General features: G+C 70.9%; 50 protein-coding genes (1 of these 50 cut by a window edge). 36 read left to right on the top strand and 14 right to left on the bottom strand.

Features of this window, described 5'->3' with window-relative positions:
- The first annotated feature begins 114 nt into the window (after positions 1-114).
- The 15 genes from ACZ4IF_RS26750 (at position 115) to ACZ4IF_RS26680 (ending at position 21523) form a co-directional block, all read left to right on the top strand.
- Positions 115-2958: a PAS domain S-box protein gene (locus ACZ4IF_RS26750; protein WP_467567133.1), complete on the top strand. Its 2844-nt coding sequence runs from the start codon at positions 115-117 to the stop codon at positions 2956-2958.
- A 499-nt stretch (positions 2959-3457) separates the two neighbouring features.
- Positions 3458-4129 (top strand): response regulator transcription factor, encoded by a 672-nt coding sequence (locus ACZ4IF_RS26745; protein ID WP_359500557.1) that lies wholly within the window; start codon positions 3458-3460, stop codon positions 4127-4129.
- A 148-nt stretch (positions 4130-4277) separates the two neighbouring features.
- A complete protein-coding gene (gene uvrC, locus ACZ4IF_RS26740; protein WP_359500559.1) occupies positions 4278-6323 on the top strand; it encodes an excinuclease ABC subunit UvrC in 2046 nt (681 codons plus the stop codon).
- The gene (gene rapZ, locus ACZ4IF_RS26735; protein WP_467567129.1) at positions 6320-7393 is read left to right on the top strand and encodes an RNase adapter RapZ; all 1074 of its coding nucleotides are present in this window, start codon (positions 6320-6322) and stop codon (positions 7391-7393) included. Before uvrC ends, rapZ begins: the two co-directional genes overlap by 4 nt.
- Positions 7390-8460: a gluconeogenesis factor YvcK family protein gene (locus ACZ4IF_RS26730; RefSeq protein ID WP_359500563.1), complete on the top strand. Its 1071-nt coding sequence runs from the start codon at positions 7390-7392 to the stop codon at positions 8458-8460. Before rapZ ends, ACZ4IF_RS26730 begins: the two co-directional genes overlap by 4 nt.
- Positions 8451-9440 (top strand): DNA-binding protein WhiA, encoded by a 990-nt coding sequence (gene whiA, locus ACZ4IF_RS26725; protein WP_010987695.1) that lies wholly within the window; start codon positions 8451-8453, stop codon positions 9438-9440. The genes ACZ4IF_RS26730 and whiA overlap by 10 nt, the downstream gene beginning before the upstream one ends.
- Before the next feature lie 190 nt (positions 9441-9630).
- A complete protein-coding gene (locus tag ACZ4IF_RS26720; RefSeq protein ID WP_467567125.1) occupies positions 9631-12588 on the top strand; it encodes a M14 family metallopeptidase in 2958 nt (985 codons plus the stop codon).
- Between the two features lie 190 nt (positions 12589-12778).
- Positions 12779-13789 carry a type I glyceraldehyde-3-phosphate dehydrogenase gene (gene gap / locus ACZ4IF_RS26715; protein ID WP_028805952.1) on the top strand — a complete coding sequence of 337 codons (1011 nt, stop codon included), beginning with the start codon at positions 12779-12781 and terminating at the stop codon, positions 13787-13789.
- A 122-nt stretch (positions 13790-13911) separates the two neighbouring features.
- On the top strand, positions 13912-15123 hold the full coding sequence (locus tag ACZ4IF_RS26710; RefSeq protein ID WP_467567121.1) for a phosphoglycerate kinase: 1212 nt from the start codon (positions 13912-13914) through the stop codon (positions 15121-15123).
- A gap of 6 nt (positions 15124-15129) precedes the next feature.
- The gene (tpiA, locus tag ACZ4IF_RS26705) at positions 15130-15906 is read left to right on the top strand and encodes a triose-phosphate isomerase (protein WP_467567118.1); all 777 of its coding nucleotides are present in this window, start codon (positions 15130-15132) and stop codon (positions 15904-15906) included.
- Between the two features lie 143 nt (positions 15907-16049).
- Positions 16050-16280 carry a preprotein translocase subunit SecG gene (gene secG / locus ACZ4IF_RS26700; protein ID WP_218835031.1) on the top strand — a complete coding sequence of 77 codons (231 nt, stop codon included), beginning with the start codon at positions 16050-16052 and terminating at the stop codon, positions 16278-16280.
- A 236-nt stretch (positions 16281-16516) separates the two neighbouring features.
- Positions 16517-16852, top strand: a complete 336-nt coding sequence (locus tag ACZ4IF_RS26695) for an RNA polymerase-binding protein RbpA (RefSeq protein WP_003976875.1) — start codon at positions 16517-16519, stop codon at positions 16850-16852.
- A 618-nt stretch (positions 16853-17470) separates the two neighbouring features.
- Positions 17471-18739, top strand: coding sequence for an MFS transporter (locus ACZ4IF_RS26690; RefSeq protein WP_467567115.1), 1269 nt, complete (start codon positions 17471-17473; stop codon positions 18737-18739).
- A 72-nt stretch (positions 18740-18811) separates the two neighbouring features.
- Positions 18812-20464 (top strand): glucose-6-phosphate isomerase, encoded by a 1653-nt coding sequence (gene pgi / locus ACZ4IF_RS26685; protein WP_467567113.1) that lies wholly within the window; start codon positions 18812-18814, stop codon positions 20462-20464.
- 96 nt (positions 20465-20560) lie between these two features.
- Positions 20561-21523: a hypothetical protein gene (locus ACZ4IF_RS26680; RefSeq protein WP_467567110.1), complete on the top strand. Its 963-nt coding sequence runs from the start codon at positions 20561-20563 to the stop codon at positions 21521-21523.
- A 6-nt stretch (positions 21524-21529) separates the two neighbouring features.
- Here ACZ4IF_RS26680 and ACZ4IF_RS26675 read toward each other — a convergent pair whose 3' ends face one another.
- Genes ACZ4IF_RS26675 through ACZ4IF_RS26665 form a run of 3 tightly spaced genes read right to left on the bottom strand, consistent with a single transcriptional unit; the run spans position 21530 to position 25110 of the window.
- Positions 21530-23815 carry an ABC transporter permease gene (locus tag ACZ4IF_RS26675; RefSeq protein ID WP_467567107.1) on the bottom strand — a complete coding sequence of 762 codons (2286 nt, stop codon included), beginning with the start codon at positions 23813-23815 and terminating at the stop codon, positions 21530-21532.
- Between the two features lie 6 nt (positions 23816-23821).
- Positions 23822-24607 carry an ABC transporter ATP-binding protein gene (locus tag ACZ4IF_RS26670; protein WP_467567104.1) on the bottom strand — a complete coding sequence of 262 codons (786 nt, stop codon included), beginning with the start codon at positions 24605-24607 and terminating at the stop codon, positions 23822-23824.
- On the bottom strand, positions 24604-25110 hold the full coding sequence (locus ACZ4IF_RS26665; RefSeq protein ID WP_028803429.1) for a PadR family transcriptional regulator: 507 nt from the start codon (positions 25108-25110) through the stop codon (positions 24604-24606). The genes ACZ4IF_RS26670 and ACZ4IF_RS26665 overlap by 4 nt, the downstream gene beginning before the upstream one ends.
- A 124-nt stretch (positions 25111-25234) precedes the next feature.
- Here ACZ4IF_RS26665 and ACZ4IF_RS26660 point away from each other — a divergent pair, with 124 nt between their 5' ends.
- From ACZ4IF_RS26660 to ACZ4IF_RS26640, 5 genes are all read left to right on the top strand, one after another.
- Positions 25235-26506, top strand: coding sequence for an ABC transporter substrate-binding protein (locus tag ACZ4IF_RS26660; protein ID WP_467567100.1), 1272 nt, complete (start codon positions 25235-25237; stop codon positions 26504-26506).
- Positions 26507-26636: 130 nt separating this feature from the next.
- A complete protein-coding gene (locus tag ACZ4IF_RS26655; protein ID WP_467567097.1) occupies positions 26637-28310 on the top strand; it encodes a glycoside hydrolase family 13 protein in 1674 nt (557 codons plus the stop codon).
- A gap of 55 nt (positions 28311-28365) precedes the next feature.
- Positions 28366-29688, top strand: coding sequence for an ABC transporter substrate-binding protein (locus ACZ4IF_RS26650; RefSeq protein WP_467567094.1), 1323 nt, complete (start codon positions 28366-28368; stop codon positions 29686-29688).
- A gap of 5 nt (positions 29689-29693) precedes the next feature.
- The gene (locus ACZ4IF_RS26645) at positions 29694-31052 is read left to right on the top strand and encodes an ABC transporter permease subunit (RefSeq protein ID WP_467567091.1); all 1359 of its coding nucleotides are present in this window, start codon (positions 29694-29696) and stop codon (positions 31050-31052) included.
- The gene (locus tag ACZ4IF_RS26640) at positions 31049-31888 is read left to right on the top strand and encodes a carbohydrate ABC transporter permease (protein ID WP_095933532.1); all 840 of its coding nucleotides are present in this window, start codon (positions 31049-31051) and stop codon (positions 31886-31888) included. Before ACZ4IF_RS26645 ends, ACZ4IF_RS26640 begins: the two co-directional genes overlap by 4 nt.
- Before the next feature lie 63 nt (positions 31889-31951).
- Here ACZ4IF_RS26640 and pgl read toward each other — a convergent pair whose 3' ends face one another.
- From pgl to tkt, 5 genes are read right to left on the bottom strand one after another with little or no spacing between them, the layout of a single operon-like run.
- A complete protein-coding gene (gene pgl / locus ACZ4IF_RS26635; protein WP_467567087.1) occupies positions 31952-32734 on the bottom strand; it encodes a 6-phosphogluconolactonase in 783 nt (260 codons plus the stop codon).
- Positions 32731-33804 carry a glucose-6-phosphate dehydrogenase assembly protein OpcA gene (gene opcA, locus ACZ4IF_RS26630; RefSeq protein WP_467567084.1) on the bottom strand — a complete coding sequence of 358 codons (1074 nt, stop codon included), beginning with the start codon at positions 33802-33804 and terminating at the stop codon, positions 32731-32733. Before opcA ends, pgl begins: the two co-directional genes overlap by 4 nt.
- Entirely contained in the window at positions 33801-35327 is a 1527-nt protein-coding gene (gene zwf, locus ACZ4IF_RS26625; RefSeq protein ID WP_359499550.1) for a glucose-6-phosphate dehydrogenase, read from the bottom strand. Before zwf ends, opcA begins: the two co-directional genes overlap by 4 nt.
- Position 35328: 1 nt before the next feature.
- Positions 35329-36447, bottom strand: a complete 1119-nt coding sequence (gene tal, locus ACZ4IF_RS26620) for a transaldolase (protein WP_345653068.1) — start codon at positions 36445-36447, stop codon at positions 35329-35331.
- A gap of 34 nt (positions 36448-36481) precedes the next feature.
- Positions 36482-38569, bottom strand: a complete 2088-nt coding sequence (tkt, locus tag ACZ4IF_RS26615) for a transketolase (protein ID WP_467567081.1) — start codon at positions 38567-38569, stop codon at positions 36482-36484.
- 355 nt (positions 38570-38924) lie between these two features.
- On the opposite strand from tkt, the gene ACZ4IF_RS26610 reads away from it, so the two are divergent.
- The 4 genes from ACZ4IF_RS26610 (at position 38925) to ACZ4IF_RS26595 (ending at position 42383) form a co-directional block, all read left to right on the top strand.
- Positions 38925-39911 carry a heme o synthase gene (locus tag ACZ4IF_RS26610; protein WP_467567280.1) on the top strand — a complete coding sequence of 329 codons (987 nt, stop codon included), beginning with the start codon at positions 38925-38927 and terminating at the stop codon, positions 39909-39911.
- Positions 39912-40006: 95 nt separating this feature from the next.
- The gene (locus tag ACZ4IF_RS26605; protein WP_359499513.1) at positions 40007-40363 is read left to right on the top strand and encodes a hypothetical protein; all 357 of its coding nucleotides are present in this window, start codon (positions 40007-40009) and stop codon (positions 40361-40363) included.
- A 99-nt stretch (positions 40364-40462) separates the two neighbouring features.
- Positions 40463-41569: an amidohydrolase family protein gene (locus ACZ4IF_RS26600; RefSeq protein ID WP_467567078.1), complete on the top strand. Its 1107-nt coding sequence runs from the start codon at positions 40463-40465 to the stop codon at positions 41567-41569.
- Between the two features lie 46 nt (positions 41570-41615).
- A complete protein-coding gene (locus ACZ4IF_RS26595) occupies positions 41616-42383 on the top strand; it encodes a nucleotidyltransferase family protein (protein WP_467567075.1) in 768 nt (255 codons plus the stop codon).
- A gap of 60 nt (positions 42384-42443) precedes the next feature.
- Here the strand turns inward: ACZ4IF_RS26595 and ACZ4IF_RS26590 are convergent, their stop codons facing one another.
- From ACZ4IF_RS26590 to ACZ4IF_RS26575, 4 genes are read right to left on the bottom strand one after another with little or no spacing between them, the layout of a single operon-like run.
- Positions 42444-43451, bottom strand: coding sequence for a COX15/CtaA family protein (locus ACZ4IF_RS26590; protein ID WP_359499504.1), 1008 nt, complete (start codon positions 43449-43451; stop codon positions 42444-42446).
- 54 nt (positions 43452-43505) lie between these two features.
- Positions 43506-44222, bottom strand: a complete 717-nt coding sequence (locus tag ACZ4IF_RS26585) for an ABC transporter permease (RefSeq protein ID WP_467567278.1) — start codon at positions 44220-44222, stop codon at positions 43506-43508.
- Between the two features lie 50 nt (positions 44223-44272).
- Positions 44273-45196 carry an ABC transporter ATP-binding protein gene (locus tag ACZ4IF_RS26580; protein ID WP_467567072.1) on the bottom strand — a complete coding sequence of 308 codons (924 nt, stop codon included), beginning with the start codon at positions 45194-45196 and terminating at the stop codon, positions 44273-44275.
- 11 nt (positions 45197-45207) lie between these two features.
- Complete coding sequence (locus ACZ4IF_RS26575) at positions 45208-46044, bottom strand: AAC(3) family N-acetyltransferase (protein ID WP_467567069.1); 837 nt, start codon at positions 46042-46044, stop codon at positions 45208-45210.
- Between the two features lie 161 nt (positions 46045-46205).
- Here ACZ4IF_RS26575 and ACZ4IF_RS26570 point away from each other — a divergent pair, with 161 nt between their 5' ends.
- The 9 genes from ACZ4IF_RS26570 (at position 46206) to ACZ4IF_RS26530 (ending at position 53950) form a co-directional block, all read left to right on the top strand.
- Positions 46206-46934 carry a helix-turn-helix transcriptional regulator gene (locus ACZ4IF_RS26570; protein WP_359499496.1) on the top strand — a complete coding sequence of 243 codons (729 nt, stop codon included), beginning with the start codon at positions 46206-46208 and terminating at the stop codon, positions 46932-46934.
- Complete coding sequence (gene sufB / locus ACZ4IF_RS26565) at positions 46931-48352, top strand: Fe-S cluster assembly protein SufB (RefSeq protein ID WP_028803409.1); 1422 nt, start codon at positions 46931-46933, stop codon at positions 48350-48352. Before ACZ4IF_RS26570 ends, sufB begins: the two co-directional genes overlap by 4 nt.
- Before the next feature lie 60 nt (positions 48353-48412).
- Entirely contained in the window at positions 48413-49594 is a 1182-nt protein-coding gene (gene sufD / locus ACZ4IF_RS26560; protein ID WP_467567065.1) for a Fe-S cluster assembly protein SufD, read from the top strand.
- A complete protein-coding gene (locus ACZ4IF_RS26555) occupies positions 49594-49917 on the top strand; it encodes a non-heme iron oxygenase ferredoxin subunit (RefSeq protein WP_095933518.1) in 324 nt (107 codons plus the stop codon). Before sufD ends, ACZ4IF_RS26555 begins: the two co-directional genes overlap by 1 nt.
- A 7-nt stretch (positions 49918-49924) precedes the next feature.
- Complete coding sequence (sufC, locus tag ACZ4IF_RS26550; RefSeq protein WP_359499491.1) at positions 49925-50689, top strand: Fe-S cluster assembly ATPase SufC; 765 nt, start codon at positions 49925-49927, stop codon at positions 50687-50689.
- The gene (locus tag ACZ4IF_RS26545) at positions 50686-51942 is read left to right on the top strand and encodes a cysteine desulfurase (RefSeq protein ID WP_095933516.1); all 1257 of its coding nucleotides are present in this window, start codon (positions 50686-50688) and stop codon (positions 51940-51942) included. The genes sufC and ACZ4IF_RS26545 overlap by 4 nt, the downstream gene beginning before the upstream one ends.
- Positions 51943-51957: 15 nt before the next feature.
- The gene (gene sufU, locus ACZ4IF_RS26540) at positions 51958-52431 is read left to right on the top strand and encodes a Fe-S cluster assembly sulfur transfer protein SufU (protein WP_028803404.1); all 474 of its coding nucleotides are present in this window, start codon (positions 51958-51960) and stop codon (positions 52429-52431) included.
- Positions 52428-52766: a metal-sulfur cluster assembly factor gene (locus ACZ4IF_RS26535; protein WP_028803403.1), complete on the top strand. Its 339-nt coding sequence runs from the start codon at positions 52428-52430 to the stop codon at positions 52764-52766. The genes sufU and ACZ4IF_RS26535 overlap by 4 nt, the downstream gene beginning before the upstream one ends.
- 170 nt (positions 52767-52936) lie before the next feature.
- The gene (locus tag ACZ4IF_RS26530) at positions 52937-53950 is read left to right on the top strand and encodes a sulfotransferase family protein (protein WP_467567058.1); all 1014 of its coding nucleotides are present in this window, start codon (positions 52937-52939) and stop codon (positions 53948-53950) included.
- A 12-nt stretch (positions 53951-53962) separates the two neighbouring features.
- Here ACZ4IF_RS26530 and ACZ4IF_RS26525 read toward each other — a convergent pair whose 3' ends face one another.
- A complete protein-coding gene (locus tag ACZ4IF_RS26525) occupies positions 53963-55042 on the bottom strand; it encodes a DUF7847 domain-containing protein (protein ID WP_467567055.1) in 1080 nt (359 codons plus the stop codon).
- 149 nt (positions 55043-55191) lie between these two features.
- On the opposite strand from ACZ4IF_RS26525, the gene ACZ4IF_RS26520 reads away from it, so the two are divergent.
- From ACZ4IF_RS26520 to dapD, 3 genes are all read left to right on the top strand, one after another.
- Positions 55192-55512: a DMT family transporter gene (locus tag ACZ4IF_RS26520; protein ID WP_359499483.1), complete on the top strand. Its 321-nt coding sequence runs from the start codon at positions 55192-55194 to the stop codon at positions 55510-55512.
- Positions 55512-56048: a TetR/AcrR family transcriptional regulator gene (locus tag ACZ4IF_RS26515; RefSeq protein ID WP_095933512.1), complete on the top strand. Its 537-nt coding sequence runs from the start codon at positions 55512-55514 to the stop codon at positions 56046-56048. Before ACZ4IF_RS26520 ends, ACZ4IF_RS26515 begins: the two co-directional genes overlap by 1 nt.
- A gap of 253 nt (positions 56049-56301) precedes the next feature.
- Entirely contained in the window at positions 56302-57291 is a 990-nt protein-coding gene (gene dapD, locus ACZ4IF_RS26510) for a 2,3,4,5-tetrahydropyridine-2,6-dicarboxylate N-succinyltransferase (protein WP_095933511.1), read from the top strand.
- A 108-nt stretch (positions 57292-57399) separates the two neighbouring features.
- On the opposite strand, the gene ACZ4IF_RS26505 is transcribed toward dapD, so the two are convergent.
- On the bottom strand, positions 57400-57401 hold a 2-nt sliver of the coding sequence (locus tag ACZ4IF_RS26505; RefSeq protein WP_359499480.1) for a hypothetical protein. The gene runs 502 nt beyond the window's last position; a 2-nt sliver of its 504-nt coding sequence is all that appears in the window; the start codon falls outside the window, past its right edge; the stop codon is cut by the window's right edge — 2 of its three bases fall inside, at positions 57400-57401.

Raw genomic sequence — 57401 nt, 5'->3', positions numbered from 1 at the left:
CGGTACCGGGCGTGCGAGAGAGCCCGCACCCGGCAGGGGCTGCGCGAGACGGCCCGCACGCGGCACCGGACGCGCGAGTCCGGGACCGGGCCGCCGCTGCTCGCACGAGTGAGGGTGGGCACCAGGCTGACGCTGCTCGTCCTGCTGCCGGTCGCCGGGCTGCTCGCCTGCACAGCCGTCCCGGCCCTGGCCCGATGGCACGAGACACGCACTCTGGAGCAGTACCGGGCCGCGACGCAGGTGTCCTACGCGACGGCAGGGCTCTACGAGGCGGTCGCCCGGGAGCGTCTCGCTGAGGTCCTCGCCCGGATGGTCCCGGACCGGGCCGGCCTGTCCGCCGAACGGACAGCCGCCAGGAACGCCACCGACCGCGCCCTCGCCGCCGCACAGGACGCCGCCGCACAGGACGGCGTGGCGCGGCGCGTGGGCCGGCCCGACGTGCTCCGCGTCCTCGACTCCGTGCACGGTCGACTACGAACCGCCCGGCTGGAGCCGGGCGACGGGGCCGGTGCGCCGCTGCGCGCCGAGCGGCGGTACGCGGCCGTGGCGACGCGTCTGCTCGACACCGTCGGCCGCCTCGTCTCCGGCCGGCCCACAGGGGCCTCGCATCGATCCGGCGACGCCTGGACGGCCCTCTTGGGCGCCGTCGAGGCCGCCGAGCGCGAACGCGCCCGACTCGCCGTCCTGCTCGCCGAGCGGAGCCCGGAGCCGTACACCGGCCTCGCCGACGGCTGGCCCGCCCTGGAGGCGGATCGGCTCGACGCCTTCCGCCAGGCGGCCTCGGCGCCGCTGCGCGAGCGCCTCTCGGCGGCGCTGGAACAGCCCGCGGGGCTCACCGTGCGCGCCTTCCGGGAGGCGCTCGTGGCCGCCGCCGAATCCGGCGCACAACTCCCTTCCTCGGGCAGTTGGCCGACGGCCTCGGCCGACCGGCTCACCGCCCTGCGACGGGTCGCCCACGCCGCGGCGGCCGAGTTCGCCGACGACATCGACCACGGCGTGGCCGACGCCCGGGAGAGGAGTGAGCGCGAACTCGCCCTCCTCGCGGGGGTTCTCTGCGCCGTCCTCGTCCTCACCTCGGCACTGCGCCGTTCCGTCGTGCGGCCGTTGACCGAGGTGTCCCTGGGCGCCCGGGCCCTGGCCGACGGAGACCTCTCGTACGAGGTCCACCACCGGGGGCACGACGAGACCGGTGTCGTCGCCGACAGCCTGCGCGAACTCCACCTCACCAGCACGCGGCTCACCGCGGAGATCCGCGCCATGAGCACCGCGATCCACGACAACCGCCTCGGCCACCGCGCGGACGTCGCGGCCTTCCGCGGGACCTGGGCCCGGCTGCTGGACGACATGAACGCCACCATGGCGGCCTTCGCCGCCGGGCACGGCAGACGCCGCAGGGCCGAACGGGAACTGGCGAGCGTCTTCGACCTCTCCCTCGACCTGCTGTGCATCTGCGGGACCGACGGCCGCTTCAAGCGCGTCAACCCGGCCTTCGAGCGGACGCTGGGCCATGGCGCCGCGACGCTCTCCGGCACGTCCTGGACGGACCTCGCCCACCCTGAGGACCGGGCACGCACGCGTGCCGCCCTCGACCGGCTGGCCGACGGCGTCGCGCTCGCCGAGTTCGAGAACCGCTGCGTGCGCGACGACGGCACCGAGGTCTGGCTGCAGTGGAGCGCCCGCCCGGTGACCGGCGAGGGCCTCGTCTACGCGGCCGCCCGCGATGTCACCCGGACCCGCCGCGCCGACCGCGAGCAGGCCGCGCTGCGCCGCGTCGCCACCCTGGTCGCGCGTGGTGATCCGCCCCGCGAGGTGTTCTCCGCGGTCGCGCGCGAGGTGGGACTCCTCCTGGGCACCGTCACCGTCGCCGTCCTGAGGTACGGGGCCGACGGCGCCGCCACGGTGCTCGGCTCGGCACCGGGGGCGGTGCCCGCACCGGGCTCGACAGCCGGGGTGGTCCCCGCGTCCGGCCCGGCATCCGGGACGGGCCCTGCGCCCGGCCCGCCCCCGGCCGACGGTGCGGCCGGCGCGCGCGGCGCGGGCGAGGAGGCGGCGCGCGTCGTGGCCTCGACCCGCGGGGCGGCCCGCGCGGGACGCTCGGTCGGTGCGCCGATCGTCGTCGACGACCGTCTGTGGGGTGCCGTCGTCGCGGCCCCGACGGGCCCGGAACCCCTGCCCCCGGGGACCGAGCACCGCCTTGCGGACTTCACCGAGCTCGTCGCCACCGCGATCGCCAACGCCGACAGCAGGGACCAACTCACGGCATCACGCGCGCGCGTGATGGCCGCCGCGGACGCCTCCCGGCGGCGGATCGAGCGCGACCTGCACGACGGCGTGCAGCAGCGACTGGTCACGCTGCGGCTGGGAGTGCGGATGGCCGAGTCCCTGACGGACGGCCAGCCCGCGGGGCTCGCCGAACAGTTGGCGCACCTCGGCAAGGGCCTGGACGACGCCTTCGAGGACCTTTTGCGGATCTCGCGGGGCATCCACCCGGCGATCCTCTCGCAGGGCGGCCTGGGTCCCGCGCTGCGTGCCCTGGCCCGCCGCTCCGCCGTCCCGGTGGAGCTGGACCTGCGGCTGCCCGCCGCCCGTCTCCCGGAACGGATCGAGGTCGCCGTCTACTACGTGACCTCCGAGTGCCTCACCAATGCCGTCAAGCACGCGCACGCCACGGTCGTACAGGTCGAGGCCCGCACGTACGACGACGTCCTGACGGTGTCCATCCGCGACGACGGCACAGGCGGAGCCGAACCGGGCGGTGGCTCGGGGCTGATCGGGCTGATCGACCGCGTCGAGGCGATCGGCGGCAGACTCGCGGTAGGCAGCCCGAGGGGGAGCGGCACCACCGTGACCGTCCGGCTGCCGCTGCGGGACCCGCGGCCCGGGCACCCGGAGCTCCCGGCGACCACGGACACCGCATGGAGCACCCCCGCCGCGGAGCCGGGAAAGAGCCCCGGATAGCCGGGCGGTCGGACCCACTCCACGCGCACCTGCCGACCCGCGGCAGGGAGGCGTGCCGGCGAGGGGGCGCGGACGTACCGACCAGGGGCCGCTGACGTGGCGGCGTCGGACGCGGACGTGCCGCCGGGTGCCGCCGGCCCAGCGGCTCACGACACGGGCGTACCGGCCCACGACGCTCACCCACCGCCCGCACGACAGGCGCGTACGCGTGGGCGTACGGGCGGACACGGACCGACCACCGTCATCCCTCGGTCCGTGTCCGCCGCGTATCTCCCGCAGCCCTTCGGCCGTGCCTGGCCGCCCCTCGCCCGGAGCGGCCGGCCCCTGCGTCGGCACTGCTACGAGCATCGCCCCGGAAGACCCCCCTGTCGTCATGGGCAGCCCCCAAATCCCCTTCCCGCTAGCCGTAACACCGTGGGTTCGGGACGCTGTCGGGAACGCACCGCAGCAGCCCGTCGGACCCGCGGTCCGGCCTGGGACGGGCAAGGGGGCCGTGACCATGGACGCAGTACAGCAGCCCGCGCGGGGACGGGTCGTGCTCGCCGACGACGACGTCCTGCTCAGGGAGGGCCTGGCGAGCCTGTGCGAGCGGGCCGGTTACGAGGTGGCCGGTCAGGCGGGTGACGCCGCACGGCTCCTGGAGCTGGTGGACGACCGGCGGCCCGACCTGGCGATCGTCGACATAAGGATGCCCCCGGACCACTCGACCGAGGGACTCAAGGCCGCCCGCACGATCCGTGAGCGCCACCCGGCCACCGGCATCCTGGTCCTGTCGGCGTACGTCGAGGTCGAGGACGCCCTGGAGCTCCTGGCCGGCGGGCACAAGGTCGGCTATCTCCTCAAGAGCCGGATCACCGTTGTGGAGGAGTTCACCGAATCGCTCGACCGGATCCACAAGGGCGGCTCCGTCGTCGACCCCTCGCTGGTCCAGGAGCTCTTCTCGGCGCGACGGCGCGACGATCCGCTGTCGTTGCTCAGCGCCCGGGAACGCGAAGTCCTGGCACTGATGGCCGAGGGCCGCTCGAACGCCGGGATCGGCCGTCGGCTGTGGGTCACCGAGGGCACGGTCGAGAAGCACGTCCGCAGCATCCTGGGCAAGCTGCGGCTTCAGGAGGACACCGACGACCACCGCCGGGTCCTCGCGGTGCTGACGTTCCTGGAGTCCCGCTGACGGGGTGGCCGTGTCGGTCGTCGCCACCCCGCGGTCGCGGGCCGGTGACACGGCTCCGCGGGAGCGTCCGCGCCGCCCCGGGAGTTCCGTCCACAGGCGGGGCCGGGAGCCCGCCGCGCTGTCGGTCCCCGCCAGTAGGGTGTGTGACATGGCCGACCCCTCCAGCTACCGCCCCAAGCCGGGACAGATCCCGGACTCGCCCGGGGTGTACAAATTCCGCGACGAGCACCGCCGGGTGATCTACGTCGGAAAGGCGAAGAGCCTGCGCCAGCGCCTGGCGAACTACTTCCAGGACCTGGCCAACCTCCACCCCCGCACCCGCACCATGGTCACGACGGCCGCGTCGGTGGAGTGGACGGTGGTGTCCACGGAGGTCGAGGCGCTTCAGCTGGAGTACAGCTGGATCAAGGAGTTCGACCCCCGGTTCAACGTCAAGTACCGCGACGACAAGAGCTATCCGTACCTCGCGGTCACGATGAACGAGGAGTTCCCCCGCGTACAGGTGATGCGCGGCCAGAAGAAGAAGGGCGTACGCTACTTCGGCCCCTACGGCCACGCGTGGGCGATCCGCGACACCGTGGACCTGCTGCTGCGCGTCTTCCCCGTCCGCACCTGCTCCGCGGGCGTCTTCAAGAACGCGGCCCGCACCGGCCGTCCCTGCCTCCTCGGCTACATCGGCAAGTGCTCCGCCCCGTGCGTGGGACGTGTCCCCGCCGAGGAGCACCGCGAACTGGCCGAGGAGTTCTGCGACTTCATGGCAGGCCGTACGGGGACGTACATCCGCCGCCTGGAGAAGCAGATGACCGACGCGGCCGAGGAGATGGAGTACGAGCGGGCGGCCCGCCTCCGCGACGACATCGAGGCCCTGAAGAAGGCCATGGAGAAGAGCGCGGTCGTGCTCGCCGACGCGACCGACGCCGATCTGATCGCCGTCGCCGAGGACGAGCTCGAAGCCGCCGTGCAGATCTTCCACGTACGCGGCGGGCGGGTGCGCGGCCAGCGCGGCTGGGTCACGGACAAGGTGGAGGCCGTCACCACCGGTGACCTGGTCGAGCACGCGCTCCAGCAGCTCTACGGCGAGGAGAAGGGCGACTCCGTCCCCAAGGAGGTGCTCGTCCCGGCGCTGCCCGCCCCCGTGGAGCCGGTCCAGGAATGGCTCACCGAGCGCCGCGGCTCGAACGTCTCGCTGCGCATCCCGCAGCGCGGAGACAAGAAGGCGCTGATGGAGACCGTCCAGCGCAATGCGCTCCAGTCGCTCGCCCTGCACAAGACCAAGCGCGCGTCCGACCTGACCACCCGCTCGCGTGCCCTGGAGGAGATCGCCGAGGCCCTCGACCTCGACAGCGCGCCGCTGCGGATCGAGTGCTACGACATCTCCCACCTGCAGGGCGACGACGTGGTGGCCTCGATGGTCGTCTTCGAGGACGGGCTCCAGCGCAAGAGCGAGTACCGCCGCTTCCAGATCAAGGGCTTCGAGGGACAGGACGACGTCCGCTCGATGCACGAGGTGATCACCCGCCGCTTCCGGCGCTATCTCGCGGAGAAGGAGAAGACCGGGGAGTGGGCCGACGGCGAGGGCGCGCTCACCGAGGAGGACGGCCGTCCCAAGCGGTTCGCCTACCCGCCCCAGCTCGTCGTGGTCGACGGCGGACAGCCGCAGGTCGCGGCGGCGAAGAAGGCCCTCGACGAGCTCGGCATCGACGACATCGCGGTGTGCGGACTGGCCAAGCGTCTGGAGGAGGTCTGGCTGCCCGAGGAGGACGACCCGGTCGTCCTGCCGCGCACCAGTGAGGGCCTCTACCTGCTCCAGCGCGTCCGTGACGAGGCCCATCGCTTCGCGATCACCTACCAGCGCACCAAGCGGGCCAAGCGCTTCCGGTCCAGCCCCCTGGACGACGTGCCGGGCCTGGGCGAGACGCGCAAACAGGCGCTGATCAAGCACTTCGGTTCTGTCAAAAAGCTGCGATCCGCGACAATCGACCAGATCTGCGAGGTTCCCGGCATAGGCCGCAAGACGGCGGAGACCATCGCCGTGGCACTCGCCCAGGCGGCCCCGGCCGCGCCCGCCGTGAACACGGCGACTGGAGAGATCATGGGAGACGAGGAAGACGGGGCGCCCGAATCGACGGCGGGCTCCCCGGAGGAGCCCGTGACCGCGGGCGCCTCTGACGAGCGACGGGGGCAGGAGACATGACCGAGCACGAAGCGCGCGAAGAGCAACAGCAGCCGCAGGGTCCAGGGGCCCGTGCCGCACATGAAGCGCCCGCACACGAAGCGCCGCACGCGGCGCCCGCGGACGAGGCACACAGGAAAGCAAGCGAGGATCACCTGGCGGGCGAAGCACCCCAGGAAGACGGAGCACAAGTGGGTACGGGCATCGAGACGGCCGGGGTCCCCGAGGCGGCCATCCCCGAGCTGGTGATCATCTCCGGCATGTCCGGAGCCGGCCGCTCGACGGCGGCCAAGTGTCTGGAGGACCTCGGCTGGTTCGTCGTCGACAACCTGCCGCCCGCCCTGATCCCCACCATGGTGGAGCTCGGCGCCCGGTCCCAGGGCAATGTGGCGCGGATCGCGGTCGTCGTCGACGTACGCGGCCGCCGCTTCTTCGACAACCTCCGCGAATCCCTCGCCGACCTGGAGTCGAAACACGTCACCCGGCGGATCGTGTTCCTGGAGTCCTCCGACGAGGCCCTGGTGCGCCGCTTCGAGTCGGTGCGTCGCCCGCACCCCCTCCAGGGCGACGGCCGCATCGTCGACGGCATCGACGCGGAGCGCGAGCTGCTGCGCGAGCTGCGCGGGGACGCCGACCTGGTGATCGACACCTCCAGCCTGAACGTGCACGAGCTGCGCGCCAAGATGGACGCCCAGTTCGCGGGCGAGGAGGAGCCCGAGCTGCGGGCCACCGTCATGTCCTTCGGCTTCAAGTACGGCCTGCCGGTCGACGCCGACCTGGTGGTGGACATGCGCTTCCTGCCCAACCCGCACTGGGTGCCGGAGCTGCGCCCCTTCACCGGCCTGAACGAAGAGGTCGCGGCCTACGTCTTCAACCAGCCCGGCGCCAAGGAGTTCCTCGACCGCTACGCCGAGCTGCTCCAGCTCATCGCCGCCGGGTATCGCCGCGAGGGCAAGCGGTATGTGACGATCGCGGTCGGCTGTACCGGCGGCAAGCACCGCTCGGTCGCCACCTCCGAGAAGCTCGCCGCGCGACTCGCCTCCCAGGGTGTGGAGACCGTCGTCGTGCACCGTGACATGGGACGCGAATGACAGGACGTGCCGCACTGCGGCTGAGCAGGCTGCGGCGGACCACCCCGGAGGGACGGGGTGGTGCGCCCGCCGAGGCGCGCGGCGGGCGCCCGCGCCGTCGGGGCACCCAGCCCAAGGTCGTCGCCCTCGGCGGCGGCATGGGCCTGTCCGCCTCGCTCGCCGCGCTGCGCCGGATCACCGGCGACCTCACCGCCGTCGTCACCGTGGCCGACGACGGAGGCTCCAGCGGGCGCCTGCGCGACGAGCTGGGCGTCCTGCCGCCCGGCGACCTGCGCAAGGCCCTGGCCGCGCTGTGCGGCGACGACGACTGGGGCCAGACCTGGGCGCGGGTCATCCAGCACCGCTTCCAGTCCAAGGGCGACCTGCACGAACACGCCGTCGGCAATCTGCTGATCGTCGCCCTCTGGGAGCAGCTCGGCGACCACGTCCAGGCACTGGACCTGGTCGGCAGACTCCTGGGCGCGCAGGGCAGGGTGCTGCCCATGTCCGCCGTCCCCCTGCAACTGCAGGCCCTGGTCAAGGGCCACGACCCGGACCGGCCCGACGACGTCGACACGGTACGGGGCCAGGCCACGGTGGCGCTCACGCCCGGCGAGGTGCAGTCCGTGCACGTCGTGCCCGCCGACCCGCCGGCCGTCCCCGAGGCGGTGGCGGCGGTCCTGGACGCGGACTGGGTGGTCCTCGGCCCGGGCTCCTGGTTCTCCTCGGTCATCCCGCATCTGCTGGTCCCTGAGCTGCTGGACGCGCTCACGCAGACCAAGGCCCGCCGGGTACTCTCCCTGAACCTCGCCCCGCAGCCCGGAGAAACCGAAGGCTTCTCCCCGCAGCGTCATTTGGAGGTTTTGGGGCGACACGCCCCTAAACTCGCCCTGGACGTGGTGCTGGCCGACGAGGCCGCCGTGCCCGACCGCGACTCACTCACCGACGCCGCCAAGGGGTTCGGCGCCGCGGTCGAGCTGGCGCCGGTGGCCCGGACCGACGGATCTCCGCGGCACGACCCGGAGCTGTTGGCAGCCGCGTACGACCGTATTTTTCGGATGCATGGAAGGATCGGCCCATGGCGATGACGGCAGCGGTGAAGGACGAGATCTCCCGGCTTCCCGTCACGCGGACCTGCTGCAGAAAGGCGGAGGTCTCCGCCATTCTGCGGTTCGCCGGCGGCCTCCACCTGGTGAGCGGCCGCATCGTGATCGAGGCGGAGCTGGACACGGCGATGGCGGCTCGCCGCCTGAAGCGGGACATCCTGGAGATCTTCGGCCACAGCTCCGAGCTGATCGTGATGGCGCCCGGCGGATTGCGCCGCGGCTCCCGCTACGTCGTGCGCGTCGTCGCGGGCGGCGACCAGCTGGCCCGCCAGACGGGTCTGGTGGACGGTCGCGGCCGCCCGATCCGAGGACTGCCCCCACAGGTGGTCTCGGGGGCCACCTGTGACGCGGAGGCGGCCTGGCGCGGCGCGTTCCTCGCACACGGCTCGCTCACCGAGCCGGGCCGGTCCTCCTCCCTGGAGGTGACCTGCCCCGGTCCGGAGGCCGCGCTCGCGCTGGTCGGCGCCGCCCGCCGGCTCTCCATCGCGGCGAAGGCCCGCGAGGTGCGCGGTGTGGACCGCGTGGTCGTCCGGGACGGTGACGCGATCGGCGCGCTGCTCACCCGGCTGGGTGCCCATGAGTCGGTGCTGGCCTGGGAGGAGCGGCGGATGCGCCGCGAGGTCCGTGCCACCGCGAACCGCCTCGCCAACTTCGACGACGCCAACCTGCGTCGCTCGGCCCGTGCCGCCGTCGCCGCCGGGGCCCGCGTGCAGCGTGCCCTGGAGATCCTCGCCGACGAGGTGCCGGAGCACCTCGCCGCCGCCGGCCGGCTGCGCATGGAGCACAAGCAGGCATCCCTGGAGGAGCTGGGGGCGCTCGCCGACCCGCCGCTGACCAAGGACGCCGTCGCGGGCCGTATCCGCCGTCTGCTGGCGATGGCCGACAAGCGGGCCCAGGACCTCGGCATCCCCGGGACGGAGTCGAACCTCACCGAGGAGATGGCGGACAACCTCGCCGGCTGACCCCGGGCGGCCCACGATCCCCGGAGCCCGGAGGTCCCGTCTCGTCCCGGTCGTCAATACGCCGGTGCCGTAGCCCACTTGGGGCCGGCACCGGCGTTTGTTCGTCCTTGAGGCACTCTTGACTCGATCATGAAGTGTCATGAGCCTGGCATCTGTTCGCCGCTGTGGCGGACCAGTGCAAGGGGGGCTCATGAGACGAAGAGCGAGAGCGATCCTCGCCACCGGCGCGCTCCTGTTGGGCGGTGCGGGAACGACACCCGTCGCCCAGGCGCAGAACGGCACTTCACCCAAGCCCGACGCGAACGCCGTGAAGGTGTTCCGTGCCGAAGTCACCAAGCAGCAGATACCCCTGCTGCTCGCGGCCGGGCAGGACGGCCACGAACTCGGCGACCAGACCTGGAAGAACGGGAAGACGACGGTCGAGGTCTACGCCACCGACCAGCAGGCCGGAAAGCTGGAGCAGCAGGGCGTCGAACTCACCGAGCACACCCTCTCGACCAAGGCCGAGGACCGCGTCGAGGACGCGGCCCAGGGCGTGTTCCGCCCGTACAGCGGCAAGGGCAATCTCCAGGAGGAGATCGTCCGGACGGCGCAGGAGAACCCCGGCCTCACCAAGGTCGTCTCCATCGGCAAGACCCTCAAGGGCCAGGACATCCTGGCGCTCAAGCTCACCAAGGGCGCCAAGAAGTCCGCGGACGGCGCCAAACCGTCGGTGCTGTACATGTCCAACCAGCACGCGCGCGAGTGGATCACGCCGGAGATGACGCGGCGTCTGATGCACTACTACCTGGACAACTACAAGACGGACAAGCGCGTCAAGAAGATCGTCGACTCCACCGAACTGTGGTTCGTGCTGTCCGCCAACCCCGACGGCTACGACTACACGTTCCAGGGCGAGGACACGCGCCAGTGGCGCAAGAACCTCCGCGACGTGAACGGCGACGGAGTCATCTCCACCGGCGACGGCGTCGACCTCAACCGCAACTTCGCCTACAAGTGGGGCTACGACGACGAGGGTTCGTCCCCGAACCCCACCAGCGAGACCTACCGCGGCACGAGCCCCGCCTCCGAGCCCGAGACCAAGGCCCTCGACGCCTTCGAGAAGCGCATCGGCTTCACGTACGGCATCAACTACCACTCGGCCGCCGAACTGCTCCTGTACGGAGTCGGCTGGCAGGTCGCGACGCCGACGCCCGACGACGTGCTCTACAAGTCGCTCGCCGGGACGCCCGAGAACTCGGCGATCCCCGGATACCACCCGCAGGTCTCCTCCGAGCTCTACACCACCAACGGTGAGGCGGACGGCCACGCGGGCAACATCAACGGCATCGCGATGTTCACCCCCGAGATGTCGACCTGCCAGACCGCGTCGAACCTCGACCCGAACGACGCCTGGAACGCGGCGGACTGCGCCTCGGTCTTCACCTTCCCGGACGACGAGAAGCTGATCCAGCAGGAGTTCCAGAAGAACGTCCCGTTCGCGCTCTCCGTCGCCGAGACCGCGAGCCACCCCGACCAGCCGTCGTCCTCGGTCGGCATCGCCGCGCCCGACTTCACACCGGCCGCGTTCAGCACCTCGTACTCCCGCGGCGCCGACCAGGAGGTCTCCGTCGTCGTCCGCAAGTCCGTGCGCGACAAGGAGCTCAAGTACCGGGTCAACGGCGGACGCACGCACGACGTGACGCTGCGGCCCTGGCGCGGCGGCGAGACCTACGGCGGTGACGACAACCTCTACTTCGACGAGTACCGGGCCAAGGTCCAGGACGGCCGCCCCGGCGACAAGGTCGAGGTCTGGTTCACCGGTGGGACGAAGAGCGGCAGGTCCACCTCCAGCACGCACTTCACCTACACCGTGGCCGAGTTGCCCCGCGTCGACACGCTCGTCGTCGCCGAGGAGGGCGCGACCGCCTCGCAGGCCCAGACGTACGTCGACGCGCTCAAGGCCAACGGCAAGAAGCCGCTGGTCTGGGACGTCGCGACACAGGGCGCGCCCGACGCGCTCGGCGTGCTCGCCCACGTCAGGACCGTCGTCCACTACACGGGCGGCGTACGGCCGGGCAACGCCACCCAGCTCCAGCTGCGGGCGTTCCTCAACGAGGGCGGCAAGCTGATCGAGGCCGGCGAGCTGGCCGGCGGCAGCGTCGACCTCGGCGGCGGCACCCTCTCGAACGACTTCAGCCAGTACTACCTGGGCGCCTACTCGCGTACGTCGACGCCGGGCGCCAAGGGCTTCAACGGTGCCGGGAAGCTCGCCGGTGCCACGGGGACGCTCGGCGACGCGCCCGGCAACCCGCTGAACGCGGCCGGCACGTACGCCGTCACCTCGGACTCGCTGTCGGCCACGCAGTACCCGCAGTTCGGGTCCAGCGCCGGAGCGGGCCAGTTCGCCGGCACCGTCAACCCGTACGGGCCCTACGCGGGCTCCTCCATGGCCGCCGCCGTGCACACCGACGACGGCTACAAACGGCTCACCCGCACCATCGACCTCACCGGGGTCAGCGCCGCCGACAGGCCGACGCTGCGCACCCAACTGCTGTGGGACACCGAGCCCGGTTACGACCACGCGGTGCTCGAAGCCCATACGACCGGGGCCGACGACTGGACGACACTCCCGGAGGCGGGCGGCGCCACCAGCACCGCCGTTCCCACGGAGTGCGAGGCAGGGTTCCTCGTCAGGGAACACCCCTGGCTCAAGCGGTACCTGACCGTGAACTCCACCGGCTGCACCAACACCGGCACCAGCGGAGTGTGGAACAGCTTCACGGGCGCCTCCAGCGGATGGCAGCAGGTCTCCTTCGACCTGAGCGCGTACGCCGGCAAGTCGGTCGAGGTCGCCCTCGCCTACATCACCGACCCGGGCAGCGGCGGACACGGCGTCCTCGCGGACGACGCCTCCGTCGTCGTCGGCGGCACGGCCACCGAGACCGAAGGCTTCGAGACATCCTTCGGGCCCTGGAAGGTCTCCGGTCCGCCCCCGGGCAGCCCGGCCGTCCTGAAGGACTGGGCGCGTTACGGGGAGCTCTTCAAGACATATGGAGCCGTCACCACGAAGGACACCGTGCTGCTCGGCTTCGGCCTTGAGCACGTCACCGCGGCGGCCGACCGTGCGGCCCTCGTCGGCAAGGCACTCACGGCGCTGCGCGGCTGACTCTGCGTGACAGCGTCGTCAACGCGGAGGGCGTTCCGTACCCCTACTGGCGGGTACGGAACGCCCTGCCGTGTATGGGGCATCTGGATGTCACCACAGCCGCCTCAGGGAGGTAGGGTCGGAGGCGGTCGGGGACATCCCATACAGCTCGCCGGTCTCGAAACCGGCGTACCAACGAGGAGATCGGTTCGTGACGATCCGCGTAGGCATCAACGGCTTTGGCCGCATCGGTCGTAACTACTTCCGCGCGCTGCTGGAGCAGGGTGCTGACATCGAGATCGTGGCTGTCAACGACCTGGGTGACACCGCGACCACCGCTCACCTGCTCAAGTACGACACCATCCTGGGCCGTCTGAAGGCCGAGGTGTCGCACACCGCCGACACGATCACCGTCGACGGCCACACCATCAAGGTGCTGTCCGAGCGCAACCCCGCCGACATCCCGTGGGGCGAGCTGGGCGTCGACATCGTCATCGAGTCGACCGGCATCTTCACCAAGAAGGCCGACGCCGAGAAGCACATCGCCGGCGGCGCCAAGAAGGTCCTGATCTCGGCTCCGGCCAAGGACGAGGACATCACGATCGTGATGGGCGTCAACCAGGACAAGTACGACCCGGCGAAGCACAACGTCATCTCCAACGCCTCCTGCACCACCAACTGTGTGGCGCCGATGGCGAAGGTCCTCGACGAGAACTTCGGCATCGTCAAGGGTCTGATGACCACGGTGCACGCGTACACCAACGACCAGCGCATCCTGGACTTCCCGCACTCGGACCTGCGCCGCGCCCGCGCCGCCGCCGAGAACATCATCCCGACCACCACCGGTGCCGCCAAGGCCACCGCCCTGGTGCTCCCGCAGCTCAAGGGCAAGCTGGACGGCATCGCGATGCGCGTCCCGGTCCCGACCGGCTCGGCCACCGACCTGGTCGTGACGCTGCAGCGCGAGGTCACCAAGGACGAGGTCAACGCCGCGTTCAAGAAGGCCTCCGACGACGGCGACCTCAAGGGCTACCTGACCTACACCGAGGACCCGATCGTCTCCTCGGACATCGTCGGCGACCCGGCCTCCTGCACCTTCGACTCCTCCCTGACCATGGTCCAGGAGGGCAACTCCGTTAAGATCCTCGGCTGGTACGACAACGAGTGGGGTTACTCCAACCGTCTCGTCGACCTCACGGTCTTCGTCGGCGGCCAGCTCTAAGTCCGGAGCAGGTACCCAGACGTGAGAGCAGGGCTCGGGCAGCGCAAAGGCGCGTTGTCCGGGCCCTGCTCTGTGCACGTATCGTCCAGCTCTCCGGATAGAGCCCTCCTAGGAGTCCACTCATGAAGACGATCGACGAACTTCTCGCCGCGGGCGTGGACGGCAAGCGGGTCTTCGTCCGCGCCGACCTGAACGTGCCGCTGGCCGACGGCCGTATCACCGACGACGGCCGTATCCGTGCCGTCCTGCCCACCGTCAAGGCTCTCGCCGACGCCGGTGCCAAGGTGATCGTCGCCTCGCACCTGGGCCGCCCCAAGGGCGCACCCGACCCGGCCTTCTCGCTGCTGCCCGCCGCCGAGCGGCTCGGCGAACTCCTCGGTGCCCCCGTCGCCTTCGCGCAGGACACGGTCGGCCCCGCCGCCCACGACGCCGTCGACGGCCTCCAGCCCGGCCAGGTCGCGGTCATCGAGAACCTCCGCTTCAACGCCGGTGAGACGTCCAAGGACGACGCCGAGCGCGGCGAGTTCGCGGACCGCCTCGCCGCCCTCGCCGACGTGTACGTCGGTGACGGCTTCGGCGCAGTGCACCGCAAGCACGCCTCCGTGTACGACCTTCCGGCCCGCCTCCCGCACTACGCCGGCTACCTCATCGCCACCGAGGTCGGCGTCCTGAAGAGGCTCACCGACGACGTCGAGCGCCCCTATGTGGTCGCGCTCGGCGGCGCCAAGGTCTCCGACAAGCTCGCCGTCATCGACGAGCTGCTCGGCAAGGCCGACCGCCTGCTCATCGGCGGCGGCATGGCCTACACCTTCCTCAAGGCCAAGGGGTACGAGGTCGGCATCTCCCTCCTCCAGGAGGACCAGGTCCCGGCCGTCAAGGAGTACATGGAGCGCGCCGAGAAGAACGGCGTCGAACTCGTCCTCCCCGTGGACGTCCTTGTCTCCACGGAGTTCCCCGACCTGAAGACGAAGGCCCCGGCCAACCCCACCACCGTCGCCGCGGACGCCATCCCGGCCGACCAGGAGGGTCTGGACATCGGTCCCGAGACCCGCAAGCTGTACGCCTCGAAGCTCGCCGACGCGGCCACCGTCTTCTGGAACGGTCCGATGGGCGTCTTCGAGCACCCCGACTACGCCGAGGGCACCAAGGCGGTCGCCCAGGCCCTCATCGAGTCCCCGGCCTTCACGGTCGTCGGCGGTGGCGACTCCGCCGCCGCCGTCCGCACGCTGGGCTTCGACGAGAAGGCATTCGGCCACATCTCGACCGGTGGCGGCGCCTCCCTCGAATACCTCGAGGGCAAGACGCTCCCCGGCCTCGCCGCACTGGAGGACTGACCAAGCATGAGCACGCGCACGCCGCTCATGGCGGGCAACTGGAAGATGAACCTCAACCACCTTGAGGCCATCGCGCACGTCCAGAAGCTCGCCTTCGCCCTGGCCGACAAGGACTACGAGGCCTGCGAGGTCGCCGTCCTGCCGCCCTTCACCGATCTGCGCTCCGTGCAGACGCTGGTCGACGGCGACAAACTGAAGATCAAGTACGGCGCCCAGGACCTCTCGGCGCACGACTCCGGTGCCTACACCGGCGAGATCTCCGGCTCGATGCTGGCCAAGCTGAAGTGCACCTACGTGGCCGTCGGGCACTCCGAGCGCCGCCAGTACCACGCCGAGACCGACGAGATCGTGAACGCCAAGGTCAAGGCGGCCTACAAGCACGGCCTGACCCCGATCCTGTGCGTCGGCGAGGAGCTGGAGGTCCGCGAGGAGGGCAGCCATGTCTCGCACACGCTCGCGCAGGTCGAGGGCGGTCTCAAGGACCTGCCGGCCGAGCAGGCCGAGTCCGTCGTGATCGCGTACGAGCCCGTCTGGGCGATCGGCACCGGCAAGGTCTGCGGTGCCGACGACGCCCAGGAGGTCTGCGCGGCGATCCGCGGCAAGCTCGCCGAGCTGTACACCCAGGAGCTGGCCGACCAGGTCCGCATCCAGTACGGCGGCTCCGTGAAGTCCGGGAACGTCGCCGAGATCATGGCGAAGCCCGACATCGACGGTGCCCTGGTCGGCGGCGCCTCCCTGGACGCCGACGAGTTCGTCAAGATCGTCCGGTTCCGCGACCAGTGAGTATGCGGTAGCCGCGATACGTCGTACCCTTGCGGGGGCCGGGAGCCTCGAAAAGTGAGCGGACCGCTCACCCAGTAGGCTTCGGCCCCCGTCGTCCATCAAGATCCGAGGGAATTTCTCGGAAAGGGAGTCCAGCCGTGGTTTTGGGGTTCTCGATCGCCCTGATCGTCTTCAGCCTGCTGCTGATGCTGCTCGTGCTGATGCACAAGGGGAAGGGCGGCGGCCTCTCCGACATGTTCGGTGGCGGCATGCAGTCGTCCGTCGGTGGCTCCTCGGTCGCCGAGCGCAACCTCGACCGCATCACCCTGCTGATCGGTCTGCTCTGGTTCGCGTGCATCGTCGTGCTCGGAATCCTGATGAAGGTCAACAACTGATCACCGACCGACATCGGTACGGCAGCACAACTGCACATTACGCAAGCACATTCCGCACGTAAGGCCCCATGTCCGGTACGCGCCCTCAGGCGCGGCCTATCATGGGGCTTGCGTCTAGGGGTGGGGATGTAACTCCAATCACTGGACGCGCGTTGGGCCTTACGTAGACTGAGGCGCTCGCAGCGAAGCGTCACGCCGACTCGCTTCGCGGCACCATCACGCAGGGAGTTACGACCGTGGCAAGTGGCAACGCGATCCGAGGAAGCCGGGTCGGGGCGGGGCCGATGGGTGAGGCCGAGCGCGGCGAGTCCGCACCCCGGCTGCGCATCTCCTTCTGGTGCTCCAACGGACACGAGACTCAGCCCAGCTTCGCCAGCGACGCGCAGGTTCCCGAGACCTGGGACTGCCCGCGCTGCGGCTTCCCCGCAGGACAGGACCGGGACAACCCGCCGGACCCGCCGCGCACCGAGCCCTACAAGACGCACCTCGCGTATGTACGGGAGCGCCGCAGCGACGCGGACGGCGAGGCGATCCTCGCCGAGGCGCTCGCCAAACTGCGGGGCGAGATCTAGAAGTTGACACCGGCCGGGTACCCACGGGTGCCTGGCCGGAGCTGTTCCGCGTCTCCGCGGCACGCACCGCGGCAAGCCGCTGTACGGCCTCGGCGGTCCCGCGCCCGGAGCCGATGTGGTGCAGGGCCGCCGGGTCATGACCGGACGGCGGGTCGGACCGGTGTGCCTGGCCGGATGGCTCGGGCCGTGCCGGTGTGCGCCGTCGAGTGCCTCGCGCCGTGCCGGTGTGCGTGGTCAGGTGGCTCGCGCCGTGCCGGATTCGGTGACCCGTTGGCTCGCGCCGCGCCGAGGTACGCGGCCGGGTGGCTCGGCGTGTGCCGCACTGCGTGGCCAGATGGCCCGGGGCGGTACGGCCTGGGCGGTGCCCGCTCCCGGCCGATGCGGCGCAGAGCGGCGGGGGCCGCGACCTGACGGCCGAGCCGTGACGGAGTGCGCGGGCGTGAGCGGGCAGCCGGGCCGGGTGGTGCGCGGTCGGTGGTCCGTGTCGTGGACGAGATGCGCGGCCGGGGTGTGCGGTCGGGCCGCGGAGCCGGACGTGCTGCGTCCCCGGCCGCTCCGAGGCCGATTGTCAGTGGTGGCCCTTACGGTTCTCGAAGTGATGGAACCGGAGGGGGCGTTGTGACGACGGCGGAGGCGACGGGCGTGCGCCCGCCCGCGTGGCGCGGCGGATTCGGCCGGCTGTGGACGGCGGCCGTGGTGTCGCGGTTCGGGGACGCGCTGCGCACCTCCGCCCTGCCCCTGCTCGCCGTGCGGCTCACCGACGACCCGCTCGTCATCGCCTCCGTCACCGCCTGCGGCTATCTCCCCTGGCTCCTGTTCGGGCTGCTCGGGGGCGCGATCGCCGACCGGGTGGACCAGCGGCGGGCCATGGGAGCCGTGGACGTCGTGCGCGGCGCACTGGTGGCCGGCTTCGCGCTGACCGTGGCGCTCGGACACGCCTCGATCGTCCTGCTGATCGCGCTGGCCTTCAGCCTGACCACCCTCCAGACGCTCTTCGACAACGCGTCCACGGCCCTGCTGCCGTCCCTGGTGGACCGCGAGGCCCTCGGCAGCGCCAATGCCCGGCTGATGACCGGCCAGCAGCTCGCGGGCGGCCTGCTCGCCGGCCCCTTCGTGCCGCTGCTGCTCGCCGCCGGGGCAGCCGCGCCGTTCACGGCGGACGCCGTCACCTACCTCCTCGCCGCCGGGCTCGTCGCCTCCCTGCGGATACGGCCGCCTCGGCGGGAGCCCCGTCCCGCGGGCAGCACGCTCCGTGCAGAGGTGGCCGCCGGCCTGCGCGCCCTGTGGGGCGACCGGGTGCTGCGCGCGGTGTGCACGGCCACCCTGCTGTGCAACATCGGCATGGGCGCGCTCATCGCCACCCTCGTCCTGCACGTCACACACTGGCTGCACACGGGGGACGCGGGGTACGCGGCGGCGATGACGGCGTACGCGGTCGGCAGCTTCTGCGGCGGCTTCCTCGCCCAGCGTGTCGCCGGGCGGGTCGGACGGGCTCGGAGCCTGCTGGTGGCCGGATGCGTCCAGACGTCGTCGCTGCTGCTCATCGGCACGGTCCGGCACCTCGGCGCCCTCCTCGCGGGCATGGCACTGCTCGGACTGATGAACATGGTGTGGAACGTCAACCAGGTCACGCTGATGCAGCAGCGCAGCCCGGAATCCATGGTGGGCCGCATCAGCGCCGCCTTCCGCACCGCCTCGACCTCCGGGGCCCCGCTCGGCGCCCTGCTGGGCGGCACCGTGGCCGGGGCGTACGGGCTGAACGGGCCCGCCCTCCTGGCGGCGGTCCTCTTCGCCCTCGCCGTCACCTCGCTGATACCCGCGCTCAAGCCGGACGTATCTGTTGTCGAGCCGGACGACGGCGCGACGACAGGTCGCGTCAAGCCCTGATCAATTAGGTTGGGACCGGCAGTGGGGCAAGGTACGCAGCAGCACAGGCAGGAAAGAAGGCTGAAGTCCGAGATGAACGCAGAAAGCCGTACCAGGCTCAACCAGACCCCCGAGTGGAGCGCTCTGGCCAAGCACCGCGAGGAACTCGCGGACACCCGTCTGAGGGACCTGTTCGCAGCCGACCCCGGGCGCGGCACCGGCTACACGCTCCAGGTCGGGGATCTGCACATCGACTACTCCAAGCACCTCATCACCGACGAGACACTGCGTCTGCTCCGCGACCTGGCGGCCGCGACGGACGTGTTCGGGCTGCGGGACGCCATGTTCCGGGGCGAGAAGATCAACGTCACGGAGGGGCGGGCGGTGCTGCACACCGCGCTGCGCGCCCCGCGGGACGCGGTCGTCGAGGTCGACGGTGAGAACGTGGTGCCGGCCGTGCACGCGGTCCTGGACAAGATGGCCGGCTTCGCCGACCGGGTCCGTTCGGGCGAATGGACCGGTCACACCGGCAAGCGCATCAAGAACGTGGTGAACATCGGCATCGGCGGCTCCGACCTGGGCCCCGCGATGGCCTACGAGGCGCTGCGCTCGTTCACCGACCGCGACGTCACCGTCCGTTTCGTGTCCAACGTCGACGGCGCCGACCTGCACGAGGCCACCCACGACCTCGACCCGGCCGAGACGCTGTTCATCATCGCCTCCAAGACCTTCACCACCATCGAGACCATCACCAACGCCACCTCGGCGCGCTCGTGGCTGCTGACCGGGCTGAGGGCGGATCAGGAAGCGGTCGCGAAGCACTTCGTGGCGTTGTCGACGAACGCGGGGAAGGTGTCGGAGTTCGGTATCGACACCGCCAACATGTTCGAGTTCTGGGACTGGGTCGGCGGGCGGTACTCCTTCGACTCGGCGATCGGCCTGTCGCTGATGATCGCGATCGGCCCGGACCGGTTCCGCGAGATGCTCGACGGCTTCCACCTGGTCGACGAGCACTTCCGCACCGCTCCCGCCGAGGCCAACGCACCGCTGCTGCTGGGCCTGCTGGGCATCTGGTACGGCAACTTCCACGACGCCCAGTCGCACGCCGTGCTGCCGTACAGCCATTACCTGTCCAAGTTCACCGCGTATCTGCAGCAGCTGGACATGGAGTCCAACGGCAAGTCCGTGGACCGCGACGGCGATCCGGTGGAGTGGCAGACCGGCCCGGTCGTCTGGGGCACCCCCGGCACCAACGGCCAGCACGCCTACTACCAGCTCATCCACCAGGGCACCAAACTCATCCCCGCCGACTTCATCGGCTTCGCCGACCCGGTGCAGGACCTTCAGCCCGGTCTGGTCGCCCAGCACGACCTGCTGATGGCGAACTTCTTCGCGCAGACCCAGGCGCTCGCCTTCGGCAAGACCCCCGACGAGGTCCGCGCCGAGGGCGTGCCCGAGGAACTGGTCCCGCACAAGACGTTCCGCGGCAACCATCCCACCACCACCATCCTCGCGCGCGAACTCACCCCCTCCGTCCTGGGCCAGCTGATCGCCCTCTACGAACACAAGGTGTTCGTCCAGGGCGCCGTCTGGAACATCGACTCCTTCGACCAGTGGGGCGTCGAACTCGGCAAGGTCCTCGCCAAGAAGATCGAACCCGCCCTGACCGAAGGCACCGACGTCCCTGGTCTGGACGCGTCGACGCAGGCCCTCGTCGCCAAGTACCGCGAGCTGCGCGGACGGTAGGGCACACCGGATCGCGGGAAGCGGGCGGCGGGAGTCCGTCCGCTTCCCGTAGAATCCCCGGGCGATCATGCAGGCGATGACTCGGGGGAGTAGAAATTGGCCGGCACGCGCGGACGTTGGACGAGCGAGCGGCTGTCGCCGAGGTCGGTCCTGCAGCCCAAGCAGGTGGCGAAGGCACTGTTCCACCCGGCATGGATCCCCGAGTCCCTCGACCCGTCCGTGGAGCGGCTCAAGCGCGTACGCGTCATCGCGGGAGCGATCGCCGCGTTCGGTGTGTACACCTTCGTGCAGGGCAAGTTCGACTTCACGGAAGTGCTGGAGAACATGCTCACCGCGTCCGCCGTGCTGCTGTTCATCACGCCCCTGACCGTGGGGGTGATGCTCTTCGTATGGCGGCGCACGGGGACCGTGCGCCGGCTCAGGACCCCCTTGTTCAACTCGCTCAAGCTGCTGCTGCTCTTCATCGGCACGGTGGTCTTCACGGTCTTCCTGTGGCAGCTGTCCACCTCGCTCGGCATGGCCGCGCTGCTCGTGGTCGGCCTGTCGGCCATGTGGCTCACCGGCCTCGTGGCCTACGGCGCGGTGCAGGTGTCGGGGAACTTCTTCGGCTCCGCCGCCGTGCACCGCTGTCTGCCACCGCTGCTGGCCACGGTGACGACCTGGCTGATGGCCATCCCCGACCTGGTCACCGGTGATCTGCACGGGCTCAGTTTCACGATGGGCATCGTCTTCGTCCTGGGCGCGCCGGTGACGGTCACGGCCATCGCGGCGCTGGAGATGAGCCGGCTGCGCCGCCGGTACGGGATCCGGCTGGGCGCGCATCCCGCGACGCTGCCGACGCCGCGCCCCGCGCAGCCGCCCGCGTACCCACCGCCCGGCGGGTACGCGCCGCCGCCCGGCCGGCCGTATCCCCCGCACCCGCCGCAGGGGTCCCCGTACGTCCCGTTCCCACCTCAGGGACACCCGTACGCGCCGAACCCGCAGGGCAGCCCCTACGCACCGGGGACGCCGCAGAACCCGTACCCGTACCCCTACGGCCCGGGAGCGTCCGGGTCCTGACCGTGCTCAGGACACCGCGCTCAGCGTGTCCGCCAGCCGCCTGCGGGCGGCGCGGGCGGCGGGCAGGGCGGCGAGGGCCGCGGCGCCCAGCACGGCGGCCACGCCGAACAGCGCCAGCAGGACGGGGGACGGCCCCCGCGCGATGCCGGCGCCGATGCCGCTCGACCTGCCCTGGGCGTCGATCAGCCAGTGCGCGAGAGGCAGCCCCAGCGCCGTGCCGACGACGACGGCGGCCAGTGCGGTGCATCCGGTGGCCGTCACCGTGACCGCGGTGATCTGCCGCGGGGTCAGACCGATCGCCTTCAGCGCCAGCAGGTCCCGCTCGCCCTCGCGCACGGTCCCGCCGATGGCGGTGAGCAGTTCGATGAGGCCGATCAGCGCCAGTACGGCGATCAGCCCCGCGACGACCGCACGCAGCGGCGACAGCCCGTCGGCCGGGTTGGTCACCGCGTGCACGTCGATGTGACCGTGCCCGGACGCCGTGAGCGCGGCGGCGACGCGATGCTGGTCGGCGCCCTGACGCAGTTGGAGCAGGTAGAGGCTCGGCCGCAGCTCCGGGTCGTTCTCGCGCAGCGAGTCCAGTGAGGTGGAGATGACCCGTCCGCTGTTCTCCGGCTCGATGCTGCGCCCCACGATGTGCAGGATCTGCGGGCGGTCGCCGACCATCATCCGGATCCAGACACCGACCCGCACGTCCAGCAGATCCAGCAGCCCCTGGCCCGCCACGGCCTCGTCGGGGCCGTTCGGGAGGCGCCCCTCCGCGAGGGAGAACGGGTAGGGGTGCTCGTGCGTGCCGAGCCCGCGCAGCGCGATCGTGCCCGTCTGGCCGGGCGCCAGTGCGGCCACCTCGATGCCCGGGTGGACGGCGGTGACCTGCGGATTGCGGGCCAGCAGGGCCCGGACACCGGACTCGCTCAGGCTGTCGTCGGCCCGCACGGTGAGACCGGCGGCGAGGCCGATCTGCTCGGGCTCGCTGTGGAAGCGGTCCATGGTGGTCCAGGCGCTCATGGCCACCACGATGAGCAGCAGCGGCAGCGCCAGCCGGGCGACGGTGGCCAGCGAGCGCAGCCGCCGGGTGAACGCCTTGTGCCAGCCCAGGACCAGGGCCGACGGCAGCCGCAGCCCGAGCGCCCCGCGTGCCAGGCCCGAGAGCCGCCCGCCGAGCGGTGCGGCGGCACGCAGCCCCGGAACCGGAGGCACCCGGCCGGCCCGCCATGCCGCGAGCCCGGTCGTCGCGGCGATGAAGAGCACCGCGGCGACCGGCACCGCGAACAGCGCCGCCGTGTACCCCGGCAGTCCCTGCCACACGCCCACCGCGTCCCCGAGGCGCCCGGGGATCCGGCTGCCCAGGCCTTCGGTGAGCGCCGCCGCGAGCACGGCGCCCAGCAGGGCGAACGCCACGTGCTGGAGCAGGAAGATCCGCACCACCTGGCCGGGGGTGAACCCGATGGCCTTCAGGACCGATATGTCGCGGAGGTGGCCGCGCACCCGGGTGCCGATCGCGCCGTGCACGGCGAGACCGGCGGCGACCAGGGCACCCAGCCCGAACAGGCCGAGGACCTGGCCGAGCAGCCGGTTGCCGCCCTGCGCCTCGGCCCGCGCCTGCTGCCAGGCGGAGACCTCGGTGACCGCTCCGGTGCCGAGCAGGGTGACGGCGCGCTGGACGGCGTAGTCCGTGTCCTCGGGATCGGCCAGCCGCAGCCCTGTCACCTGGCCGCCGGTGGCGCGCGGCAGCGCCGAGGGGAGCGCCCAGACGAGACCCGGGCGTTCCCCGGGGCTGTAGCGGGGCTCGGCGCTGTCGGCGACGCCCCGGACGGTCAGGGTCCGCGAGGTGCCGGGCAGGGTGAGGATGTCGCCGGGCTCCGCCCACAGCGCCCGGGCGAGGCTGCTCTCCAGCACCACGCCGTCCGGCGCGCCGACGTCGAGCCAGCGGCCCGCGGTGAGCAGCGGTCGGCCGATGGCGGGAGGTTCGACGGTGCCGCGCAGCTCCACGGAGGCGCGGGTGCCGCGCGACTCCAAAGTGGCGCCGGCCGTCGGATAGGGGCCCGCGACGGACGCGACGCCGTCCAGCTCCGCGAGTCTGCGGGGGTCGGCTGAGGGACCGGTGTGGATCCACACGTGCGCGCCCTGCGACTGGCTGAAGACGCGCTGCCACGGATTGGTCGCGTACCCGAAGAGGGCGGCGGCCAGCAGCAGGGAGGCGACGATGCCCGCGGTGGCGAGGACGATGAACAGCGCCTCGCCGCGATGTGTGCGCAGATCGGCGTGAGCCCAGCGCAGAGTGGCCCGCACGACGGCTCAGTCCTTCAGTTCCAGCACGCCGGATATGCCCGGCGCGCGCGAGGGAGTGCCGCCGAGCTCCGCGTCGTCGGCGATACGGCCGTCGAAGAAACTGATCACCCGGTCCGCGGCGCTCGCGAGGCGGGCGTCATGGGTGACGAGCACGATGGTCTGGCCCCGCTGGTGGAAACGGGACAGCAGCCGGGTCACCTCGCGGGTGCCCTTGCTGTCGAGGCTGCCGGCCGGTTCGTCGGCGAGCAGCAACGGCGGATGGTTGACCAGGGCGCGGGCGAGTGCCACGCGCTGCTGCTCGCCGCCGGACAGTTCGCCCGGCATGCTGCGTTCCTTGTCCTTGAGGCCCAGCTCGTCCAGCAGCAACTCGCGTTCGGCGCGGGCCTGCCGGGGGGAGACCCCGGCGAGCAGGGCGGGCAGTTCCACGTTGTCGGCGACCGACAGGTTGGAGACGAGGTTGAAGAACTGGAAGACGATGCCGATGCGCCGTCGGCGCTCCACGGCCCAGCGGGCCTCGCCGTACCCGTCGGTGCACTCGCCGTCCAGCCAGATGCTGCCGGCGTCCGGGCGCTGGAGCCCGCCGAGCAGATGCAGCAGGGTCGACTTCCCGGCGCCGGACGGGCCGGTGACCGCCACGAACTCGCCCGTGCGCACGGCGAGGTCCACACCGCGGACGGCATGGGCGGGGGCACCCTCCCCGTAGTGCGTCTTGACCAGGCCCTCGGCCCGCAGCAGCGGAACCGGGTCGCTCGTGGTGCGCGGCCCGGGAACGGGATCGGCGGCGGCGTTCATTCCAGCTCCTCCTGGCAGCGCTCCAGCCAGTCGAGGTCGGCCTGCAGATGCAGCATGGCCCCCTCGATGAGCAACTGGGAGATGCGGTTGTCCCGGTTCTCGGCCGCGGCGAGCTTCGACAGATTGCGCATGGTGTTCAGGTACTGGCGCCGCTGCTTGTTGATCAGGGCGATCTGGTCGGCGAGACCGGTCTGCGGTGCGAGCGCGAGCTTCATGAAGAACTCGTCCCGGACGCGCGGCTCGTCCGCCGTCTCCTCGTACCAGGCGCGCAGCGCCTCACGCCCGGCGTCGGTGAGGTGATAGATCTTCTTGTTCGGCCGGCTCGACTGCTCGACTTCCTCGCCCTCGATCAGGCCCGACTTCTCCAGGCGGCCGAGGGTCACATAGACCTGGCCGACGTTCGGCTGAGGGTACGCGGAGCCCAGCAGTTGCTCAAGGTCCTGCTTGAGCTCATAGCCGTGCGCCGGGCCACGCGCCAGCAGGGCCAGGAGGGGCAGCCGCACTCGTGCTCTCCTCCTCGGATCCTTGTAATGTGCCGCAGGCCCTAGTATCGCCCATACCTAACAGGTATACATGGCCTCTGACTCCGGGCGAAGGTGCCCGGCGCCGGTGTACAGGGAGGAACCTATGCGGTGGATGCATGCCGCCGGTAGGGGCCTCCTGGTCCTGGCTGTCGTCCTGACCGGTTACGTCGGCTCCGGGGCGCGGGCGGACGGAGCGCGCGGCACGGGTCGCGGCCCGCTCACCCTGGCCACCGCGGGGGACCTCACCGGCTATCTGGGGCCGCTGCTCGACGGCTGGAACCGCACCCACCCCGGTGAGAAGGTCACCCTCGTCGAGCTGCCGGACTCCGCGGACGAGACCCACGCGCAGATGACCACCGACCTGCGCGGCGGCGACCGCAGCCGCTTCGACGTCCTCAACATCGACGTCAACTGGACCTCCGAGTTCGCGGCGGCCGGCTGGATCAGGCCGCTGCCGCGCGACCGCTTCCCGCTGAAGACCTTCCTGGACCCGGTGACCGACACAGCCACCTACGACGGGCAGTTGTACGCCGTCCCGTACGTCACCAACGCCGGGCTGCTCCTGTACCGCAAGGACATCCTGGCCAAGGAGGGCGTCCCGCCGCCGCGCACCTGGGCCGAGCTGGAGCGGGACGCGAAGACCATCGCGCCGAAGTACGGGCTCGACGGCTACGCCGGTCAGTTCCTGCCCTACGAGGGCCTCACCGTCAACGCGGCCGAGGCGGTGTACTCGGCGGGCGGCACGATCCTCGGGGACGAGGGCACCCGGGTCACGGTGAACTCCGACGCGGCCCGCGAGGGCATCGGCTTCCTCGCACGCGGAGTGCGCGAGGGCTGGATCCCGCAGCGGGCGCTGACGTTCAAGGAGGAGGAGTCCAAGCAGGCCTTCCAGGACGGCCGGCTGCTCTTCCTGCGGAACTGGCCCTACGCGTACGTCGCGGCATCGGCCAAGGGCTCCCAGGTGGCCGGCAAGGTCGGCGCCGTACCGCTGCCCGGACCGGACGGTCCGGGCAAGAGTGTCCTCGGCGGCTCCAACCTGGCCGTCAACACGCATGCGCGGCACCCCGACTCGGCCGCGCGCCTGATCGTTTATCTCACGGGCGAGCGTGTCCAGCGCCAGGTCCTCACGCGCGGCGCGCTGCCGCCCGTCCGCGCCTCGCTCTACGACGACCCCGAACTGATCCGGCGGTTCCCCTACCTGCCGACGCTGCGCGCCGCCGTGAAGACGGCCTCCCCGCGCCCCAAGAGCCCGCACTACGACCAGGTCAGCCTGGTGGTGCAGGCCGTCGTGCAGGACGCGCTGACCGGGCACCAGACCCCCGAGAGCGCGGTGCGCCGGCTGGCGCGGGAGCTGGCCGCCATCTCCCAGCGCTAGTTACTTGTTAAGTAACGCCAAGGTCTCAACCTGTCTCTGGATGCCCGAATAAGTCCGCATATCCAGGGCCAACTTCTCAGTAGCTTGCGCCTCTTCGTTGACATCCTCGCGACACGCCTACTTAACATGCATGCATAACCGTAGGCACGCACAGACAGGTCAACGGGTGACGCTCAACACGCACCGCTGGTGGCGCGACGCAGTGATCTACCAGGTGTACGTCCGGAGCTTCCTGGACAGCACCGGGGACGGCATAGGCGATCTCGCCGGGGTCCGGGCCGGACTTCCCTACCTGAAGAAGCTCGGGGTCGACGGCATCTGGCTGAGCCCCTTCTACCCCTCGCCGCAGCACGACCACGGCTACGACGTCGCCGACTACTGCGACGTGGACCCGCTGTTCGGCGATCTCGCCGAGTTCGACCTGCTGATGACGGACGCCCGGCGGCTCGGCATCAAGGTCCTCCTCGACATCGTCCCCAACCACTGCTCCAGCGACCACCCGTGGTTCCGGGAGGCGCGGGAGGCGGCGCCCGGCAGCCAGGCGCGAGCCCGCTTCCACTTCGCCGAGGGCCGCGGACCGGACGGGGCCGAACCGCCCAACAACTGGCACGCCATGTTCGGCGGCCCCGCCTGGACCCGCGCCACCGAGCGGGACGGCACCCCCGGCCAGTGGTACCTGCACATGTTCACGCCCGAACAGCCCGACCTGAACTGGCGCAACCCCGAGGTCGGCGCCCACTTCGAGCACGTCCTGCGGTTCTGGCTCGACCGGGGCGTCGACGGGTTCCGCATCGACGTCGCCGCCGGTCTCTTCAAGCACCCCGGCCTGCCCGACTCGCCCGACCCCGAAGCCGACGCCCGCACCCGCGACTCGGTCAACCCGCTCGCCTGGAACCAGCCCGAGGTGCACGACGTCTGGCGCCACTGGCGGTCGGTGTGCGAGGAGTACACCGCCCGCGACGGCCACGAGCGGCTGCTCGTCGGCGAGGTCTCCGTACCGACCGCCCGCGAGCACGCCGAGTACGTGCGCCACGACGAGCTGCACCAGGCCTTCTTCTTCGACCTGCTCAGCGCCCCCTGGAACGCCGACGCCTTCCGCAAGGTCGTCTCCGAGGCCATGCAGGACATCGCCGGCACCGGTTCCACGGTCACCTGGGTGCTCAACAACCACGACCAGGTCCGCACGGTCACCCGCTACGGCGAACCCACCACCGAGGGGAGCGGCCTGGGCGCCGCCCGGGCCCGCGCCGCCGCACTGCTGATGCTGGCCCTGCCCGGAGCCGCGTACATCTACCAGGGCGAGGAACTCGGGCTCCCCGAGGTCGTCGACCTGCCGGACGACGTGCTCACCGACCCGATCTACCGCCGCACCGGGAGCCGCGCCCGCATCCGCGACGGCTGCCGTGTGCCCCTGCCCTGGTCGGGCGCCGCCTCTCCCTTCGGCTTCACCTCCGGTGTGGAGGGCGCCAAGCCGTGGCTGCCGCAGCCCGCCTACTTCGCCGAGTACGCCACCGACCGCGCCCTCGCCGACACCCGCTCGTTCTGGCACCTCTACCGCGACGGTCTGCAACTGCGCGCCGGGCTCCCCCAGTTGGGTGAGGGCACGTTGCGCTGGCTGGAGACACCGCCCGGCGTCCTCGGCTTCGTCCGCGGCGACGGCCTCGTCTGCGCCGTCAACTTCGGTACGGCGCCCACCTCCGCGCCGGTCTCCGGCACCCCCCTGTTGTCCAGCGGCCCCTGCGCGCCCGGCGTCCTGCCCGGTTCCACGGCCGCCTGGTGGATCAGCGACTGCACCAACCCCTGAGTCGCCTGCTCTTTGCACGCACGTCAATCCTCCTGCCCTCGAAGGGACATCAACGATGATGCGACGACGTACGACCCTGCTCGCGAGCTGCACCACCCTCGCCCTGGCCCTGGGCGCGACCGCCTGCGGCGGCGGCCCCGTCTCCGCGGGCGGCGGCAAGTCGCTGAGCGGACAGACGATCTCCGTGGCCGGTGTCTGGTCCGGCAGCGAACAGAAGAACTTCCAGAAGGTCCTCGACGCCTTCAGCGAGAAGACCGGCGCCAAGACCCAGTTCACCTCCACCGGCGACAACGTCTCCACCGTCGTCGGCAGCAAGATCGAGGGCGGCAACGCCCCGGACGTGGTCATGGTCCCGCAGGTCGGCGTGCTCCAGCAGTTCGCGAAGCAGGGCTGGCTCAGGCCGCTGTCCCAGAAGACCGAGCAGGCGGTGGACGCCAACTACGCGAGCGTGTGGAAGAACTACGGCAGCGTCGACGGCACCCTGTACGGGCTGTACTTCAAGGCCGCCCACAAGTCGACCGTCTGGTACAGCCCCGACGCCCTCGACCAGGCCGGCGTCAAGCCCCCGACGACGTACGACGCGATGCTGAAGGCCGGGCACACCGTCTCCGAGTCGGGCCTCGCCGCCTTCTCCGTCGCCGGACAGGACGGCTGGACCCTCACCGACTGGTTCGAGAACATCTACCTCTCGCAGGCCGGACCCGAGAAGTACGACGCGCTGGCCGCGCACAAGATCAAGTGGACCGACCCGACCGTCGTCGAGGCGCTCACCACCCTCGGCAAGCTGTTCAAGGACAAGCAGCTCATAGCCGGTGGCCAGAAGGAGGCGCTGAACACCGACTTCCCCGGCTCCGTGGAGAAGGTCTTCGGACCCAAGCCCGCGGCGGGCATGGTGTACGAGGGCGACTTCGTGGCCGGCGTCGCGAAGGACCAGTTCGGCAAGAAGATCGGCGAGGACGCCGACTTCTTCCCCTTCCCCGCGGTCGGCGGCGGCAAGGCACCCGTGGTCAGCGGCGGCGACGCGGCCGTCGTGCTCAAGGACGGCAAGAACCAGAAGGCCGCCCAGCAGTTCCTGGAGTACCTGGCGACCCCCGAGGCGTCCGCCGTCTGGGCCGAGGCGGGCGGCTTCCTCTCCCCGAACAAGAAGCTCGACCTCGCCTCCTACGGCGACGACGTCACCCGTGAGACCGCCAAGTCGCTGGTCGCCGCGGGGGATTCGGTCCGCTTCGACATGTCCGACCAGGCCCCCGCCGCGTTCGGCGGCACCAAGGGCACGGGTGAGTGGAAGATCCTCCAGGACTTCCTGCGCGACCCGTCCGACCCCAAGGGCACCGCGGCCGCTCTGGAGAGCGCGGCGGCCAAGGCGTACCAGGGCTGATCGACGTGACCGCCACGCTCCTGAAAGAGGCGAGCCCCCCGCCCGTCGGCATGGCCGACCGCAGGCGCCGGGCCCGCCGTCGCGGCCGGATCGTCGCGATCGCGTTCGTCTTCCCGGCGCTGCTCCTGCTCGGTGCCCTGGTCGTCTACCCGGTGCTGTTCTCCGTGGGGCGCAGCTTCTTCGACGCCTCGGGCACCCGGTTCGTGGGCGGCGACAACTACAGCGCGATGTTCCACGACCCCGCCACGATCAAGGCCATCCGCAACACCACCATCTGGGTGGTCGTGGCGCCGGCACTGCTGACGGCCCTGGGCCTGATCCTCGCCGTGCTGGTCGAGAAGGTCCGCTGGGCCACGGCCTTCAAGCTGCTGCTCTTCATGCCGATGGCGGTCTCCTTCCTCGCCGCGGGCATCATCTTCCGGCTCGCCTACGACGAGGACCCCGACAAGGGCGTCCTGAACGCGGCCGTCGTCTCCGTGCACGACGCCTTCAAGGGCACCTCGTCGTACCCGACCGCCCGTGCCCGCGACGGCCAGGGCCTGACCAAGGGTGCCGACGGCTCCTACCGCACGACCGCCGCCGCGTCACCCGGTCACGCGGTCGACCTCGGGCTGGTCGGCGTCCTCGCCGACGACCTGCCCGGGGACGCACGGCCCGCCTATCCGGCGGCCGTGCGGAAGGCCGCTCCGGACGAACTGCGCGGCGTCGTCTACCTGGACTTCACGCGCGGCGGGGGAGGAGAGCAGGGCAAGGTCGACCGGCAGGAGAGCGGACTGCCCGGCATCGAGGTCGAGGCAGTGCGCGACGGGAGGACGGTCGCGAGCGCCACCACGGCGGCCGACGGCTCCTTCCGCTTCGGCGGTCTGGACTCCGGCTCGTACGCCCTGCGGCTGCCGGCGTCGAACTTCGCCCCGCCGTACGACGGGATCTCCTGGCTGGGGCCCGCGCTCGTCACCCCCGCCATCATCGGCGCCTACCTGTGGATCTGGACCGGATTCGCCATGGTGCTGATCGGCGCGGGCCTCGCCTCGCTGCCGCGCGACGCGCTGGAGGCGGCGCGGATGGACGGCGCGAACGAGTGGCAGGTCTTCCGCCGGATCACCGTGCCGCTCCTCGGGCCCGTCCTCACCGTGGTCTTCGTGACCCTCGTGATCAATGTGATGAAGGTCTTCGACCTCGTCTACATCATCGCGCCGGGCCCGGTGCAGGAGGACGCCACCGTGCTCGCGACCCAGATGTGGCTGGTGTCCTTCGGCGGGGGCAACGACCAGGGGCTGGGCAGTGCGCTCGGAGTGCTGCTCCTGCTCCTCGTCATCCCCGCCATGGTCTTCAACGTCCGCCGCTTCCGAGGGAGTCAACGATGAACGCGCTCAGGCGAGGGCTCGGCAACAGCCTGGTGCAGGCGTTCCTCGTGGTGGTGGGGCTGATCTGGCTCACGCCGCTCGCCGGGCTGTTCCTGTCCTCGCTGCGATCCGCCCAGGACACCGCGAAGGGCGGCTGGTGGACCGCGCTGGCCGAACCGGGCCGGCTGTCCTTCGACAACTACTCGGCGCTGCTGGGCAACGCGGGCATGACGCAGGCCTTCTGGAACACGGTACTGATCTCGGTCCCGGCCACGTTCCTCGTCGTCGTCATCGCCGCACTGGCCGGATACGCTTTCGCCTGGCTGGAGTTCCCCGGCCGAGAGCCGCTCTTCCTGCTCGTGGTGGCCCTGCTGGTGGTGCCGGTGCAGATCGGTCTGCTGCCGGTGGCGAAACTCTTCGGCCAGCTGGGGCTGTTCGGCACGATCCCCGGAGTCGTCCTCTTCCACGTCTCCTACGGGCTGCCGTTCGCCATCTTCCTGCTGCGGAACTACTTCGCCGAGATGCCGCGGGAGATGCTGGAGGCGGCGCGCATGGACGGCGGCACCGAGTGGCGCATCTTCACGCGGCTCGTCCTGCCGGTCGGCCGCCCGGCGATCGCCAGCCTGGCGATCTTCCAGTTCCTGTGGGTGTGGAACGACATGCTCGTCGCGCTGCTCTTCGCCGACAGCTCCTCGCAGCCACTGACCGTGGAACTCCAGTCCCAGATACGGCAGTTCGGCAGCAACATCGATGTGCTCGCGCCCGGCGCTTTCCTGTCGCTGGTGGTGCCGGTGGTCGTGTTCTTCGCCTTCCAGCGGCACTTCGTACAGGGGGTGATGGCCGGGTCGGTCAAGTGACCCGGTCGCGGGTCACCGACGGACGGGGCGGCGGAGGGGACGAACCCCTCCGCCGCCCCCGTGTCATGCCGAAGCCGGCGGGTACAGCGAGCGCGGCAGCTGTGAGGCGGCCGCCGCGTCCAGGAGCCACAGCGTGCGGGAGCGGCCGTGCGCCCCGGCGGCCGGGGCCTGGATCTCACCCGCTCCCGACAGCGCGATGGCAGCGGCCTGTGCCTTGTCCTCGCCGGCGGCCAGGAGCCACACCTCGCGCGCGGACCTGATCGCGGGCAGGGTCAGCGAGATCCGGGTCGGCGGCGGCTTGGGCGCACCGTGCACGCCGACCACCGTCCGCTCCGTCTCCCGCACCGCGGGCAGCTCCGGGAAGAGCGAGGCCACATGGGTGTCCGGCCCGACGCCCAGCATGAGGACGTCGAACGTCGGCACCGCACCGTGGTTCTCCGGCCCCGCGGCCTTGGCGAGCTCGGCGGCGTACGCCTCCGCCGCCGCGTCCGCGTCGGAGCCGTACGGGCCGTCCGACGTGGGCATCGGGTGCACCCGGGCCGGGTCCAGCGGCACCGAGTCGAGGAGCGCCGCACGGGCCTGGGTGTCGTTGCGGTCCGGGTCGCCCTCGGGCAGGAACCGCTCGTCGCCCCACCACAGGTCGATGCGGCCCCAGTCGACGGCGTCCCGGGCGGGCGCGGCGGCGAGCGCCGCGAGCAGCCCGTTGCCGTTGCGGCCGCCCGTGAGCACCACCGACGCGTAGCCGCGGGAGGCCTGCGCGTCCACCACCTTCGTGATCAGCCGGGCCGCGGCGGCCTGGGCCATCAGCTCCTTGTCGCGGTGCACGACGAGCTGGGGAGTACTCACTCGGCTGCCGCCTTCTTCGCCGGGGCCTTCTTGGCGGTGGCCTTCTTCGCCGCGGCCGGGCCGGTCTTCCCGGCCGGGGCCTTGGCCGCGGGTGCCTTCGTGGTGGTCCCGGCCGCGGCGGGGACCACCTCGTCGGCCGCGCCGTCCACGTTCAGCCGGTCCACCCCGTAGCGGAGCGCCGAGGCGTACGTGTCGTCCGGGTCGAGACGGCGCAGCTCCTCCGCGATCAGCTCGGAGGTGTCGCGGCGCTTGAGTGCCACGGCACGGTCGGGCTGCCCGTGGATGGACAGGGTCGCCAGGGTCCCGTCGGCGCGGTCCAGGACGATCGGGCCGCAGCTCGTGCCCAGCCTGACGCCGGTGAGGCCGGGACCGGAGGACAGGGAGCGCGTGACGGGCACGTCGAGGCGGTTCGCCAGCCACATGGCGAGCAGCTCGCAGCTCGGGTTGAACTCCTCGCCCTCCACCTCCACGGCCTCCACCTCGCAGGTGACCTGGTCCAGGGCCGCGGCCAGCATCGAACGCCAGGGCGTGATGCGGGTCCACGACAGGTCCGTGTCGCCGGGGGTGTACGCGTCGGCGCGGGCGCTCAGCTCCCGTACCGGCGACTCGGCCGCGTAGGTGTCCGTCACCCGGCGCTGGCCGAGCGCGCCCAACGGGTCCTTGGCCGGGTCCAGCGGCGCGTTCACCGGCCACCACACGACGACCGGCGCGTCCGGCAGCAGCAGCGGCAGGACCACGGAGTCGGCGTGGTCGGCGACCTCGCCGTACAGGCGCAGCACCACCGTCTCACCGGTGCCCGCCTCCGCTCCGAGCCGCACCTCGGCGTCGAGCCGCGACTTGGTGCGGTCGCGAGGTGAGCGCGAGACCCGCTTGATGACGACCAGGGTGCGCGAGGGGTGCTCGCGCGAGGCGTCGTTCGCGGCCTTCAGAGCGTCGTAGGCGTTCTCCTCGTCGGTGACGATGACGAGGGTGAGCACCATGCCGACGGCCGGTGTGCCGATGGCACGGCGGCCCTGCACCAGCGCCTTGTTGATCTTGCTGGCCGTGGTGTCCGTGAGGTCCGTCTTCATGGCCGGCGCCAGCTCCGTCCGTCTCGTGCGAGCATCTCGTCGGCCTCGGACGGACCCCAGGTGCCCGACGGGTACTGCGCGGGCTTGCCGTGCCGGTCCCAGTACTCCTCGATCGGGTCGAGGATCTTCCAGGACAGCTCGACCTCCTCGGTGCGCGGGAAGAGGTTCGAGTCGCCGAGCAGCACGTCCAGGATCAGACGCTCGTAGGCCTCCGGGCTGGACTCCGTGAACGACTCGCCGTAGGCGAAGTCCATGGACACGTCCCGGATCTCCATCGAGGTGCCGGGCACCTTCGAGCCGAAGCGGACCGTGACGCCCTCGTCCGGCTGCACGCGGATGACGATCGCGTTCTGCCCGAGCTCCTCGGTGGCCGTGGTGTCGAAGGGGGAGTGCGGGGCGCGCTGGAAGACGACCGCGATCTCGGTGACGCGACGGCCCAGACGCTTGCCGGTGCGCAGGTAGAAGGGGACGCCCGCCCAGCGGCGGTTGTCCACGCCCAGCTTGACCGCCGCGTACGTGTCGGTCTTCGACTTGGCGTCGATGCCGTCTTCCTGGAGGTAGCCGATGACCTTCTCGCCGCCCTGCCAGCCACCCGCGTACTGGCCGCGCACGGTGTGCTTGCCCAGGTCCTTGGGCAGCCGGACCGCGCCGAGGACCTTGGTCTTCTCCGCGGCCAGCGCGTCCGCGTCGAAGGAGGCGGGCTCCTCCATGGCGGTCAGCGCCATCAGCTGGAGCAGATGGTTCTGGATGACGTCCCGGGCCGCGCCGATGCCGTCGTAGTAGCCGGCCCGGCCGCCGATGCCGATGTCCTCGGCCATCGTGATCTGCACGTGGTCGACGAAGGACCGGTTCCAGATCGGCTCGAACATCGTGTTGGCGAACCGCAGCGCCAGGATGTTCTGGACCGTCTCCTTGCCCAGGTAGTGGTCGATACGGAAGACCTGGTCCGGGGCGAAGACCTCGTGGACGACCTTGTTGAGCTCCTCGGCCGACTTGAGGTCGTGTCCGAAGGGCTTCTCGATCACCGCGCGCCGCCAGGAACCGTTCTCCTGGTCGGCGAGCCGGTGCTTCTTCAGCTGCTGGATCACCACGGGGAACGACTTCGGCGGCACCGACAGGTAGAAGGCGAAGTTGCCGCCCGTGCCCTGTGCCTTGTCGAGCTCCTCGATCGTGGAGCGCAGCCGTTCGAAGGCGTCGTCGTCGTCGAAGGTGCCCTGCACGAAGCGCATGCCCTGGACCAGCTGCTGCCAGACCTCCTCGCGGAAGGGCGTGCGGGCGTGCTCCTTGACGGCGTCGTGGACCTCCTGGGCGAAGTCCTCGTGGGCCCACTCGCGGCGTGCGAAGCCGACGAGCGAGAAGCCCGGCGGCAGCAGACCCCGGTTGGCGAGGTCGTACACCGCGGGCATCAGCTTTTTACGTGACAAATCGCCCGTGACGCCGAAGATCACCAGGCCCGACGGCCCCGCGATACGCGGGAGCCGTCGGTCTGCGGGGTCACGCAGCGGATTGCTGCTCGACAAGATTTCAGCCCTCCGACGGGGCGAGGCGCTCAAGCTCCGCCTCGGTCGACTTGAGCAGGTCGTTCCAGGACGCCTCGAACTTCTCGACGCCCTCGTCCTCCAGGAGCTGGACCACGTCGTCGTACGAGATCCCGAGCTTCTCGACCGCGTCGAGTTCGGCGCGGGCCTGCTCGTACGTACCGGCGATCGCGTTGCCCCTGATCTGCCCGTGGTCCTCGGTGGCCAGCAAAGTGGCCTCCGGCATGGTGTTCACCGTGTTGGGCGCCACCAGCTCGTCCACGTACAGGGTGTCCTTGTACGCCTTGTCCTTGACACCGGTGGAAGCCCACAGCGGACGCTGCTTGTTGGCCTGCGCCTTGTCCAGGGCCGCCCAGCGGTCGGAGGAGAAGACCTCCTCGTACGCCTGGTAGGCGAGCCGCGCGTTGGCGACACCGGCCTTGCCGCGGGCGGCCTTGGCCTCGTCGGTGCCCAGCGCGTCGATGCGCTTGTCGATCTCGGTGTCCACGCGGGAAACGAAGAAGGACGCCACGGAGTGGATCTTCGACAGGTCCAGACCCCGCTCGCGGGCCTTCTCCAGGCCGGCGATGTAGGCGTCCATCACCTCGCGGTAGCGCTCCAGCGAGAAGATCAGCGTGACGTTGACGCTGATGCCCCGGCCGATCGTCTCGGTGATCGCCGGGAGGCCCGCCTTGGTGGCCGGGATCTTGATCAGGGTGTTGGGACGGTCCACCAGCCAGGCCAGCTGCTTGGCCTCGGCGACGGTCGCCTTCGTGTTGTGCGCCAGACGCGGGTCGACCTCGATCGACACCCGGCCGTCCTGGCCGCCCGTCGCGTCGAAGACCGGGCGCAGGATGTCGGCGGCGTCGCGGACGTCCGCCGTCGTGATCATGCGGATCGCTTCTTCGACGGTCACCTTGCGGGCGGCGAGGTCCGCGAGCTGCTGCTCGTAACCGTCGCCGCTGCTGATCGCCTTCTGGAAGATCGACGGGTTGGTGGTGACGCCCACGACGTGCTGCTGGTCGATCAGCTCGGCGAGATTGCCGGACGTGATCCGCTTGCGCGACAGGTCGTCCAGCCAGATCGCGACGCCTTCCTCGGAGAGGCGCTTGAGTGCGTCTGTCATGGAAATTGCATCTCCTACGTGTCGTATTTCAGCGTCAGCGCTGGGCTGCGGCGATCGATTCCTGTGCGGCTGCGGCGACGTTCTCGGCAGTGAAACCGTATTCGCGGAAGAGCACCTTGCCGTCGGCCGAAGCGCCGAAGTGCTCCAGCGAAACAATGCGGCCGGCGTCCCCGACGAAGCGGTGCCACGTCAGACCGATACCCGCCTCGATCGCGACCCGCGCCTTCACCGACGGCGGCAGGACGCTGTCCCGGTACCCCTGGTCCTGCTCGTCGAACCACTCCACCGACGGCATGGACACGACCCGCGTCGGGACGCCCGCGGCCTGGAGCTGCTCGCGCGCCTCCACCGCGACGTGCACCTCGGAACCGGTGGCGATCAGGATGACCTCGGGCGTGCCGCCCTCGGCCTCGAACAGCACGTAACCGCCCTTGGCGGCACCCTCGTTCGGCTCGTACGTCGGCACGCCCTGGCGGGTCAGCACCAGGCCGTGCGGGGCGCCCTTGCCGAACACCTTCGTGTAGCGCTTGAGGATCTCGCGCCACGCGATCGCGGTCTCGTTCGCGTCCGCGGGACGGACGACGTTCAGACCCGGGATGGCGCGCAGCGAGGCGATGTGCTCGACCGGCTGGTGGGTCGGGCCGTCCTCGCCCAGACCGATCGAGTCGTGCGTCCACACGTAGGTGACCGGCAGGTGCATCAGCGCGGAGAGGCGCACCGAGTTGCGCATGTAGTCGGAGAAGGTGAGGAACGTACCGCCGTACACACGGGTATTGCCGTGCAGCGTGATTCCGTTCATCTCCGCGGCCATCGAATGCTCACGAATACCGAAGTGGATCGTGCGGCCGTACGGGTTCGCCTCCGGCAGCGGATTGTCCGCCGGCAGGAACGACGACGTCTTGTCGATGGTCGTGTTGTTCGAGCCGGCCAGGTCGGCGGAGCCGCCCCACAGCTCCGGGATGACGGCGCCGAGCGCCTGGAGGACCTTGCCGGACGCGGCACGCGTGGCCAGACCCTTGCCCGCCTCGAAGAGCGGGAGCTTCTCCTCCCAGCCCGCCGGCAGCTCGGCCGCGGAGATGCGGTCGAACTCGGCCGCGCGCTCCGGGCTGGCGGTACGCCAGGCGGCGAAGCCCTTCTCCCACTCGGCCTTGGCCTCACGGCCCCGGTCGAGCGCCCCGCGCGTGTGGGCGAGGACCTCCTCGGCGACGTCGAACGACTTCTCCGGGTCGAAGCCCAGGACACGCTTGGTGGCCGCGACCTCGTCGGCGCCGAGCGCCGAGCCGTGCGCCGCCTCGGTGTTCTGCGCGTTCGGGGCGGGCCAGGCGATGATCGAGCGCATCGCGATGAACGACGGCTTGTCGGTCACCTTCTTCGCGGCCTCGATGGCGTTGTAGACCGCGTGCGGGTCCAGGTCGCCGTCCGGCTTCGGGGCCACGCGCTGCACGTGCCAGCCGTACGCCTCGTACCGCTTGACCGTGTCCTCGGAGACCGCGGTCTCCGTGTCGCCCTCGATCGAGATGTGGTTGTCGTCCCACAGCAGGATCAGGTTGCCGAGCTCCTGGTGGCCGGCCATCGAGGACGCCTCGGCGGAGATGCCTTCCTGGAGGCAGCCGTCACCGGCGATGCAGTAGATGAAGTGGTCGAAGGGCGACTCGCCCTGCGCGGCGTCCGGGTCGAACAGACCGCGCTCGTAGCGGGAGGCCATCGCCATGCCCACGGCGTTGGCGACACCCTGACCGAGCGGGCCGGTCGTCGTCTCGACGCCCTTCGTGTGCCCGTACTCCGGGTGGCCGGGGGTCTTGGAGCCCCAGGTGCGGAAGGACTCCAGGTCCTCCAGCTCAAGGCCGAAGCCGGCCAGGTACAGCTGCGTGTAGAGCGTCAGGGACGAGTGGCCCGCGGACAGCACGAACCGGTCTCGCCCGACCCACTCGGGGTCCGCGGGGTCGTGTCGCATCACCTTCTGGAAGAGGGTGTACGCGGCCGGAGCCAGGCTCATCGCCGTACCGGGATGGCCGTTGCCGACCTTCTGTACGGCATCGGCGGCCAGGACGCGGGCAGTGTCCACGGCCCGCTGGTCCAGCTCGGTCCAGTCCAGGTCTGTGGTGGTCGGCTTGGTGCTCACCCTGGGTCAGGGCTCCTCTCCACATGTCACGCATGTCGAATACCGGTGCACTGGGCGCCCACCGGCGTTGTCGAGCCTACCCCCGTAAGTACGTGCGTTTTTTCGAGTCATTCCAGACTGCCGGGACTCTTCGGGATCCGCCTCCCGACTGGTCCGATCCATGTCGGGCAACTGAATACGGAGCCGCTCGTCCGAGTGCTCAATCGAGTGCCGCTCGGCTCTTCCAGCGGCGCCGTCCAACACGACCCCACCCCCGCGAATGTCGGGGTCTGGGCAACGTCTACAGTGGCGTGGTACGCGCGAGCCTTTACCGGGACTTCACACGGGGAGGCTTGCTGGGATGTCTCTGTCAGGGGTGTGCGTGACGGCCGTCGAATCCCGTCCAGCGGGTGTGGGCACCTCCCGCGCCCTCGAGGCCGCGGGGGAGCTCGAGTCGAGCAGCAGCCGGGGCCGGCGCCCGTTCGGGGCCCGTGCGAAAGCGTTCGTGGCGCTGACCAAGCCGCGCATCATCGAACTGCTGCTGATCACCACCGTTCCGGTGATGTTCTTGGCCCAGCAGGGTGTGCCCGACCTGAAGCTGGTGCTCCTCACCTGCCTCGGTGGCTATCTGTCCGCGGGCGGCGCCAACGCGCTGAACATGTACATCGACCGTGACATCGACGCCCTGATGGAGCGGACCTCGCAGCGCCCGCTGGTCACCGGCATGGTCAGCCCCCGCGAGTGCCTGGCCTTCGGCATCACGCTGGCGGTCGTCTCGACGCTCCTGTTCGGCCTGACCGTCAACTGGCTGTCGGCATGGCTGTCGCTCGGCGCGCTCCTCTTCTACGTCGTCGTCTACACGATGATCCTCAAGCGCCGTACGTCGCAGAACATCGTGTGGGGCGGCATCGCGGGCTGTCTGCCGGTGCTCATCGGCTGGTCGTCCGTCACGAACTCGATGTCGTGGGCGCCGGTCATCCTCTTCCTCGTCATGTTCTTCTGGACGCCGCCGCACTACTGGCCGCTGTCCATGAAGGTCAAGGAGGACTACGCGCGCGTGGGCGTGCCGATGCTGCCGGTCGTCGCCAGCAACAAGGTGGTCGCCCGCCAGATCGTCGTCTACAGCTGGGTGATGGTCGTGGTCTCCCTGCTCCTCACCCCGCTCGGCTACACCGGCTGGTTCTACACCGCGGTGGCCCTCGCGGCCGGCGGGTTCTGGCTGTGGGAGGCGCACGGTCTGCAGAACCGCGCCAAGGCAGAGGTGACGGGCGCGAAGCTCAAGGAGATGCGCCTGTTCCACTGGTCCATCACCTACGTCTCGATCCTCTTCGTCGCCGTCGCGGTCGACCCCTTCCTGCGCTGATTCCCCACTGACGACACACCACGGGTGGGGTGCGTGGCCAAAGCCACGCACCCCACCCGTCGCTGTTTGATCTACCCGTCGGTAGCATCCTGGCCATGGCAGACACGCAGCAGGTTGACGAGAGCACCGGCGCCGCCCAGGACGCCAAGGCCGAGCGCAAGGCGGCCAAGCTCGCCCAGCGGATCTCCGCGTTCTCCAAGGAACACGGCGGGGTCGAGGGACAGGTCGCGTACATCGGGCAGAAGGGCGCCCGGATCGTGCTCGTCGGCGAGGACGGCAACTGGGGCGACCTCGTGGCACCCACCTACGCCATCGCCGAGCGGGCCGTGCAGAAGGCCGGGATCACCGTCCACGAGGAGTTCGACGGGGAGTTCGCCGCCAAGGTGAGGACCGGCCGGTACGAGTGGACGCGGATGGCGGGCATCCAGGTCGGCGGACCGAGCAACGGCTGACAACCGTCGACCGTTCGCACGGGGTGTGCGAGACCAACACCTGACACCCGGTTCACCCGTTAGGACCTGAGAAGACACGGTCCAGTCGCGGGAGTCCGGATGATCGAAACGCCGTCCCTCGTGGACCAGTACTGCCACGGCGTACTGAGGACGGAGCTGGGCCTCGGCACGTTCGAGGCCCACCTTGCCCGCACCGAGGGGCCGCCGGCCCCCGGCACCACCCTCTTCGACACCCAGACGGGCTTCGCCGTACGCCGCTGGTGTCCACCGCTGCTCGGCCTGGAACCGCACTGCCCGCCGGCCCGCTATCTCGCGCGGCGGCGCGAGCTCGGCGTACTGGAGTCGGGCCGCAGACTGCTGCGCGGCAGCGGCGTCACGACCTACCTCGTGGACACCGGACTGCCCGGCGACCTCACCGGACCCGGCGAGATGGCCTCCGCGGGCGCCGCCCGGGCGCACGAGATCGTCCGGCTGGAGCTGCTCGCCGAGCAGGTCGCCGACACCTCCGGCACCGTCGAGTCCTTTCTCGCCAATCTCGCCGAGTCCGTCCACGGGGCCGCCGGGAACGCGGTGGCCTTCACATCCGTGGCCGGAGTGCGGCACGGTCTGTCGCTCGCGCCGGAACCGCCCGGCCCCGGGGAGGTGCGGGGCGCCGCGGGACGCTGGCTGGCGGGCCGCCGTGTGGGCGGGACGCTCAGCGATCCGGTGCTGCTGCGCCATCTGCTGTGGATCGCGGTCGCCTCGGGCCTGCCCCTGCAACTCCACGCAGGCCTCGGCGAACCGGGCCTGCGCATCGACCGGACGGACCCGGTCCTGCTGACGGACTTCGTGCGCGCCACGGCCGGCCTGGGCACCGACCTCGTCCTGCTGCACGGCTACCCGTACCACCGGCACGCGGCCCATCTCGCGGGTGTCTTCCCGCACGTGTACGCGGACCTCGGCGCCGCCCTGGTCCGTACCGGGGCGCGGGCGGCGGCCGTCCTGTCCGAGATCCTGGAGCTGGCACCCTTCGGCAAGCTGCTGTTCTCCAGCGGCGCGCACGGACTGCCCGAGCTGCACGTGGTGGGTGCCCGGCTGTTCCGCGACGCGCTGGCGCGGGTGCTCGGCACCTGGGTCGCCGAGGGCGCGTGGTCGCTGGCCGACGCGCAGCGGGTGGCCGGCCTGATCGCCGCGGGCAACGCGCAGCGGGTCTACGGGGTCGAATAGCGCCACACCCTTTCACCGGTCGGTGCGGGCACTCCAGACTGTGCGGATGACCGACGACGCCGCCACCACCCGGTTACTGGACCGCTTCCGCACCGATCTGCGCCCCTTCGCCCCGGTCGCCCTCTGGGCGCACGGTTCGCTGGCCGGGGGCGACTACCAGCAAGGGCACAGCGACCTCGACCTGATCACGGTCCTGGAAGGGCCCGTCACGCTGCGCACGCTGCGCGGACTGACCCGGCTGCACCGGCGTCTGCGCACCGCCGAACCGCTCGCCGTGAAGCTGCACTGCAGCTATCTGACCCCCGGCAGCACGGCCGGCGCGGGACTGTCGCACGTCACCTGGGCGCACAACGGGCTGATGAGGCGACCGGTCACCCCGGTCACGCGCCGCGAACTCCAGGCGTTCGGCGTCGTCCTGCACGGTGAGCCGCCCGAAAAGCTGCTGCCGCCCGTGCCGGACGCGGAGCTGCGTGCCTTCGTCGTGCGCGACCAGAAGGAGTTCTGGCGGCCCGCGCTCGACAAGGCGCGGCGATGGGAGCAGGACGTGTGGGTCGACCTCGGCATGGTCACCTTCGCGCGGGCGACGGTGACGCTGCAGGACGGGCGGCTGATCTCCAAGCGCGAGGCCCTGGAGCTGCTGCCGGACCTCGGCGCGCCCGGTGTCGTCGTCGACGACATCCGGCGGCGGCGCTACGGCGACCCGGCGCCGCACGCCGACGGGTGGGCGGCACGGCGGGCCGGCCTGACGCGGAGCTTCCTGGGCCCGGCGATCGACGCTCTGGTGGCCGCGTACGAGCCCGTCACGCGCGGCTGACGGCCCGCACCCGCCGGCGAGGGGCCGCGGACCACGTGCGCGTGGGCCGCGGCGCGGGACTCATGCCCGGGTGAGTGCCGACTCCGCCGAGGGCCCGGGCAGGTCGGCGACGACGTCCGGGCGTTCGCGCAGCGAGAGCAGGACGCGCAGGACCGCGATCCACACCAGGCAGGACCCGAGCATGTGGAGACCGACCAACGCCTCGGGCAGGTCCGTGAAGTACTGGACGTAGCCGATGACGCCCTGGGCTAGCAGCACGAGGAACAGGTCGCGGGTCCGGTGCAGCGGGCCCTTGGGGGCGTCGACCGCCTTGAGCACGAACCACAGGGCGAAGGTGAGGGTCACCACGATCCAGGCCAGCACGGCGTGCAGCTTGGCCACGTTCTCCCAGCCGACGTGCATGCGGTCGACCTCGCTCGAGTCGCCGGCGTGAGGACCCGCACCGGTGACGACGGTGCCGATCGCGATCAGCAGGACCGCGGCGGCGACCAGGAACCACACGAGCTGCTGCACCGACTTGCCGACGAGCGGACGCGCCTCGGCGTCGCCCTCGCGGGTGCGCTGCCACATGAGGGCCGCGACGGTGATGAGCGCGGTGGAGAGCAGGAAGTGGGCGGCGACCGTGTACGGGTTGAGGCCGACCAGGACGACGATGCCGCCGAGGATCGCGTTGCTCATGACGATCCAGAACTGCGCCCAGCCGAGCCGGGTGAGGCTGCGCCGCCACGGCTTCTGCGAGCGGGCGGCGATGATCGCCCAGCCGACGGCCGCGCACAGCACGTACGTCAGCATGCGGTTGCCGAACTCGATGGCGCCGTGGAAGCCCATCGCGCTCGTGGCGGTGAGCGAGTCGTCGGTGCACTTCGGCCAGGTCGGGCAGCCGAGGCCGGAGCCGGTGAGCCGTACGGCGCCACCGGTGACCACGATGACGACCGCCATCACGAGCGCGGCGAGGGCCGCGCGCTGGACGGTCCGGGACGTCGGGGTCCAGCGTCCGGCGATGAAGGCGAGGGGGTTGCGCACCGCGCTGATCGCGTCGGCTCGGGTCACGTTTGGCACGCACACCATCGTAGGGGGCCGCTTGTGCACGTCTTCACGAGGGCCCCGCACCCGGGCATATCGCTACTCCCAGCGGAAGAACCGGCCCGCCGCGGCGAGGCCCACGACGGCCCAGCCGGCGAGGATGCCGAGGTCGCCCCACGGCATGCCCGCCCCGTGCTGGAGCACGTCGCGCAGTCCGTCGGAGAGCGCGGAGATCGGCAGCAGGCCGAGGACGTCCTGCGCGCCGGCCGGGAACTTGTCGAGCGGCACGACGACCCCGCCGCCGACCAGCAGGAGCAGGAAGACGAGGTTGGCGGCGGCCAGCGTCGCCTCCGCCTTCAGGGTGCCCGCCATGAGCAGGCCGAGCCCGGAGAAGGCGGCCGTGCCCAGCACGAGCAGGAGCAGCACGGCGAGGGGGTTGCCGTGCGGCGACCAGCCCAGCGCGAAGGCGATCACCGTGAGCAGCACGACCTGGAGGACCTCGGTGACCAGGACCGACACGGTCTTCGCGGCCATCAGGCCCCAGCGGGGGAGCGGGGAGGAGGCGAGCCGCTTGAGGACGCCGTAGCGCCGCTCGAAGCCGGTGGCGATGGCCTGCCCGGTGAACGCGGTCGACATCACGGCGAGCGCGAGGATGCCCGGCGCGAGGAAGTCGACCGCCTCGCCCTTGCCGGTGTCGACGACGTCCACCGAGCTGAACAGCACCAGCAGGAGCGTCGGGATGACGACCGTCAGCAGGAGCTGCTCGCCGTTGCGGAGCAGCATCTTCGTCTCCAGCGCCGCCTGCGTGCCGATCATGCGGGGCAGGGGTGCGGCGCCGGGTTCGGGCGTGTAGGTGCCGGCGGTGGTCACGAACGAAGCTCCTTGCCGGTCAGTTCGAGGAAGACGTCTTCGAGGGTGTGGCGCTCGACGGAGATCTTCTCCGGCAGCACGCCGTGCTGGGCGCACCACGAGGTCACGGTCGCCAGCAGCTGGGGGTCCACCTTGCCGGTGATCCGGTAGGCGCCGGGTGTCAGTTCCGCGGCCGTGCAGTCCGCGGGCAGGGCCTTCAGCAGGGAGGCCACGTCGAGTCCGGGGCGGCCGGTGAACCGCAGGGTGTTCTCGGCACCGCCCCGGCACAGCTCCTCGGGGGTGCCGTGGGCGATGACCCTGCCGGTGTCGATGATCGCGACGTCGTCGGCGAGCTGCTCCGCCTCGTCCATGTGGTGGGTGGTGAGGATGACGGAGACGCCGTCGTTGCGCAGGTCGCGGACCAGGTCCCAGGTCGCGTGGCGGGCCTGGGGGTCGAGACCGGCGGTCGGCTCGTCGAGGAAGACCAGCTCGGGGCGGCCGACCACGGCCATGGCGAGGGCGAGGCGCTGCTGCTGGCCGCCGGACAGGCGCCGGTAGCTGGTGCGGCCGCAGCTGCCGAGGCCGAGCCGCTCGATGAGGGTGTCCACGTCGAGGGGGTGGGCGTGCAGCCGGGCCACGTGGCGGAGCATCTCGTCGGCACGGGCGCCGGAGTAGACGCCGCCGGACTGGAGCATGACGCCGATGCGGGGGCGCAGCGCGGCGGCCTCCCGGACCGGGTCGAGGCCGAGGACGCGCACGGTGCCCGAGTCGGGTCTGCGGTAGCCCTCGCAGGTCTCGACGGTGGTGGTCTTGCCGGCGCCGTTGGGGCCGAGTACGGCGGTGATGCCCGCCTCGGCCACCAGGTCGAGGCCGTCCACCGCGGTCTTCGTGCCGTACCGCTTCACCAGGGCCTGGACCTGGACGACGGGCTCGCTTCGCATGAGGCGCAATTCTAGGGACGTCGTCGGGGTGCCGGGGCGCCGGGGGCCGTATCGACCGCGAGCTCGCGCGGGCGGTGCAGCGCCAGCCAGCGCTCCGCGTACGCCACGGCGTCGGCGACCGGGAAGAGCCGGGCACCGGCGGCGCCCACGGTGCCCCGGACGACGGGTCGGTCCCGTTCGTAGTCGGAGCCGAGCGCGTCGAACCCGTCCGAGGTGATCGACACCTCACGGACGGTCCGCCAGCCCTGCGGGGACGGCCGCCCCACGTCGACGACGGGCGACGCGATGCGGTACTCGGCCAGATGGAAGCTGGTGCAGGTGTCGTAGCCGGCACCCAGCAGCAGGACGCGGGCGCCGTCGGCCTCCAGGCGGGCCAGCGGGCTCCGCTCGCCGAGCCGGCAGTCGGGATCGTGGCCGTCGAGGATCGCCGCGGCGCGTGGACCGAGCGCCGCGAACGAGGTCTCCGGGTGCGCGCTGCGCAGGGCGCCCGGCCAGTTGCGCACGGTCTCCGGGATCACGCCGACACCCCGGCTGGGGGTCACCCGCGGGTCGTACACGGGCATGGTGGCGCGGATGGTCGCCCACCACTCCTCGGGCACGGGCGGATTGCCCCACAGCGCCGGGTCGGACAGGTCGCCGGACTGCGTGGGGACCACCAGGGTGCCGTCGGGGCCGAGCGCGTCGAGCAGTGCCTGGACGGCGGCGACCGGGCCTCCGTTCACCCAGCCGAGGGAGCTGAGCGAGGAGTGCACGAGAAGTGTCTCCCCGGACCGCACCCCGAGCGCGCGAAGGTCCGCGGCGAGGGTGTCCCGAGTGACGAGTGGGCCGGTCGGAGGGGGTATGGGCATGGTTCGGGAGTCTCCCGGACGGCCCGGCCCGGCGCCACCGAATTGATCGATCAAAGATCGTTTCCGCAGGTCATCTTAGGTATACCTAAGTGACGCACGGCACCGTCGGCCTGTCGGGGCGCGGCTTGTCAGGCTCTGAGGAATTACGCAACAATGGCGTTGTGAAAAACGTTGGCGAGGCTCCGCGAGAGGATCTCGCGGCCGGGTTGCCCACACGCAACCGGGTCGCGCGGTCCATCCTGGATCACGGCCCGTCGACCGTGGCCGACCTCGCCGGGCGGCTGGAGCTGACCCAGGCCGCCGTGCGCCGCCACCTCGACGCACTCGTCGCCGACGACGTCGTGGTCGCGCGCGAGCAGCGGGTCTACGGAGCGCGTACCCGCGGCCGTCCCGCCAAGGTGTTCGCCCTGACCGACTGCGGCCGGGACGCCTTCGACCAGTCCTACGACAAGCTCGCCGCCGACGCCCTCAGCTGGATCGCGGCCCGCGAGGGCGGGGACGAGGCGATCCTCTCCTTCGCCCGCGCCCGGATCGCCGCGCAGGCCCTCGCCTACCGCGAGGCCGTCGACGCCGCGGACCCCGAGGAGCGCACCGAAGCGCTGGCCAAGGCCCTGAGTGCCGACGGGTACGCTGCTACGGCGCGCAGCGCGCCGCACCCCCAGCGGGGCGAGCAGCTCTGCCAGCACCACTGCCCCGTCGCCCACGTCGCCGAGCAGTTCCCGCAGCTGTGCGAGGCGGAGACCGAGTTCTTCTCCCAGTTGCTCGGCACGCACGTCCAGCGGCTGGCGACCATCGCCCACGGCGACGGGGTGTGCACCACGTTCATCCCCAAGATTTCCAAGAACACCGACAACGCATCTGCAAGCACGGCCGGGAGGAACCCCGCATGACTCTCCCCACGGAGACTGCCCACCCCGAACTCGAGGGTCTGGGCAAGTACGAATACGGCTGGGCCGACTCCGACGAGGCCGGCGCCTCTGCCAAGCGAGGTCTGAGCGAGGAAGTCGTCCGGGACATCTCGGCCAAGAAGAACGAGCCGGAGTGGATGACCAAGCTCCGCCTCAAGGGCCTGCGTCTCTTCGACAAGAAGCCCATGCCCAACTGGGGCTCGGACCTGTCGGGCATCGACTTCGACAACATCAAGTACTTCGTACGTTCCACGGAGAAGCAGGCGGAGTCCTGGGAGGACCTGCCCGAGGACATCAAGAACACGTACGACAAGCTCGGCATCCCGGAGGCGGAGAAGCAGCGCCTCGTCGCCGGTGTCGCGGCCCAGTACGAGTCCGAGGTCGTCTACCACCAGATCCGCGAGGACCTGGAGGAGCAGGGCGTCATCTTCCTGGACACCGACACGGCGCTGAAGGAGCACCCGGAGCTCTTCAAGGAGTACTTCGGCACCGTCATCCCCGTCGGTGACAACAAGTTCGCCTCGCTGAACACCGCCGTGTGGTCGGGCGGCTCGTTCATCTACGTGCCGAAGGGCGTGCACGTCGAGATCCCGCTCCAGGCCTACTTCCGTATCAACACGGAGAACATGGGCCAGTTCGAGCGGACGCTGATCATCGTCGACGAGGACGCCTACGTCCACTACGTCGAGGGTTGTACGGCGCCGATCTACAAGTCGGACTCCCTGCACTCCGCGGTGGTCGAGATCATCGTGAAGAAGGGCGCCCGCTGCCGCTACACGACCATCCAGAACTGGTCGAACAACGTCTACAACCTGGTCACCAAGCGCGCCGTGGCGTACGAGGGCGCGACCATGGAGTGGATCGACGGCAACATCGGCTCCAAGGTCACCATGAAGTACCCGGCCGTCTACCTGATGGGCGAGCACGCCAAGGGCGAGACGCTGTCCATCGCCTTCGCGGGCGAGGGCCAGCACCAGGACGCCGGCTCCAAGATGGTCCACATGGCGCCCAACACCTCGTCGAACATCGTCTCCAAGTCGGTGGCGCGTGGTGGCGGTCGTACGTCCTACCGCGGTCTGGTCGAGATCGGCGAGGGCGCGGCCGGATCCAAGTCGAACGTGCTGTGCGACGCGCTGCTCGTCGACACCATCTCCCGCTCCGACACGTACCCGTACGTCGACGTCCGTGAGGACGACGTGTCCATGGGCCACGAGGCGACCGTCTCCAAGGTCTCCGAGGACCAGCTCTTCTACCTGATGAGCCGTGGGCTGACCGAGTTCGAGGCGATGGCGATGATCGTGCGCGGCTTCGTCGAGCCGATCGCCAAGGAACTGCCCATGGAGTACGCCCTCGAGCTCAACCGGCTGATCGAGCTGCAGATGGAAGGCGCGGTCGGCTAGGACCGCCCCCTCGACAGCAGCCAGCAATTTCTGACGTAGGAAGAGAGCAGACCGACAGCCATGGCTGAGGCTCAGAACATCCCGGTGGGGTCCACCACCGCCGGCCAGATCGCGGTGGCCGCCGAGTCGACCGTCGCCACGCGCATGAGCGCGCCCCCGTCCTTCGACGTGGCGGACTTCCCCGTCCCCCACGGCCGCGAGGAGGAATGGCGGTTCACGCCGCTGGAGCGGCTGCGCGGGCTGCACGACGGCACCGCCGTCGCGACCGGCGACGGCGTGAAGGTCGACATCGAGGCGCCCGAGGGCGTCGTCGTCGAGACCGTCGGCCGCGACGACGCGCGGCTGGGCAGGGCCGGCACCCCCGTGGACCGCATCGCCGCCCAGGCGTACTCGGCGTTCGAGAAGGCCGGTGTCGTCACCGTCCCCAAGGAGACGGTGCTCACCGAGCCGATCCGCATCGCCGTGCGCGGCGAGGGCGGCGTCGCCTACGGCCACCAGATCATCGAGCTCGGTGCCTTCGCCGAGGCCGTCGTGGTCATCGACCACACCGGTGACGCGGTGCTCGCCGCCAACGTCGACTACATCCTCGGCGACGGCGCCAAGCTCACCGTGGTCTCCGTCCAGGACTGGGACGACAAGGCCGTCCACGTCGGCCAGCACAACGCGCTGATCGGCCGGGACGCCGGTTTCAAGTCGTTCGTCGTCACCTTCGGCGGTGACGTGGTCCGGCTGCACCCGCGTGTCGCCTACGCCGGAACCGGCGGCGAGGCCGAGCTGTTCGGCCTGTACTTCACGGACTCGGGCCAGCACCAGGAGCACCGTCTCCTCGTCGACCACAACACCCCGCACTGCAAGTCCAACGTCGCCTACAAGGGCGCGCTCCAGGGCGACGGCGCGCACGCGGTGTGGATCGGTGACGTCCTCATCGAGGCCAAGGCCGAGGGCACCGACACCTACGAGATGAACCGCAACCTCGTCCTCACGGACGGCGCCCGGGTCGACTCCGTGCCGAACCTGGAGATCGAGACCGGTGAGATCGTCGGCGCGGGCCACGCTTCCGCGACCGGCCGTTTCGACGACGAGCAGCTGTTCTACCTGATGGCCCGCGGCATCCCGGCCGACGAGGCCCGCCGTCTGGTCGTCCGCGGCTTCTTCGCCGAACTGGTCCAGCAGATCGGCGTCGACGACATCGAAGAGCGACTTCTCGTGAAGATCGACGAGGAGCTGGAGGCGTCGGTCTGATGACCACCACCTTCGTACGCGCCTGTGGACTGAGCGAGCTGGAGGACGACACCCCGAAGCGGGTGGAGCTCGACGGCACGCCGGTCTCGGTCGTCCGCACCGAGGGCGAGGTGTTCGCGATCCACGACATCTGCTCGCACGCGAACGTCTCCCTCTCCGAGGGCGAGGTGGAGGACTGTCAGATCGAGTGCTGGCTGCACGGCTCCAGCTTCGACCTCCGCACCGGCAAGCCGTCCGGCCTTCCCGCGACGCGCCCCGTCCCCGTATACCCCGTAAAGATCGAAGGGGACGACGTGCTCGTCTCCCTCACCCAGGAGTCCTGAGGAACCCATGGCAACGCTTGAAATCCACGACCTGCACGTCACCGTCGAGGCCGACAACGCCACGAAGGAGATCCTCAAGGGCGTCGACCTCACCGTGAAGCAGGGCGAGACCCACGCCATCATGGGCCCCAACGGCTCCGGCAAGTCGACTCTCGCCTACTCGCTCGCGGGCCACCCGAAGTACACGATCACCGGCGGCACCGTCACCCTCGACGGTGAGGACGTCCTGGAGATGTCCGTCGACGAGCGCGCCCGTGCCGGCGTGTTCCTGGCGATGCAGTACCCGGTCGAGGTCCCCGGTGTCTCCGTCTCCAACTTCCTGCGCACCTCCGCCACCGCGATCCGCGGCGAGGCCCCCAAGCTGCGCACCTGGGTGAAGGAGGTCAAGGAGGCCATGGAGCACCTCAACATGGACCCCGCCTTCGCCGAGCGCAACGTGAACGAGGGCTTCTCCGGCGGTGAGAAGAAGCGTCACGAGATCCTCCAGCTGGAGCTCCTCAAGCCGAAGATCGCGATCCTCGACGAGACCGACTCCGGCCTGGACGTCGACGCCCTGCGCATCGTCTCCGAGGGCGTCAACCGCGTCCGCGAGACCGGCGAGGTCGGCACCCTGCTGATCACTCACTACACGCGCATCCTGCGCTACATCAAGCCCGATCACGTCCACGTGTTCGCCGGCGGCAAGATCGTCGAGTCGGGCGGCCCCGAGCTCGCCGACAAGCTGGAGAACGAGGGCTACGAGGCGTACACGAAGGGTGGCGCATCCGCGTGACACAGCTGCCGGGCCTCCTCGACACCGAGGCGATCCGCAAGGACTTCCCCATCCTGGACCGTCAGGTCCACGACGGCCGGAAGATCGTGTACCTGGACAACGCGGCGACCTCGCAGAAGCCGCGCCAGGTGCTGGACGCCCTCGCCGAGTACTACGAGCGGTACAACGCCAACGTCCACCGCGGTGTGCATGTGCTCGCCGAGGAGGCCACGGCGCTGTACGAGGGCGCGCGCGACAAGGTCGCCGCGTTCATCAACGCGCCGAGCCGCGACGAGGTGATCTTCACCAAGAACGCCTCCGAGTCGCTCAACCTCGTGGCCAACATGCTCGGCTGGGCCGACGAGCCCTATCGGGTCGACCACGAGACCGAGATCGTCATCACGGAGATGGAGCACCACTCCAACATCGTGCCGTGGCAGCTGCTTTCGCAGCGCACGGGCGCGAAGCTGAAGTGGTTCGGCCTCACCGACGACGGCCGCCTCGACCTCTCCAACATCGACGAGGTCATCACCGAGAAGACGAAGATCGTCTCCTTCGTGCTGGTGTCGAACATCCTGGGCACCGTCAACCCGGTCGAGGCGATAGTGCGCCGCGCCCAGGAGGTCGGCGCCCTGGTCCTGATCGACGCCTCGCAGGCGGCACCCCACATGCCCCTCGACGTCCAGGCCCTCCAGGCCGACTTCGTGGCCTTCACCGGTCACAAGATGTGCGGGCCCACGGGCATCGGCGTGCTCTGGGGCCGCCAGGAGCTCCTCGAGGACCTGCCGCCGTTCCTCGGCGGCGGCGAGATGATCGAGACCGTGTCGATGCACTCGTCGACCTACGCGCCGGCCCCCCACAAGTTCGAGGCGGGCACGCCCCCGATCGCGCAGGCGGTCGGACTCGGCGCGGCGATCGACTACCTGTCCTCGATCGGCATGGACAAGATCCTCGCCCACGAGCACGCGCTCACCGAGTACGCGGTGAAGCGGCTCGCGGAGGTCCCCGACCTGCGGATCATCGGCCCGACGACGGCCGAGGACCGCGGTGCCGCGATCTCGTTCACGCTGGGTGACATCCACCCGCACGACGTGGGCCAGGTCCTGGACGAGCAGGGCATCGCCGTGCGCGTCGGGCACCACTGCGCACGTCCGGTCTGCCTGCGGTACGGAATTCCTGCGACCACGCGAGCGTCGTTCTATCTGTACTCCACGCCGGCCGAGATCGACGCGCTGGTCGACGGCCTGGAGCACGTCCGGAACTTCTTCGGCTGAGGGGCTGGCTGAAACGTGAAGCTTGATTCGATGTACCAGGAAGTCATCCTGGACCACTACAAGCACCCGCACGGGCGGGGCTTGCGGGATGGCGATGCCGAGGTGCACCACGTCAACCCGACGTGCGGCGACGAGATCACGCTGCGCGTGAAGTACGACGGCGAGCGGATCGAGGACATCTCGTACGAGGGCCAGGGCTGCTCGATCAGCCAGGCCTCGGCCTCCGTACTGAACGAACTGCTCGTCGGCAAGGACGTGTCCGAGGCGCAGAAGGTCCAGGAGACTTTCCTGGAACTGATGCAGTCCAAGGGCAGGGTCGAGCCCGACGACGCGATGGAGGAGGTGCTGGAGGACGCGGTCGCGTTCGCCGGTGTCTCCAAGTACCCGGCCCGGGTCAAGTGCGCCCTGCTGAGCTGGATGGCGTGGAAGGACGCGACGGCCCAGGCACTGGGTGACGAGCCCGACAAGGCTGCGAGGAAGACGGCATGAGCGAGAACGAGACCTTGACGACGAAGCCGGCCTCCGAGGAGGAACTCCGCGAGGCGCTGTACGACGTCGTCGACCCCGAGCTGGGCATCGACGTCGTCAACCTCGGTCTGATCTACGGCATCCACATCGACGACGCGAACATCGCGACGATCGACATGACCCTGACGTCGGCGGCCTGTCCGCTCACCGACGTCATCGAGGACCAGGCCAAGTCCGCCACGGACGGCCTCGTCAACGAACTGCGCATCAACTGGGTCTGGATGCCGCCGTGGGGCCCGGACAAGATCACGGACGACGGCCGTGAGCAGCTCCGCGCACTCGGCTTCAACGTCTGAGCAACCGCCGCGTCCTGCGCGCGAGTCGACGACGGCCCCCGGCAACCGTGCCGGGGGCCGTCGTCGTGTCGTGCCCGTCCCGTCCCGTCCCGCTCCGCGCGGCCGGCGTTCACACGGCTTTCTCAGCGGCCTCCCAGGGCGGGCTCATCGGGGCGCGACAGCGTGGGGCCGTGCCAGAATCCGTGCGCCCCGTCTTCGTCCTCGGCTGTCCCCGCTCCGGGACCACCCTTCTCCAGCTGATGCTGCACGCGCATCCACGCATCGCGCTGCCGCCCGAGACGCGGTTCGTCCTGCCGGCCTACGAGGGGCGGCTGGGCTTCGGCGACCTCCGGGAACGCGAGAACCGGGCCGGTCTCGCGCGGTGGATCACCGGGCGCCGACAGACCCGGTACCACGAACTGGGCGTGGACGCCGGGCAGGTCGCGCGGCGCATCACCGAAGGCCCCCCGACGCTCGGCTCGGCACTCGGCATCGCCCTGAAGGCGTACGCCGAGGAACACGGGAAGGTCCGCTGGGGCGACAAGCGGCCCGCGTACGCCCTCCATGTCGCCGAGCTGCTGCGGCTGTTCCCCGACGCGCAGTTCGTCCATCTCGTCCGCGACGGACGGGACTGCGTCGCCTCGCTGCTCGGCATGCCCTGGTGGCACCGCGGCTTCCACGAGGCCGTGGCGACCTGGTCGCAGGTCATGGACGCCGCCCGTGGGCACGCCGAGACGCTCGGCCCGGGCAGCTGGCACGAGCTGCGCTTCGAGGACCTGGTCGCCGATCCCGAAGGCCGGCTGCGGGAGGTGTGCGGCTTCCTGGCGGAGGAGTACCACCCCGTGATGAGCGAGCCGCACCGGATGGCCGGGGTGGCGGTGCCCGCGCGCAAGACCTGGCACCGGCGCACCCACGGCAAGCTGGACGTCTCACGCGCGGGCAGCTGGACGACCCGGCTGACGCCCGCTCAGATCGCGCTGTGCGACGACGTGCTGGGCGACCGCCTCGTCTCCCGGGGGTATCCGCTCGCGGGAGCCGTCCGGCCCGACCCCGCCGAGCTGCTGCGCTACCGGCGCGTGGAGTTCTCGCGACGCGCCGCCCACGCCAAGCGGCGGCTGCTCGACCGCGTGGTGCGGGTGCGGGAGCCGGGTCCCGTCGCCTGCAGTCCGGCCGCCCTGTCCGGGGCGGCGCGGAGCGCTTCGTGACCCGGCGGTCCCTCAGCCGCGCGGGTCGGCCTCCGCCGCCCGCAGCAGGACGTCGGCGAGGCCTTCACGGCGGATGCGCCGGTCGATGTAGAGCAGGGTGGTGATCAGCGGCATGAACACCATGGTGAACAGCTGGGCGACGATGCTGAGGACCGTCGAGACCGTGAACGACAGGTCCAGGTGCGGCAGGCTCTGCGCGAACGCGTCCGACATGCTCGTGGGCTGCGGCGACGAGGGGTCGTACGGCTGAGGTCTCGGCGTCGTGAACACCGTGGGGAGCCGCAGCACCAGCGAGACGATCAGCACGGTCAGTCCGCCGAGCAGCGTGATCCCGAACGTGCGCCACCAGGCGCCCCGCATCAGCCGCACCGACCGCCGCAGCGCCTCGACCGGCCGGGCGGCCTCCAGCACGGCGGCGGCCGGGGCGAAGGAGAAGAGCACCCAGAGCCAGACCGTCAGCGGCAGGGCCAGCAGCAGGAGCAGGAAGAAGATCCCGACCAGGCTGTCGCTGCGGGCGAGCATCGCCGCGAAGAGCGAGACGGTCATCGCGGCGAACAGCAGCACGGGGATCAGCAGGATCAGCCCCATGAGCAGGTTCACGCCGAGCACGGACAGCGTGCGCGGCCAGGTGCGCCGCCACACCTGGCCGATGCCGGCCCGCCGGCCGAGGACCGCGTCGTGCAGGGTGGCGACACAGGACGCCTGCACGAAGGCGCTCCCGACCAGCATGGCGATCATCGCGAAGGCCCACACGCTGCCGAAGGCGACCAGGACGGGCTGGACGTCGCTCCAGCGCGGGCGCCGGTCGATGTCGTACACGACGTCCAGCCGGTCACTGACCGAGAAGTACGCGAGGACCGCGGCGCCCCCGACCAGCACCACCAGAGCGAGCTGGACCAGCGCCGCGAGCCCGAACAGCGGCTTGGCGTACCGGCGCATCGTCGTGAAGGCACCGCCGAAGACATGGTCCACTCCGAGCGGGGCGAGGGGTATGACCCCCGGCTTGGGCGGCGGGGGCGGCGGCGTCCAGCCCCAGCCGGCCGGAGGGCCTCCGTACGGTCCCGCTGGTCCCCACCCCGATGTGTCCGACATTCTTCTTGCGCTCCCATGCTCCTGGGGTCCGACGACCCCGCCCCCACGGTGATGATCGCGAACGATATCCGGTGCGCCGCCCGGTGCCCATGGGGGAGCAGGGAGCATTTTGCGTACGGTCGTACATATCGATATGTACACTCGTACGCATGGGATACGTGCTGCTCGGCGGAGCCATCGCCGCGGAGGTGGCCGCGACCACCGCCATGAAGTACAGCGAGGGTTTCAGCAGGCTGTGGCCGTCGCTGGTGACCCTCCTCGGGTACGTCGTCGCGTTCGCGCTGCTCGCCCAGACCCTGAAGACCGTCTCGGTCGGCACGGCCTACGCGATATGGGCCGGCGTCGGCACCGCGGCCATCGCCGCGATCGGCATGGTGTTCCTCGGGGAGGGGATCGGCGCGGCCAAGCTCGCCGGCATCGCCCTGATCATCGGCGGGGTCGTGCTGCTGAACCTCGGCGGTGCGCACTGATGGCCCGCCGGTACGACCCCGAGCGACGTCAGCGGATCATCGACGCGGCGATCCGCGTCGTGGGCGCCAGGGGAATCGCCGGGCTGAGCCACCGGACCGTCGCGGCCGAGGCCGATGTGCCGCTCGGCTCCACCACCTACCACTTCAGGACACTCGACGAGCTGATGGTCGCCGCCCTGCGCCAGGCCAACGAGGGCTTCGCGAAGGTCGTCGCCGCGCGCGGCGCGCTGGAGGATCCCCGGACCGACCTCGCCGCCGACCTCGCCGGCCTGGTGGGCGAGTGGCTCGCGGGCGACCCGACCGGCGTGGAGCTGGAGTACGAGCTGTACCTCGCCGCGCTGCGCCGCCCGGCCCTGCGTCCCGTCGCGGCCGAGTGGGTCCAGAGCCTCGTCGACCCGCTCGCCCGGCGCACCGACCCCGTGACCGCGCGGGCGCTGGTCGCCCTCATGGACGGGATCTGTCTCCAGGTGCTGCTGACCGGCACGCCCTACGACGAGGCGTACGCCCGCGAGGCGCTGCGCCGGCTCATCGGCTGACCGCGCACCCTCATCGGCCGACCGCGCACCGCCGCGCACGGGCATGCGGTCCGTCGGCGTGCGGCCGGCCGCTGAAGGGACGGCACCCGGACGTCCGTCGCCGCCGTGGACGACGCAGCGGTCCCCGAAGTCGCCCTGGTCGGCGAGGAGGCGAGCGGCCCTGACGCGGAGCCGGGCGCACGGTGCGCCCGCACGCTGAGACGCCGGGCGCACCGGTTCGCCCGCGCGGCCCCCGCCAAGTTAGGTTTCACCCATGACCGACACGACTGCTACTCGCACCACCGGCGCCGTCGCCGCCGGGCTTGCCACCGTCACCGCCGACGGCACCGTCCTCGACACCTGGTTCCCCGCTCCCGAACTGTCCGCCGAGCCCGGCCCGGCCGGCACCGAGCGGCTGTCCGCCGAGCGCGCCGTGGAGCTGCTCGGCGAGGGTGCGGCCAAGGCCGTCGGCCCGGACGCCCGTCGTGGCGTCGAGGTGGTCGCGGTCCGTACGGTCATCGCCTCCCTGGACGACAAGCCGCTCGACGCGCACGACACCTACCTGCGGCTGCACCTGCTCTCGCACCGCCTGGTGAAGCCGCACGGCCAGAGCCTGGACGGCATCTTCGGCCACCTCGCCAACGTCGCCTGGACCTCGCTCGGCCCGGTCGCCGTCGACGACGTCGAGAAGGTCCGGCTGAACGCCCGCGCGGAGGGGCTGCACCTCCAGGTGACGTCGATCGACAAGTTCCCGCGCATGACGGACTACGTCGCCCCGAAGGGCGTCCGCATCGCCGACGCCGACCGGGTCCGTCTCGGCGCGCACCTCGCCGAGGGCACGACGGTCATGCACGAGGGCTTCGTGAACTTCAACGCGGGCACCCTCGGCACTTCCATGGTCGAGGGCCGCATCTCCGCGGGCGTCGTGGTCGGCGACGGTTCCGACATCGGTGGCGGCGCCTCCACGATGGGCACCCTCTCCGGCGGCGGCAACGTCCGCATCACCATCGGCGAGCGCTGCCTGGTCGGCGCCGAGGCGGGCGTCGGCATCGCGCTCGGCGACGAGTGCGTGGTCGAGGCCGGCCTGTACGTCACCGCGGGTACCCGCGTGACGATGCCCGACGGGCAGATCGTCAAGGCCCGCGAGCTCTCCGGCGCGTCCAACATCCTCTTCCGTCGCAACTCGGTCACCGGCACGGTCGAGGCCCGGCCGAACAACGCCGTGTGGGGCGGACTCAACGAGGTCCTGCACAGCCACAACTAGCGCCTGCCCGGCCATGTCCGCCTGCCCGGCGACGCCGTGAACCGTCGGCCGGGCCCTGGGCCCGCCCGCGCCGTGTGCCCTCCCGCCGTCCGCGGGAGGGCACACGTGTC

It is taken from the genome of Streptomyces sp. NPDC025784, assembly GCF_055558435.1.
The sequence above is the reverse complement of the archived record's forward strand: the minus strand, read 5'-3'. Positions and strand labels throughout refer to the sequence as shown.

What these genes read in the sequence shown, in the direction of transcription:
- ACZ4IF_RS26650 (WP_467567094.1), top strand. Translation starts at nt 28,366, where the DNA reads ATGATGCGACGACGTACGACCCTGCTCGCGAGCTGCACCACCCTCGCC.
- ACZ4IF_RS26640 (WP_095933532.1), top strand. Translation starts at nt 31,049, where the DNA reads ATGAACGCGCTCAGGCGAGGGCTCGGCAACAGCCTGGTGCAGGCGTTC.
- ACZ4IF_RS26525 (WP_467567055.1), bottom strand. Translation starts at nt 55,042, where the DNA reads ATGTCGGACACATCGGGGTGGGGACCAGCGGGACCGTACGGAGGCCCT.
- dapD (WP_095933511.1), top strand. Translation starts at nt 56,302, where the DNA reads ATGACCGACACGACTGCTACTCGCACCACCGGCGCCGTCGCCGCCGGG.
- ACZ4IF_RS26605 (WP_359499513.1), top strand. Translation starts at nt 40,007, where the DNA reads ATGGCAGACACGCAGCAGGTTGACGAGAGCACCGGCGCCGCCCAGGAC.
- ACZ4IF_RS26555 (WP_095933518.1), top strand. Translation starts at nt 49,594, where the DNA reads ATGACCACCACCTTCGTACGCGCCTGTGGACTGAGCGAGCTGGAGGAC.
- sufD (WP_467567065.1), top strand. Translation starts at nt 48,413, where the DNA reads ATGGCTGAGGCTCAGAACATCCCGGTGGGGTCCACCACCGCCGGCCAG.
- ACZ4IF_RS26590 (WP_359499504.1), bottom strand. Translation starts at nt 43,451, where the DNA reads ATGGTGTGCGTGCCAAACGTGACCCGAGCCGACGCGATCAGCGCGGTG.
- ACZ4IF_RS26655 (WP_467567097.1), top strand. Translation starts at nt 26,637, where the DNA reads ATGCATAACCGTAGGCACGCACAGACAGGTCAACGGGTGACGCTCAAC.
- ACZ4IF_RS26575 (WP_467567069.1), bottom strand. Translation starts at nt 46,044, where the DNA reads ATGCCCATACCCCCTCCGACCGGCCCACTCGTCACTCGGGACACCCTC.
- ACZ4IF_RS26580 (WP_467567072.1), bottom strand. Translation starts at nt 45,196, where the DNA reads ATGCGAAGCGAGCCCGTCGTCCAGGTCCAGGCCCTGGTGAAGCGGTAC.
- tal (WP_345653068.1), bottom strand. Translation starts at nt 36,447, where the DNA reads ATGACAGACGCACTCAAGCGCCTCTCCGAGGAAGGCGTCGCGATCTGG.
- pgi (WP_467567113.1), top strand. Translation starts at nt 18,812, where the DNA reads ATGAACGCAGAAAGCCGTACCAGGCTCAACCAGACCCCCGAGTGGAGC.
- sufC (WP_359499491.1), top strand. Translation starts at nt 49,925, where the DNA reads ATGGCAACGCTTGAAATCCACGACCTGCACGTCACCGTCGAGGCCGAC.
- opcA (WP_467567084.1), bottom strand. Translation starts at nt 33,804, where the DNA reads ATGAAGACGGACCTCACGGACACCACGGCCAGCAAGATCAACAAGGCG.
- ACZ4IF_RS26515 (WP_095933512.1), top strand. Translation starts at nt 55,512, where the DNA reads ATGGCCCGCCGGTACGACCCCGAGCGACGTCAGCGGATCATCGACGCG.
- ACZ4IF_RS26520 (WP_359499483.1), top strand. Translation starts at nt 55,192, where the DNA reads ATGGGATACGTGCTGCTCGGCGGAGCCATCGCCGCGGAGGTGGCCGCG.
- ACZ4IF_RS26600 (WP_467567078.1), top strand. Translation starts at nt 40,463, where the DNA reads ATGATCGAAACGCCGTCCCTCGTGGACCAGTACTGCCACGGCGTACTG.
- ACZ4IF_RS26730 (WP_359500563.1), top strand. Translation starts at nt 7,390, where the DNA reads ATGACAGGACGTGCCGCACTGCGGCTGAGCAGGCTGCGGCGGACCACC.
- ACZ4IF_RS26585 (WP_467567278.1), bottom strand. Translation starts at nt 44,222, where the DNA reads ATGATCGGCACGCAGGCGGCGCTGGAGACGAAGATGCTGCTCCGCAAC.
- ACZ4IF_RS26670 (WP_467567104.1), bottom strand. Translation starts at nt 24,607, where the DNA reads ATGAACGCCGCCGCCGATCCCGTTCCCGGGCCGCGCACCACGAGCGAC.
- uvrC (WP_359500559.1), top strand. Translation starts at nt 4,278, where the DNA reads ATGGCCGACCCCTCCAGCTACCGCCCCAAGCCGGGACAGATCCCGGAC.
- ACZ4IF_RS26720 (WP_467567125.1), top strand. Translation starts at nt 9,631, where the DNA reads ATGAGACGAAGAGCGAGAGCGATCCTCGCCACCGGCGCGCTCCTGTTG.
- ACZ4IF_RS26595 (WP_467567075.1), top strand. Translation starts at nt 41,616, where the DNA reads ATGACCGACGACGCCGCCACCACCCGGTTACTGGACCGCTTCCGCACC.
- rapZ (WP_467567129.1), top strand. Translation starts at nt 6,320, where the DNA reads ATGACCGAGCACGAAGCGCGCGAAGAGCAACAGCAGCCGCAGGGTCCA.
- ACZ4IF_RS26660 (WP_467567100.1), top strand. Translation starts at nt 25,235, where the DNA reads ATGCGGTGGATGCATGCCGCCGGTAGGGGCCTCCTGGTCCTGGCTGTC.
- whiA (WP_010987695.1), top strand. Translation starts at nt 8,451, where the DNA reads ATGGCGATGACGGCAGCGGTGAAGGACGAGATCTCCCGGCTTCCCGTC.
- ACZ4IF_RS26710 (WP_467567121.1), top strand. Translation starts at nt 13,912, where the DNA reads ATGAAGACGATCGACGAACTTCTCGCCGCGGGCGTGGACGGCAAGCGG.
- ACZ4IF_RS26745 (WP_359500557.1), top strand. Translation starts at nt 3,458, where the DNA reads ATGGACGCAGTACAGCAGCCCGCGCGGGGACGGGTCGTGCTCGCCGAC.
- sufB (WP_028803409.1), top strand. Translation starts at nt 46,931, where the DNA reads ATGACTCTCCCCACGGAGACTGCCCACCCCGAACTCGAGGGTCTGGGC.
- ACZ4IF_RS26535 (WP_028803403.1), top strand. Translation starts at nt 52,428, where the DNA reads ATGAGCGAGAACGAGACCTTGACGACGAAGCCGGCCTCCGAGGAGGAA.
- tpiA (WP_467567118.1), top strand. Translation starts at nt 15,130, where the DNA reads ATGAGCACGCGCACGCCGCTCATGGCGGGCAACTGGAAGATGAACCTC.